This window comes from Flagellimonas iocasae, assembly GCF_042682725.1.
GTDB lineage: Bacteria > Bacteroidota > Bacteroidia > Flavobacteriales > Flavobacteriaceae > Flagellimonas > Flagellimonas iocasae.
Window position 1 is genome coordinate 461373 of sequence record NZ_JBHUHU010000003.1, and the last position, 57671, is coordinate 519043.

The window sequence follows — 57671 nt, forward strand, 5'->3', positions numbered from 1 at the left end:
GATTGGTACGAACGTTGGCTTGATGAAATCATCTCTGGAAAACTGATTAAGAAATCACCAAGCTGGTTCGGCTATCCCCAGAAAGAGGAAGGCTAATCCTCCAAATCCTTCGGAATCTGGACAAACTTTCGTGTGTCTTCCTTGGTCAAGACCTTAAAATCCTCGGCTTTTTCCATCCGCCCAAAAGCATCCAAGAATTCGCCTGGCAATCCAATGAGTCTTCGTTCCTTTAAATCAATCCAAGCCCCCATCATCTGGCAACGGGCAAAGTTTTTGCCTTTGCTATCATAAAAATCGTGCTCAAATTCAAAGAACATTCCATCAGCACTCATTCCTTTAAAATTCAATGAAACCTTTACGGGTTTTCCCGCGAACACTTCCTTAAAATAATACATGTGCTCGTAAAACACCACTGGGCCAATGTTGTGCTCCGCCATACTTTTTTGATTAAAGCCCAACTGCCCTAGATATGCCATTCGGGTATGGCTCATAAAATTGATATAGGCCGAGTTGGCCAAATGGCGATTGGCATCCAAATCGCTCCATCGAATCTCAAATTCTTTAAAAAACATAGTGGTTATTTGTTATGCATGCATAATAGATGGCAAAAATACCATAGTTTTATAAACTGATTCCAATGAAGTCGCATTATTAATTCTATTTTTAAACATAGTTTAACACAGAGACCATGAGCCAAAAAGCCGAATTCATCAAAGACCTTTCACTACCCGTTGTAGCCGCCCCCATGTTTCTTATTTCAGGTCCTAAATTGGTGGTGGAATGTTGCAAAAATGGCATTGTTGGGACCTTTCCGGCACTTAATCAACGTACCAGCGAAGGGTTTGAGGAATGGCTCATCCAAATTAAGGCGGAGCTACAGCAATTTGAAGAAGAAACTGGCAAAAAGGCTGCTCCTTTTGGGGTAAACCTAGTGGTGCACCCAACCAATCCCAGATTGGAGGCGGATGTAAAACTTTGTATGAAGCATAGAGTTCCTTTGGTTATCACTTCACTTGGCGCTGTAAGTATGGTGGTGGATGCCATTCACAGTTATGGTGGTTTGGTTTTTCATGATATCATCAAAAAACGCCATGCCGAAAAAGCCGCAGAAGCGGGTGTGGATGGATTGATATTGGTTTCCGCAGGAGCGGGCGGGCACGGTGGAAGCATCAACCCCATGAGTTTGGTGACCGAAGTAAAAAAATTCTTCCACAAGACCATCATTCTTTCGGGGTGCATCAGTACAGGACGAGACATTGCGTCGGCCATGCAGATGGGTGCCGACTTGGCTTATATGGGAACCCGTTTTATCAACACTGAGGAAAGCAAGGCCACGGATGAATATCGAAAAATGATCATTGATGCCGGTGCCGGCGATGTGGTTTATACCGCGGCCATTTCAGGGGTACATGCCAATTTTTTGGCCGCCAGCTTAAAATCTGCCGGCATTTCCGAAGAGGATTTGAAAAAAGACCGAAAAATTGATTTTGGCAAAGAACTCAATACAGAAGCCAAGGCTTGGAAGACCATTTGGTCGGCAGGCCAAGGGGTAACCGCCATTGATGATGTGCTTCCCGTTTCAAAATTGGTGGACAACCTTAAGCATGAATTTAAGGCCGCGATTGAATCCCAAGCCAAACTTTTGGATACATTTCCGAAGGAATAATCTAAAATAATTGCTTCTCCAATGCCCTTGGTCACATCAAACTATAACCCACCCCCATTTTTTAGGAATGCACATTTGGCCACCATTTATTGTGGGCTTTTTAGAAGAGTCAATGGAGTGGTTCAAAAACGGGAACGATTACCATTATCAGATGGTGATTTTTTGGATTTGGACTGGAGTGCATCCACGACACCAACCCAAAAATTGGTCATTTTACTTCATGGATTGGAGGGAGATGGGCAACGGCCCTATATCACTGGGAGCGCAAAACTTCTCAACCAAAATGGCTACGATGCCTGTGCGGTAAATTATCGCGGCTGTAGCGGTGAGACCAACAAACTCTACCGTTCCTACCATTCCGGGGTCACCGAGGATCTTACGGAAGTAATTGACCACGTTCTCAACACCAAAAACTATTCAGAAATCTATATTAAAGGCTTCAGTCTGGGTGGTAACCTTGTACTGAAATACTTGGGTGAAAACAATTCGGTCCCCAAGGAAATAAAAGGCGCCGTTGCGGTATCCGTGCCCTGTAATCTGCACAGTTCATGCGAGCAGTTGTTATCCTTCAACAATATTCTCTACGCCATCCGTTTCAAAGGAAACCTGATTGATAAACTCCGACAAAAACAAGTCTTGTTTCCAGAGCTTATCACGGATTCGGACATCAAAAAGATTAAAACGCTTCGGGATTTTGATGACATTTACACGAGTAGGGCCCATGATTTTACGGATGCCTTGGATTATTATCGAAAATGCAGCTCCCTTCAGTTTTTACCCAACATTAAGGTGCCCAGTCTGATCATCAACGCAAAAGACGATTCTTTTTTGGGTCCGGAATGTTATCCGTTTCAGGAAGTGGAGCACAATCCAAATCTATTTATGGAGACCCCAAAGTATGGTGGGCATGTGGGTTTTTGGGGAAAGAACAACATCACATATACGGAGCAAAAAGCATTGGATTTCTTTGACAATCTGTAAGTTCAACGCATTTGGGCAATCGAATTGCATCATGTTATGCAAAAACTGCTATTAAATTAGTCTTCAATTACCTATCTTAGTAGCTGCATTTAACACAAACTACACAGAATTGATAAAGATGAAAAAAATACTCCTTTTCGTAGCGTTGGGAGCCTTTGTGGCTAGCTGTGGCGGAAAAAAAGAAGAGAAGAAGGATGGTTTTGAAGTTAATAGAACCAAAACCGAAGAGACAAGTGCCAAAGCCACCGAGGGTGTTCCTGTGGATATGGACAACAAAGGCGTAGGTCCCATTAAAAATGTAGATTTCCCCGCTGAAATTGATGAAGAAATGGCCGCACGCGGAAAAGCTAAATTTGATGGTATTTGCGTAGCCTGCCATATGATAGACAAGCGTATGATCGGTCCAGCTCTTAAAGGTGTTTATGACCGCAGAAGTCCAGAATGGGTGATGAATATGATCATGAACCCTGATGGAATGCTGAAGGAAGACCCAATTGCAAAAGCCTTGTTGAAAGAATACAATAACGCGATCATGCTCAACCAAAACCTTACTGAAGCAGAAGCAAGGGATGTGGCCGAGTATTTAAGAACGTTATAGCAATCAACCAAACATTTTTTGAAATGCTGTTGTTTTCCTGAAAAGCGACAGCATTTTTTGTTTTTAATCCGTTTTACCATGAAAACTATTTTAGGAATCGCTTTAGCGCTAATCTCTTTCCAATTTATTTCGGCCCAAGGCCTACAAGGCGCTTGGGAACGTTCCACAACGAATGAAGAGGGCATAAAAATTAAACACGTTGCAATTATTGCAGATGGGTTTTTCTCCGAAGCATTTTTTGAAGAGCCCTCAGGAAAGTTTTTAGGGACGATGGGCGGCAGTTTTAAAACGGAAAACAACGTTTTTCAAAGGACCTATGAATTTTCCACTCCCAACACCGAGTTGGTCGGGAGTAAGGAAAACTTCACCCTAATCATTGGGGGCGACCAACTCCGACTCGGAGAAACCACTTGGACCCGTGTTGATGATGGCAGTCCAGGTGACCTTGCTGGGGCATGGCTCATCTCTGGTCGTAAACAAGATGGCGAAATTGTAAAACGCGATACCTCTGGCCCGCGAAAAACCATGAAAATACTCTCCGGAACCCGATTCCAATGGATTGCCTTCAATACAGAAACCAAACAGTTCATGGGTACCGGTGGGGGTACATACACTACAGTTGATGGAAAATATACCGAAAATATTGGTTTCTTTTCTAGGGACGACTCCCGCGTGGGAGCAAGTTTAGAGTTCAATTATGAGCTTGTTGATGGCGACTGGCACCACTCAGGATTGAGCAGTAAAGGGCAACCCATTTATGAGGTTTGGAGTAAAAGAACACCCTAAAATATTCTTTTAATAACCTGATTGATTGGAGGTTTCATCTAATTTTTTTAGTACTTTTCTGTACCATTAACTATAATTTTCTGTAAAAATGAAACCTTCAATTATCCTTTTTTTATGTGTCCTCATGGGGATCAGTTCCTGCAATCCCAAGCTGGACGATTCGGAAAAACTCTTTAATACCACTTGGGAATTGGTCTATATTTCTGGGCCTCGCATTGCCTTTGATGGACTTTTTCCTGAAAAAAAACCTCAAATCACTTTCGACAAAGAAACCCACCAAGTTACGGGAACCGATAGTTGCAACGGATATTCCGCAGACTTTGAATTGGATGAAAACACCATCTCATTTGGGGAGCCTGGACCCACAACCATGATGTTCTGTGGCGGAGGTGAACGGCAATTCCTTAACATGATGCAAAAAATAGACAGCTACATCATTGAAGGAGGTGAACTAAACCTTTTGGCAGGGGAAGTCCCAATGATGCGTTTTAAAAAAGTTGAACCATGAAAAAGGCACTTGTTTTGTTAAGCATGCTTCTTTTCCTGATGGCATGCGTTGAAAAGAAAAAACAACAAACTGAAGAAACAGAGTCTGTTGAGTCAACCGTAGATACCACCCCAACAAGAAAAATGGAGCCCATTGCAGTAGCGCCAGATGGAAGCTATTTTAAGGCCACTGGAACGGAGCCATTTTGGGGTCTCAAATTGTATGAAAACAAAATTGAGCTTCAAATGATGGAGGATACCATTATTACGCCTCCCACCGAGCCTATTGACGCTCAAGATTCGAATATTAAAATGTTTAGGGTGCAGACCGAGGCAACCTCCATGGACGTTGTCATTGCCCATAAAGAATGTACCAATGCCATGTCCGGAGCGGTTTCCCCATACACCGTGACCATCGTCTATAAATCCACAGGAGGAGGAGAAGCCCATGCCTTGGAAGGTTGCGGTGGCTACATTACGGATTATAGACTGCACGACATTTGGGTTTTGGAGCAAATGGGTGGTGCCAGCGTCACCAAAGAGCAATTTGGTGGCCGGGACGTACCGAATATGGAAATCAATATCAACAACAATCGGTTTTCAGGATTTTCAGGCTGCAATAGAATGACAGGAGGTTTGTTTTACGAAAAAGATGTGCTTCGATTTACACAAGTGGCCGGCACCAAAATGGCCTGTCCGGGTATGGATAAAGAATCCGAGTTTCTGAAACATCTTCAAGCGAGCACCAATTATTCCATAGCCAGTAACAGGCTGACACTTTCCAACGGCAGAGAAGATAATCTGCTTGTTTTCAAAAAAATAGATTGATATGAAAAAATTAACCCTAATTCTCTTCCTCTCATTTTTGGTTTTCAGTTGCAAGACCAAAGAAGAGAAACAAACCGAAGATTCATCACCGGAAACCGCAACAGAAATCGCTGAGGAAACACCTGCCCCTCCACTGGAAATTGGGTGCTATGCCTATGACGCCAACGGCCACAAAATCAGTTTTGAGATTACGGATGTTTCTGAAATGGTCCTTGGAAACCTGGACTATGCCCTCAAGGAAAAAGATGCCAATACAGGAACCTTCGCCGGCAAATTGCAAGATAGTGTACTCATAGGCAGTTATACTTTTGCTTCCGAAGGAATGGAAAGTACTCGGGAAGTTGCTTTTTTGGTGAAAGATGGTCAGTTGATTGAAGGATATGGCGAATTGGATGAAACAGGAACCGCTTTCAAGAATAAAAACGATTTGAGTTTCAGTTCTTCCATGCCCTTGAGCAAAACCGATTGTGATTCTGAAATGTAAATTTATTTGGAATGAAATATTTAACGCTACTGCTTCTAATGCCATTTCTTCTAAGTGGCCAGGAAAGTGCCGAAGAGAAATCCCATTTTGTGGCATTGTACACTGTTGGTTCGCTTTGGGATATGGACAAAGCACCCAACGACCAAGCCTATTTTAAGGAGCATTCCGCATTTTTATCCAAGCTCAGAAAAGAAAACACTATCGTGATGGGTGCGCGTTACAGTGACACTGGCATGATCGTTCTGCAAGCCACGGATTTGGACTCCGCCAAAAATATCTTGTTCGAAGATGTTGCACTCCAAAACCAATTGTTCAACGTGGAGGTGCATCCGTTCAGTGTTTTTTATAAAGGATGTTTTGATTGAAATTGGAGGTTGAACCCTGCATTTTCACCCCTGTTTTTTGGCAAAAATTCTACTATGTTTTGATTATCAATTAGTTATTTTTGATGGAACAGCTATCAACATAAAACCATCAGATATGAATCCAAGACTAATTTTTCTTTTCGTTTTATTGAGTTGCTCCTTGACATGGGCACAATCCGAAGAAGTAGTGTACAACGCCGAAAAAGCAGAAAAGTACGGGGCCGATGATTACGGGATGAAAAAATACGTTTTTGCCTTCTTAAAGCGTGGGCCAAATCGGGATATTCCCCAAGAGAAGGCCGCCGAATTGCAGGCAGCCCATTTACAGAACATCGGAAAAATGGCACAAGCGGGAAAATTGGTGTTGGCCGGGCCTTTTTTTGGCAATGATGATTTGCGCGGAATCTATATTTTTGATGTGGAATCCATTGAGGAGGCGAAAATGCTCACGGAAACCGACCCGGCCATACAAGCAGGCAGCTTGGTAATGGAATTGAAAGAGTGGTACGGTTCCGCAGCTTTAAAGGAAGTAAACGAAATTGGTCTTACCCTCGCTAAAAAATCCGTCATGGACTAAGCATCTTATTATGAAAAACCATACCCTTTTAGCCCTTTTAGGTTTTGTTTTCTTAGTTACCTTCGTTGCGGAAACAAAAGCCCAAGACATGGAACTGCCTTATCATCAAATTCCAGAGTACCCCGAAACATATTCCCCTGGAAACGTAGTTGCACGAATGATTGATGGTTTGGGATACCGATTTTACTGGGCCACGGAAGGGTTGACCCCACCTGATCTCGCCTACAGACCTTCCGAAGATGGCAGGACCACCCTGGAAACGATGCAACACATTTGTGGAATGTCCTTCAATATTTTGAATGCTCCTACGGCAACACCCAATGAAAGGCGAGACCTTACCGGTTTGTCGTATGAAGAGCTTCGGCAACAGACATTGGAAAATTTAAAGGCTACCAGTAAAGCCGTGGCTGGAAAGAGTGCGGATGATATGGAATCCTTCAAGATTGTTTTTCAGCGCGGTGACCAACAGACTATTCTTCCCTATTGGAACCTCATCAATGGCATGATTTCGGACTGTATTTACCACACCGGGCAAATCGTTCTGATTCGTAGAGCAAGCGGAAATCCACAAAATCCCAAAGTCAATGTGTTGATGGGAAAAACAGGAGAATAACCCAATCTATTTATCTACCACAACCTTATACGTAGGGTCCTCCAACACATTGACCTCAATAATGTCATCTGCATTGGCCAACAATCTTCGGCAGTCATTGCTCAAATGTTTCAGGTGGACGTGCTTTCCGACTTTGCGATAACGCTCTGTGATTTTGTTCACTGCTTCAATCGCCGACATATCCACCAGTCGGCTTTCGGCGAAGTCAATCACGATTTCATCCGGGTCGTTGAGCACATCAAATTTTTCTGAAAATAGCGTGGTACTTCCGAAAAACAATGGACCGTAGATTTCGTAATGTTTAACTCCATCTTCATCGACACGTTTTCTAGCCCGAATACGTTTGGCATTATCCCAAGCAAACACCAATGCGGAAATAATAACACCGACCAAAACCGCCAAGGCCAAATTGTGAAGGAATACGGTCACCAAGGTCACCAAAACCATCACCAATACATCCGATTTTGGCATCCGCCTAAAAGTTCGCAAGCTGGCCCATTCAAATGTGCCCAGTGCTACCATGATCATCAGACCGGTCAATGCGGCCATGGGTACTTTTTCAATCAAACTGGACCCAAACATGATAAAAGCAAGCAGCATTATCGCGGCCACGATACCGGATAATCGTGCCCTTGCCCCGTTGGAGGTGTTGATCAAACTCTGCCCGATCATGGCGCAGCCCCCCATTCCAGAAAAAAGGCCTGAAAGGATATTTGCAGTTCCTTGGGCTACGGCCTCCTTGTTACCACGACCTCGAGTTTCGGTGATTTCGTCCACAATGTTCAGGGTCAGAAGACTTTCAATCAATCCTACTCCGGCTACAATAGCTGCAAACGGAAAAATAATCTCCAACGTTTCAAAAGTGAATGGCAAATCAGGGATATGGAAAGGCGGAAAAGTTCCTTCAATGGAAGCAATATCTCCAATGGTCCGCGTTTCAATTCCGAAGAAAAAAACAATTCCAAAAATCAAAAGAATGGCTGCCAATGATGCAGGAACCACTTTACTCAGCTTGGGCAATCCCCAAATCACCAACATGGTCAATAGCACCAATCCCAGAAATATAAAAAGGGTACTGCCGGTCAACCAATCGCCGTCCACCGTTTTAAATTGACTCAATTGCGACATGAAAATGATAATGGCCAATCCGTTAACAAATCCGAAAATCACGGGTTGCGGCACCAATCGCATCAATTTTCCGAGGCGAAGAAACCCTGCGGCCATTTGCAGAATTCCGGCCAAGATTACGGTGGCGAAAACATATTCCACTCCATATTGCTGCGCCAAACTCACAATTACAACCGCCACTGCACCAGTCGCTCCGGAAATCATTCCGGGCCGACCTCCCAAAATGGAAGTCACCAATCCCATGACAAAAGCAGCGTATAATCCTGTTAGAGGGGATAGTCCCGCAATGAACGCAAAGGCGATAGCTTCAGGTACCAAGGCCAAGGCCACGGTTAGCCCTGATAAAATTTCAGTGCGGTAGTTTACCTTTTGCGAAAAGTCAAAAAGATTGAGGTATTTCTTCATCTTCTGATTATAAGGGCGCAAAAATAACATTAATCGTTAGTTTGACCTTACGCGAAAAAAGAATTGAGGATATGGCAACATGATTCCTATTTGTTGAAAAACCCTCAGCAATTATATCCTAACTTGCTCAAGGTCACAATGATTTCCCTTTGATTTTGAGGTGATAAAAAAAGAACCGCCCCAAGCTGAAGTGCCCGGGGCGATTCTTAACTAAATAACCAACCAAAAAACTTGTTTGTATAGTCGGAGACTATACTATTTCCTTACATTTTTCTTTGTCGGGTCACATTCATTACAGGATTCTTGGTTTTTACCCTCATTTTACCTGTTTCACTACCCGATTTCAAGTACTGTTGGAACCCTCTTCCGGTAAACTCATAAATGGTTCCGCTGGACACGTGGTACAGCTCTATGGTACTGTCATTTATAACGTAGATTTCAAAATAATCATTGCCCAAGTAGTCATAATCCAGTGTTAAAGTTTTGAGGGTGGCATCGTTGGCCACATCAAACACCTCATAATCACCTTCATAGTCCCATTGCAAGTTGACCAAGGCGGTTCCGGAAACATCTATGGAAGACCTAAATGTACCTCCATTACCCGCGAAAAACTGAAGGTAATTCTCCTCATCGAACTCATTTAGGGCACCTTCTTCGCTGACATAGGTCTTTTCCCAAACTTGGTATTCCTGCAAGAAATAATGGATATTGTCGTAGAAAATCAAGTCATAATCAAAATTGCCACGTTGGTATCCACGCAACAAATAGGAAGTGTTGGAATTGGGGTCGTACAATTCCAATGTATTGTTGTTGACGGCATACACATCCAACAACCAAAATCCGTCAACGTCATGGTCCACTTCCACAGTTCCACTATAGGTTCCATAAGTACCCACATCGATGCCCAGACCATTGCCTGTTTTTCCAATTCCAACGAGGTTATTGTTTGCGTAAACCACACCCCTGTCAAACGAAATGGTAAAAGCACGCTGCAAAAAGGGAACTTCCCCATTTCCTTCGGTGGCATTAATATCGATATACCATAGGTCATAAGATTCCAAAACCAAGGCGGTATTCACGGGGGATGCTTCAATAAAATCGTCCTCCACGATAACCTCGGTGTAACACGAACTGGCCAAAAGTCCTATCCATAAAATTCCAAAAAGTAGTTTTCCATTTTTCATAATCGAGGTTTTAACATTCACTCTACATAGACCAATCACCATGCCAAAATTCATAACTTTTTGATAATCAGTGTCTAAAAAAGAGAATGATATATTTTTTAGCTTTGCTAACTAAATTGTGTGCATGGAAAACAAGCTAAGGTTCGGTGTTTTTGGAGGAGGAAGCTGGGGAACAGCCCTGGTTAAAATGTTGTCGGAGAACATGGATACCGTTGGATGGTACATGCGGAACGAATCTGCAATACGGCACATCATTAAGGAAGGACACAATCCCAACTACATCAGTTCGGTTGAGTTTGATGTGGAAAAACTGGCCTTGAGTGCCAATATCAACGAAGTAGTGGAAGCTTCGGATGTGTTGATATTCGCCATCCCCTCTGCTTTTTTGGATGCCGAATTAAAAAGTCTGAGTGTTTCTTTGGAGGACAAGATTGTTTTTTCGGCCATCAAAGGGATTGTTCCAGAAAGTGGGCTCATTGTTGGAGAGCATTTCCATAATCATTATAATATCCCTTTTAAAAATATTGGGGTCATTACAGGGCCATGCCATGCTGAGGAGGTAGCGTTGGAACGATTGTCCTATCTCACCATTGCCTGTGCCGATGCGGACAATGCAAAATTGGTTGCCCAAGCGTTGAAAAGTGATTATATCCGCACTAAAATCTCGGATGACATTATCGGTACCGAATATGCCGCCATGCTGAAGAACATCTATGCCATCGCTGCTGGAATTGCCCACGGTCTTGGGTATGGTGATAATTTTCAGAGTGTGCTGATGAGCAACGCCATCCGTGAAATGAAGCGCTTTATTGACCGGGTTTACAAAATGAAACGCAACATCAATGCCTCAGCCTATTTGGGCGACTTGTTGGTGACGGGCTACTCCACTTTTAGTAGAAACCGTTTGTTTGGCAATATGATCGGCAAGGGTTACACGGTTAAAAGCGCCATGATGGAAATGAATATGGTGGCTGAAGGGTATTACGCCACCCAAAGTGCCCATTTATTGATGGAGAAATTGGAGAAAAAATCCAAAACACCCATTATCAATGCCGTTTACCAAGTGCTCTACAAAGAAAAAAATCCAAAAAAGGTGTTTGAAAAATTGACGGAGAAGTTGGATTAACCCCTATCCAACGAAAAATTGGAGTGGATTTTCAGCTCCGCTTCCAAACTTTCACGGAACGTGGAAATCTCTTCATCAGAATATCCAAAAGCCTTTTTGAACTCATCCAAAATAGCTTCTTTGTACATCCGGACACTCTCAATATCAAAATAAAGACGGCCTGTTCGTCGGATAAAGAAATCCAGTGGATTCAACGCCATTTCATGGATTATGGCAAATTGGGCTTCCGCTCTGATCATCCGTTCGTGGACATCAGAACCGGCAATTCCCGAATATAGTTCCAAAACGGTCTCGGTCTGCTTACCGTAGGTGGTCACCAAATACCAAGCATCATATTCGGTAAAACCACTATCCTTAATGCGGTCAAATAGTTGGGCAATGTATTTTTTTACATGCTTAAACTTTTTAAAATCGCTTCCACATAGCGGTATCTTATCTGTGATACAAGGTTCCAATTCCACATTATGGTCTTCTTCCATGTGCTTGGCAATCCGGTTCACGGTTCGTTCGGCCATTTTCCGGTAGCCTGTGAGTTTTCCACCAGCAATACTTACCAGTCCTGTTTCGGAGGTGAAGATTTCATCCTTTCTGGAAAGTTCGGAGGCTGATTTTCCCTCTTCGTGAATCAATGGGCGTAATCCGGCCCACGAAGAAATGATGTCGCTTAGCTCCAAATTGATGTCCGGGAACATGTGGTTTACCGCCGAAATCAAATAGATGGCATCCGCAATATCCGTGGTTACATGGTCCTTGTCCAAGTTGTAATTGGTGTCCGTGGTGCCGACATAGGTGATTTTTCCTCTTGGGATGGCGAACATCATCCGGCCATCTGGAATATCAAAATAAACTGACTGCTGCACGGGAAGTTTTTCCTTCGGAAAGACCAAATGCACCCCTTTTGTCAAATGCAAGCGTTTGCCTCGTTTGGAATGGTTGATGGACCGTAGCTCATCCACCCAAGGACCAGCAGCATTAATCACATATTTTGAAGAAACACTGTATTCGTCCCCAAAAACTTCATCTTTAAATCGTACTCCCGCCACACGTTCCTCCACATATACAAAGTCCGTTACTTTGGTATAATTCAGGGCTTGTGCCCCAAAATGAAGGCTGGTTTTGATGTTTTCCAACGTAAGTCGGGCATCATCCGTTCTGTATTCGGCATAATACCCTGCACCATTCAATATTTTTTTTGGAAGGAGCGGTTCCAATTTCAAGGCCTCTTTTTTCTCGAGCATTTGCCGTTTGTCATCCCCAGAAACTTGGGCCAAAATATCGTAGACCTTTAATCCGATGGAGGTGAGCCACTTTCCATAAGAACCACCTTCTATCAAAGGCAGTAACATTTTTTCAGGAATGACCAGATGGGGCGCCAATTTGTGAACGATGGCCCTTTCGGAGCCTACTTCCTTCACCAGCCAAAAATCGAACTGCTTCAAATATCGTAACCCACCATGAATCAATTTGGTGGATTTACTACTGGTTCCCGAAGCAAAATCACCCTTCTCCAGCAAAAGCACCTTGAGCCCGCGCGAAGAAGCATCCAAAGCAATACCTGCTCCGGTAATGCCCCCTCCAATGACCACAAGGTCAAAAGAATCTTTGGTAATCTTTTGAAGCGTTTCTTTTCGGTTTCGGTTTGAAAAAGGAAAATCCCCAGTCATATTTTTCTATTTGGTGAATTCATATTCGCGTTCCACTTTGCAAATACGAACTTTGTACCAAGAATACCATTTTTTTATGCCATTTTTTTGAGCCTCGCGGTGCTCCATGTTGGATTTCCAATTGGCGATGGCCTCCAAGCTTTCCCAATAGCTTATGGTGACACCCAATCCGTCTCTTGCACTCTCAAAATCCAAGAAACCGGGCTGTTTACGCGCCAATTTCTCCATTTCCTCTGCCATTTGGCTGTAGCCATTATCCCCCTCGGTACGGGTGTTGGTGAAGATAACAGCGTAATAGGGTTTTTGTAGCTCCATATTAGATGATGTATTCTTTTTCCAAAAAATAATTAACCACGGCCTCCTTCATTAAAATGGTTTGCTCACCAGCTTTTAGTGGAGGTAGTTGCTCCTTTATCTTGTAGTGTGGCCATCCGTCATCATCAAAAAAATCAAAATCGTAATAGCCATAGGGTTCCAATAACCTACAGATGGCTATGTGCATCAGATTGATTTTTTCATCTTTTTTGAAGCTTCGGTGTAAATTTCCCAGTTCCTGAACCCCCACCAAATAAATGATACCGTCCATTTCCAAAGGGTCTCCATCGGAAAATTGTGCAGACAATTTTTCCACCAAAAGCTCCCACCGTTCCTTTAATTTTTCGTCTCTTGACATGTTCGTGATAAGAATTCCAAAGGTACAAATCAATATTCTATATTTGTTAAAACCCGCGTATGAGCTTTTTAGATATTGTTTTGGGAATTCTATTGGTATGGGGACTTTACAAGGGCCTAAAAAATGGGCTTTTTGTGGAAGTTGCCTCGCTAGTTGCATTGATTGCGGGAATTTATGGTGCCATCCATTTTTCGTACATCGCTGGGGACTATCTTTCTGAACGGCTGGATTGGAGTGATCAATACATTAAACTGACATCTTTTCTGGTCACATTTTTTGCGATTATCATCCTAGTGAATTTTGCGGGAAAGTTCCTTACCAAAATAGCCGATTTTGCCATGTTGGGACTGCTGAACAAAGTTGCTGGTGGTATTTTTGGTGCACTCAAAGTTGCCATTCTCCTTGGTGCCATGCTCATATTTTTTGAACGACTTGCCACCCCAGTCAACCTTTTTAATGAGGAGTCCAAAAAACAATCCGTGTTCTATGGGCCTTTAACAGAGATAGGGGCCTTTGTTTTTTCCTTTGTGCTTGAAGAAGAAAAAGAACCTGAGCCAGAGCCCGGACCCAATACCACTCTCGAGGTCATATAAAGTGCTCGTTTTTCCCGATGAACGTCCACTTCCTTCTCTAAAATTTTCTTTACCACTACTTCGGCTGCAATTCAACGTAAGAATCTGCCTTCTGTGGAAATTTTAAGGTAATCGATAAGCCTTCTACTACATTGCCACACAGAACACTTAGGGAGCTTAGAACACTTCCAGAAAACACCCCGAGAATGAAAAAATTATATGGCAAACTACTCGTCATAGGTCTTGCATTTGCCGTGAGCATGTGCAGTACTTCCTCCTTCGAGGAAGGACAAGAATACACCGAAGCCCTTTTGGGAAATGAAAAAGTTACGGTTGATCCTGTATCCATGGAAGAAGAGCTTTTGGATTTGGTGAACGAGCATAGGGCATCCATCCATAAAAATGTACTGGAAAATAGCGCCGCGTCTTACAAATATGCCGAGGAACACAATCAATATATGATTGCCCACAACGAATTGAGTCATGACAATTTTGGCGACAGAGCTACTCAAATAGCTGATGAAACCGGTGCGTTGGTTGTTTCAGAAAATGTGGCTCGTTATTATACCTCAGCAGAAAAAACATTGGAGGGCTGGCTGAACAGTTCATCACACAAAGAGGCCATGGAAGGCGATTTTACACACACTACCCTAAGTGTGCAATTGGACAAAGATGGCAGACCTTATTATACACAGATATTCCTGAAACTGGAATAACTGACCCATTTACATTCGTTTTTAGGCAAAGAAGGAGCCCCTCGTTGAAGGGGCTTTTCTTTTCGCAAAATCTATGTTTCCACCAAGGTTTTTTTTACCTTTCGTAAAATCTTGGACTATGGCGATACAGGCACCTTTTAACCTGAACAAATGGATTGAGGAAAATCGGGATACCCTAAAACCCCCCGTTGGAAATAAAAACTTATACAAAGAGGCCGATGACTACATAGTAATGATTGTTGCCGGCCCAAATGCCCGAAAAGACTATCATTACAACGAAACCGAAGAGCTTTTTTATCAATTGGAAGGGAACATCGAGGTCCACATCCAAGAAGATGGAAAAAAAAGAACCATGAAATTGGGCCCAGGCGATATGTACCTTCATCCAGCCAAAGTGCCGCATTCCCCCGCTCGGCAAGAAGGCTCCATTGGGTTGGTCGTTGAGCGCAAAAGAGCCGATATGAAAGTGGATGATGGCTTGCTGTGGTTCTGCGATAATTGCAACCACAAATTGTACGAAGTCTACTTTACCCTGAATGATATTGAAAAAGATTTCCTCACCCATTTTAAACATTTCTATGGTTCTGAGGAATTGCGCACTTGTGACCATTGTGGAACGGTAATGCCTGTTGATGAACGTTTTGTAGCCAAAGATGAATGATGCTTATCCTCGCTAAAATAGTAGTTGTCATTGTGGCCTTGCTCCATCTCTATTTTTTATGGTTGGAAATGTTCGCGTGGACCACGAAGGCCAAAAAGGTATTTCGGCAATTCCCAGAGCATTTGTTTGAACCTACCAAGACCCTAGCCGCCAATCAAGGATTGTACAACGGATTTTTATCCGCCGGATTGATATGGTCATTGCTCATCCAAAATCCGGTTTGGCAAGTTTATGTTGCGCTTTTCTTTTTGGGATGTGTGGCCGTAGCTGGAATGTATGGGGCTGTTACTGCATCCAAAAAAATCTTTGTGGTACAGGGGCTTCCTGCTCTGATTGGGATTGCATTGCTCTTACTTCACCTTTTCCTATAAAACGGCTTCATCCCATCAGGATTATTTGTAATTTTGAAAAATATAACAATTCACGCATAAAAAGTTATAAATGTCAGAAACTGCTATAGATTTTGGAATGGACAAAGCCCTGCAACGTCTTGGGCTCAAAGAAATAAATGAAGGTACCTCAACAGGCTCAATCCATTTTGGTTCTGGGGAAATCATTTCCTCATATTCACCTGTGGATGGCTCCCTTATTGGAAAGGTGAAAACCACCTCTCCAGAAGATTATGAAAAAGTGATGGATGCCGCTACCTCCGCTTTTAAGGAATGGCGATTGCTTCCTGCTCCCCAGAGAGGTGAAATTGTGAGACAGTTTGGACAAAAATTACGCGAACTCAAAGAGCCTCTTGGTAAGTTGGTATCCTACGAAATGGGCAAATCGTACCAAGAGGGACTGGGTGAGGTCCAGGAAATGATTGACATCTGCGATTTTGCGGTCGGTCTATCGCGCCAACTGCATGGATTGACCATGCATTCTGAAAGACCCGGACACCGTATGTACGAGCAATACCATCCCTTAGGTGTGGTTGGAATTATATCGGCCTTTAATTTTCCCGTTGCCGTTTGGGCTTGGAACACAGCTTTGGCATGGGTATGTGGTGATGCATGTGTGTGGAAACCTTCGGAAAAAACTCCTTTGTGTGGTGTTGCGTGTCAAAATATCATTGCACAAGTGCTCAAAGAAAATAACCTTCCCGAAGGAATCTCCTGTTTAATCAATGGCGATTACCGCGTGGGAGAACTTATGACCCAAGACAAACGTGTTCCATTGGTTTCTGCCACGGGTTCTATCCGAATGGGAAAAATTGTGGCGCAAGCGGTTGCCGGCCGTTTGGGGAAATCTCTACTGGAACTTGGAGGTAACAACGCCATCATTGTAACTCCTGATGCCGATATTAAAATGACCGTCATTGGAGCGGTTTTTGGTGCTGTGGGCACAGCTGGTCAGCGTTGTACCTCAACCCGAAGATTAATTATTCACGAATCAGTTTACGACAAGGTGAAAAATGCTATCACCGATGCATACCAACAACTCCGAATTGGAAATCCGTTGGATGAGAACAACCATGTAGGCCCACTGATTGATACCGATGCCGTAAAAATGTATCTGAATGCATTGCAAGAAGCCGAAAAAGAAGGGGGAACCATTTTGGTTGAAGGTGGAGTGCTTCAGGGAGACCATTACGATAGTGGTTGCTACGTGAAACCAGCCATTGTTGAAGCCGAAAATTCATTCCAAATTGTTCAAGAGGAAACCTTCGCGCCGATTCTATATCTGTTGAAATATTCAGGGGATGTTGAAAACGCAATTGCCCAACAAAATGGTGTGGTTCAAGGGCTATCCTCTGCCATCATGACGAACAGTCTTAGAGATGCTGAACGTTTTCTTTCAGCTTCCGGAAGCGATTGTGGTATTGCGAACGTTAATATTGGAACCTCGGGTGCCGAGATTGGTGGTGCTTTTGGAGGCGAGAAAGAAACAGGGGGAGGTCGCGAAAGTGGTTCTGATGCTTGGAAAGTCTACATGCGAAGACAGACCAACACCATAAATTATACTACAAAGTTGCCTTTGGCCCAAGGCATTAAATTTGACTTATAACAAAAAAAAGCCGCCCATCTAGGATGAACACTGGATGGGCGATCTTAAAAAACCAACTTAACTAACTCAAACTTAACTTAGTTAAACCCTACTCCAATGCCGGAACTTTGTCGGGAGAAATAGGGTTTCTTACCTAATATTTGTCGCTAATTTCACACTATTTTGGCGAGATTTAAGGGGGTATCTTATCAGTGGTCGTAAAAAGTGTATGATCGGTATTTTTTGATTGATTTTTCGTTTTGACATTTTGAAATATCATCAGAAAATAGCCTTCAACTGCCTCAGATTGTTAAGATTAAATTCGGAATTTTAAGATTTTTTTAATACTTTCAGGGCTGTTTCCCCAAGTCTACCTGGCCATTGGTCAATGCTCCTAACTTACCTTGATATGGCATTTCAATATCCATCAAACTATACGGAATGCAAGTAGATACAATCGACCTCATGTTTTGGATTATTTTGATCATTGTGGCTGTGACCATTGGTGTTGTTGGTTACCTTTTGGGTAAGCGAAGCAGTGCGCCTACAGTGGACAACACCTCCACAATTAAAAAGTTGGAGATTGAAAATGCAAAACTCAGGGCCGACCTTGACGCTTGCAAAAAGCAAATTACTGAAACAGAGATGCCCAAGCCCAAATCAATAGCATCCCGAACTATTGCCCAACCTTCTTTTGATGCGAAAATTGCTAAGGCTGCACTAGGTAAAAAAGTTGAAAAGGACGACCTTAAAATTGTAGAGGGCATTGGACCCAAAATTCAGGAACTGTTCCACAATTTTGACATTAAAACCTGGAAAGCGCTCTCGGAGACCTCTGCGAATAAGTGTCAGGAAGTGCTAAATTCTGGTGGGAAACGATACCGAATCCACGACCCCGCCTCATGGCCCATGCAGGCCAAAATGGCTCACGAGGGACATTGGGAAAAACTTGCCGAATGGCAGGAAAAGCACCGAGCCGGTAAATTTTAGCTACAACATTCCGTTGGCCTCAACCCATTTGAACTTGTATTGGTCCTGTGAAAACTGCATCCGTTCGGCAATGCGTTGTAACCTGTCGGGAAGGTTCATCAGGTAATCCCTAGCCTTTTCAGCTTGGTCCGACAATCCGCTCAAGTGACCAACAGCCCAATATTCATTCAGTTTTCTAAGGATATCGATATAATCCTGTGCGGTATACACTCCTAAGCGTTGAGCACAGTTGGAGAATTGTTCGAATGCTTCACCAATACTGCCCCCTGATTCCCTCAAGAAATGTGCGGGCATTACAATCTTTCTTTTCATCATGTCGGCAAAAGCGAGAACCATTCCATTGGGGTCTTGGTCCAATATGGTTTTCACAAATTCACGGTAGGCCAAATGATGTCGCATTTCATCCCCAGCAATGATGTTGCACATCTTTGCCAACAACCCATTACCTTTTTGTTTGGCCATTTTTCCCACGCGCTTATGTGAAATGTTGGTGGCCAACTCCTGAAATGTGGTATACACGAAATTCTTATAGGGGTCTCTATCGGTCCCGATGTCAAACCCATCGGATATTAAATGCTGGGTGGTAATTTCAATTTCCCGCATGTTCACCCTACCAGACAAGTATAAATATTTGTTGAGCACATCACCATGTCGGTTTTCTTCAGCGGTCCAAGCCCGCACCCATTTGCTCCATCCATTTTCACGGCCACTGTGCTGATCTATTCCTTCTACATCCATCAACCATGATTCATAGGTAGGCAGTGCCTCTTCGGTAATGGTATCCGCTACAAGCGTAACCCAAAAATCATAGCCTAGCTCTTTGGCCTCACCACGAATCTGCTCTATTTGATCATAGAAATTATCGCTTTGCGAATCGGGTAAAAAATCCGTGGGTTGCCATATTTTCTCTGTTGGAATCAAAAACGAATCCATGAACCCTTCTACTTTTGGTTCAATGGCTTGCATTACTTCCAACCGAATATTTTTTATTGACATTATTGTATTGTTTAGTTTTTAATCAAGGTTTTTTTGAAATTAAGGAGTTGGCCGTTCAATTTCTGCCGCGTTCTCCTGGATAGAAGGTGTGTACAGGATCACTCTGCCAAAATTCTTTGGTCTCCACGTCCATCATGGTTAATCCTCCCATGAATGCGGCCCCTGTATCCACATTCCACACATTTGCCCCACTTTGCGGCGGAACCACTTTGCTTTTGGACAAGGGTGTGTGGCCAATGAACACTTCTTTATAATGCGTCAATCTTTTGGGAAACTTAGGGTCCTCTGGCTTTAAATTTGAATCCAAGGCTGTAGCCAACTCCCATAACGTCCTATCCCAATAGAATGACTGTTCAAAATATTCAAATTCTATGCCCTTTAAATTGGTGTAGCCCGCATGTAAGTACAATCTATTGTCTTCCGCCAAATAGTAATTCTTCAGGTTGGCATAAAAATCAAGATGTGCATTCCAGTTCTCCCGTTCATCCCTTAAATAGGAATCTCTTGTTGCCGTTCCACCGTGGGCCAGCCACTGTGGATTCTCTTTTTGTGTCAGTAACCAATCCCTGCAAAGCTCATCATGGTTGCCCCGAATAAACGTGCAGCTAAATTCATTTTGCAAATCGATTAAAAAATCAATGGTTTCTACCGCAGTACTCCAAGCATCTACATAATCCCCCAAAAAAATAAGGTGGTCTTTTGGGCTGACTTTGGCTCTGGATATTAGCTGTTCCAACGCCTTTAATCCAGAATGGATGTCCCCCACAACCAATGTTCGCATAGAAAAATTTTTCACAAAAATACGGACAAAACGCCCGATACGTGTGAAATTGAGCCTAAAGTTTTTTAATCTTCAAACACATTGCGCTACCAAAAGCAGTCATCTTTTTTGGTCAACGAAGAATTTTCTATGTACATTAGGATATTGCAAAAGGAAACATGAAAAAGGTATTCTGCGTTGGTGAATTATTGATAGATTTTGTTGCGGAAAAGCAAGGAAGTGATTTATCCAAAGCTACCCATTTTACCAAGAAAGCGGGTGGTGCCCCTGCCAACGTGGCCTGCGCCATATCCAAATTGGGAGGTAAGAGTGTTTTTCTAGGCTGTGTAGGGGATGACCCTTTCGGCCGTTTTTTGTTGGATGTCCTCAAAACCGAAGGGGTTGATATTTCCTTGGCGCAATTGTCCAAAACTTTTACCACATTGGCTTTTGTTTCTCTGGCTGAAGATGGTGAACGCGATTTTGTGTTCAGCAGGGGAGCGGACAAGGAATTGGAGTATGACCCCAACCTTCGGAAAAGTTTAAAAGACAACATTTTGCATTTGGGGGCCGCCACTGCACTGTTGGGAGGCACTTTGGAAAGAGCTTATGGAAAATACCTGTTTGATGGTCTCACCAAGGACATGTTCATCAGTTTTGACCCCAATTTTAGAAGCGACCTTTGGAAAGAGAACGAGGAGCAATTCATTAAAAAATGCATGCCTTTCATTGAAAAATCGCATTTATGCAAGTTCAGTATGGAAGAAGCACAATTGCTCTCCGGAAAGACAGACATTAACGAAGCCTGCGATTTTTTTCATGGCATGGGCGCAAAAATCATTACCGTTACCTTAGGTAAAAAAGGAACTTTGTTGAGCCTAAACAGCTCTAAAAAAATGATTCCCAGTGTTAGCGTCAACCCTGTGGATACTACAGGTGCAGGTGATGCCTTTATCGGGTGTTTGCTTTATCAAATCTCTGATTTGGGCAACTTTGACCCCGTTTTTGAAAATCACGAAGTATTGGAAAAAATGGTGTCCATGGCCAATAAAGCCGGGGCCATAACCACTACCAATTACGGAGCAATCCCATCCCTGCCCACCAAAGAACAGTTGGACAAATAAAAATGAACCAAGCCAAATTACATAAGTTGGTCTCTGACCAGCTCAAAGAAAAAGACCCAAATGCTCTCTTTGATCTTCGACTGGCCACGAACTTAAGTCTCATCCAACAATTATTTTTCTCGCTGTATCCTGAAGAACAATACTCCAAAGCTTTCGGAAAGTTGCTGAATCAGCTCCCTAAGTTATTTGCTTCAAGACCTGATGCTTTAAAAAAACAAGATTTGCAGCGATTGCAGGCTGGCAATTGGTATCAGTCCGAAAAAATTATGGGGATGCAATTGTATGTGGAGCATTTTAATAAGGACTTGAAAGGCCTCCAGCAAAAAATTCCCTATCTAAAAGAGCTCGGTATCAACTTTGTACACATGATGCCCATTACTACACGACCGAAAGGTGAAAGTGATGGAGGCTACGCGGTAAATAGTTATCATGAAGTCGATAAAAAATACGGCACCAAAGAAAATTTATTGGCATTGACTTCGGAATTCCGAAAGCAAGGTATTTTTCTCATGCTGGATTTTGTGGTGAACCACACCTCCAATGAGTTTTCATGGGCCAAAAAAGCCATAAAAGGCGATAAAAAATATCAGGGATACTACTACACTTTTGAGGATGACACCATTCCCAAGGAATATGAAAAATCGCTCCCCGAAGTTTTCCCGGAAACCTCCCCAGGCAACTTTACTTATATCCCCGAAATGGACAAATGGGTAATGACCGTTTTCAACAGCTACCAATGGGATTTGAATTATACCAATCCCGAGGTGTTTATGGAAATGTTGGCCAACCTTGTTAAAATGACCAATATGGGAGTGGATGTAGTCCGGTTTGATGCCTTGGCCTTCCTCTGGAAAAAATTGGGAACCATTTCCCAAAATCTGCCTGAGGCCCACAATCTCATTGCTCTTTTTAGAATGTGCCTGCAAGTGGTGGCCCCCGGCACTGTTCTTTTGGCCGAAGCCATTGTTGCTCCTACGGATATTATCAAATATTTTGGGGAAGAACAAAAAGCGGGCAACGAATGTGAAATTGCCTATAATGCCTCCTTGATGGCCCTTTTATGGAATTCTGTCGCCACCAAAAAGACGCAACTGCTCTATAAAAGTTTGGCACATGTGCCCACCAAACCCAAAGATTGTACGTGGATCAATTATATCCGCTGCCATGATGATATTGGTCTGGGCTATGAGAACAACTTGATTTATGAAATGGGCTTGAACCCAGAAATGCACCGAAAATTCTTGTTGGATTATTACTGTCAACGGTTGGATTGGTCTCCAGCCACCGGGCAGGTGTTTATGTACAACCCAAAAACCGGAGACGGAAGAATTACAGGTAGTGCCGCATCACTGTTAGGCTTGGAAAAGGGATTGGCCCAAAATGACCCAAACTTGATTGAAGATTCCATTTCAAAAATTATAATGCTACACGGAATTACCATAGCCTTTGGAGGCATTCCATTAATCTATGCCGGAGATGAGATTGGCACTTTGAATGACTACTCCTACCTGAAGGACAAGTCCAAAAAAGAAGACAGCCGATGGTTAAACCGGCCCATGCAGGATTGGGACACTATCGCCAAATTGAGCCATGAAAATCTCCCTCAATCCAAAATTTTTCATGCGCTGCAAAAGTTGATTCAAATTAGAAAAGAAAACCCCGTTTTTGCTGACCATAATGATGTTCAGTTGTATCACACAGGGAATGACCATATCCTTGTTTTTGAGCGAAGCAATGTCAATAAGGAAGGATTATTGGTCATCTGCAATTTTGATGAAAATCCACAGGTCATTCTAACCAGTTGGATCAAAAAGCTTGGGTATTTTGCCCAAGGCGACCCCAAAGATTTGGTTTCCAATCAAAAAATAGAGCTTAATAGTGGCCTGTTGGAAGTTCTGCCCTACCAAATGCTTTGGTTGAAAAGAGGTTAATTGTATCGAACTTTTCTAAGAATGCGCTGTGATTCCTTCAAGGATTGGTATATGTTGTTATCGTAAGCCTTAAGGATAGCTCTTGATCGTTCCATCTGCTCTTTCGCCTCCTCAAACCCATTCAGATAACAGATTAAATAAGTTGCAGGAAGATGCGTTAAGTCAATCTCTTCTGCGGGGGTCAATGCAATTTGCTTCTCGAGTTTTTGCAAGAGAGCATTATTGGTATTATACACGTGGTACAAGGTTTTTTTGTCGTACTGCGGCGGTTCAAACACCAATTTGCTATTGATGGTATACTTTCCATTTTCTGAAAATGTGATTATTAATTCCTCCAACGGAAAATAGCGCTGCTGCGACCCTAATCCCAACTGCACATATTCCAAAGTACTGAAGGAATCGTCATCATAATCTATGGTGATTTCATCCAAAGCGGAGTAAAAAAGCTTCACCTGTTCGTTGATGAGTTCAATATCAACCCGGGAATAATAGGTCTTGTTTTTAACCTTCTTCTTGTTCCCTGCCCAGCAGACCACAAACTGCTCTTTGAAAACTTTATAGTCGCTTGTAAGATCAGGGTGTCTGGTGTTCATAAAGTTAATGACCGCATCCAGAGTAAGCTCAATATTGTTTCGGGCATGTTGCTCGATGGTCGCCACAGCCTCAGAATTGATGTCCTTCAACTCAATGTCAAATGCCTTGGGAAGACTTATACTTCCTTCTCTAAAGAAAACGGCGCCCCCATAATATTTCCAGATATTTTTCCGGAGAGCACAGACCTTTCCATTCGACCGAATCGTGACCAAACCTACTACCTTCCCTTCGGGCAAATGCGGAAATGGAATATTTTCGTAGGAAATGATAGGTGGATTGTCCAGATATGCATTTACCAAATTCTGAATCTTGCTATCATCAAAAAAGTCAACCCCCACGATTTCATTATCAGCATCTTCCACACCAATAACGATGAAACTGTTGTTCTTTGGATTACTGTTTGCCAAAGCACAGACGTGCTTTAGAAATTTGGCCTTTCCTTCCTTTTCACCTATGGAAATAAAGCGCTTCTTGTCGTAAAAGCTGTTCTCGTCATTATGCGCTAAAAGATTCTTAACCAGTAGGCGTTTGTTAATCATGACAAAAGATTTTGGGTTTCGGGATTCGAGTCCAAAGCTGGAAGATCTCTAATCATATTTAGCCCCTTTTCTTTCCGATTTCTTCAAATAGGCCATGAATGCACCAATCTTTTTCCCCTCCAGAATTTTTTTTAATTGGATGCGTTCCAACTCTTCTTCCGTAATATGTTTTCTATCAAAACATCTGTACAATTGTGACCTTAACTCACCGCAAGATGCTTTAGCTATGCTCAAGAACTGTATAAACTCTCGATTTCCATTTCGCTCAAATCCTTCTGCAATATTATCCATGATGGAACCTGATGAGGCGTTTATTTGATTTTTAAGGCTATAATCTGTGCTTAATGAAGTAGTTTTCATACAATGCCAAACATCGTTACAAATCTCTCTGGCCAATTTCCATATTTCCAGATCCTCAAAACCTTTCATCATTTTGCATTTTTACATTTCAGCCCAAAACTCGTAACCCGAAGCCTAATCCCTATTTACAATGGTACTGCTTGCCTGAGCTGTTGGAAACACCACCAAATCTGCAACGTTTACATGGGGAGGTCGGGTGACCATAAACAAAATGATATCGGCAATATCCTCTGCATACAGCGGTGTATATCCATCATAAACTTTCGAAGCCCTTTCGGAATCACCCTTAAACCGTACATTACTGAATTCGGTATTCACCAGACCAGGGTTTACTGCACCAACCCTAATGTTGTATGCATTCAAATCGATGCGCATTCCTTGGTTGATGGCATCCACGGCATATTTACTGGCGCAGTACACATTTCCATTTGGGTAGACTTCCTTCCCCGCAATGGATCCAATATTGATGATGTGTCCTGATTTGCGTTCCATCATTTGGGGCAAAACGGCCTTAGTCACATAGAGCAGCCCTTTTACGTTTATGTCCATCATGGCATCCCAATCATCCATACTTCCGTCGTAAATGGGGTCGAATCCGTGTGCATTTCCAGCATTGTTGACCAAGATGTCAATGGGCTTGAAGGATTCGGGTATGCTCTGAATTGCCTCAAAAACGGCTTCCCTGTCGCGAACATCAAAACTTAGGGTATGGACTTTTACGGTTTTTTCCAAGGTTGCCTTGAGCTCATCCAAACGCTCTTGTCGGCGTCCACAGAGTACCAAATTAAACCCTTGCTTTGCAAAACTTTCTGCGGTGGCCTTCCCAATTCCGCTGGTGGCCCCCGTAACCAATGCTATTTTCTCCTTCATACTATTCATCTTAAGGAACATCATGCCCTTGACTTGCCACCAAAAGGGCAAACCAATCCTGAAGTTCCAAATCCATATCCATGGCCTTGGCGGCCAAGCTTATCCGTTCTTTGCTTGTGGTTCCAATGACTGGAAATACCTTGGCCGGGTGTTTCAATATCCAGGCCAGTAACAGCTGACTTTCGTCCGCACCATATTTCTCCATCAAAGGCTTCATGGCCTTGTTTATTCTTTGTGTCTGCTCGGTTTCTTCCCGAAACATGCTTCCCAGAGGGCTCCACGCCATAGCCATACGTTTGTTGGCAATACAATCATCCAAAGTGCCATCGTAGATGGGGTCATCATGCGTTAATGAAAATTCCACCTGATTCCCCGAAACCGGAATGACCTTTTCCAACATGGCAATTTGGGAAGGTGTAAAATTGGAAACACCAAAGGTTTTGATCTTTCCGCTTTCCAATAATGAATTGGCCGCTTCGGCCATTTCATCTGGATGCATCAATGGACTTGGCCTGTGCATCAACAACAAATCCAAATAATCGGTGTGAAGCTTTTTTAAGGATTGTTCCGCCGACCAAATGATATAATCCTTGTCATATTGATAATGATTCAGCCGATTGTCCCGACCTCTTGTCATTTGGATTCCACATTTGGAAATCAATTGAATATCCGCTCTTTTGATTCCGCTTTCGGCAAAAGCATTTCCAAAATCTGCTTCGGTGGAATAGCTGCCATAAATATCGGCGTGGTCAAAGGTGGTCAGTCCAGATTCAATGCAGTGGTGCATTAAATCAATCATTTCATTTTTGGAAAGTTTTTTGCCCCAACTTCCCCATGTCATGGCTCCAGATATAATTCTGGAATACGTATCTGTCTGTTGCATATAGGGTGAAAGTATAAAAATAAACCCTTAAATCCTTCATAAAACTAGGGCTTTACCAATTTTTTTAACCATTAATTAACAGGCGAATTTTAAATAAATTTTCATTTTGCACCCCTTAGCTAAAACACCAACTCTAACACCAAACAATTACGCTTCATATGGAAGAAAACACTACTATTGATATTAGTGCTGTGAATGAGAAAATTGCCCAGGAAAGTGCTTTTATCGACCTACTCAAGGTTGAGATGAACAAGGCCATTGTAGGGCAGACACACATGGTTGAACGATTGCTTATTGGTCTCTTGGGCCAAGGCCACATTCTTTTGGAGGGTGTTCCCGGACTCGCAAAGACATTGGCGATCAATACGCTTGCCAAAGCGGTAAAGGGAAGTTTTAGCCGAATTCAGTTTACCCCTGATCTTTTGCCTGCGGATGTTATCGGAACCTTGATCTACAACATTAAGGAAAATGACTTTTCCATTAAAAAAGGACCCATTTTCGCCAATTTTGTTTTGGCGGATGAGATCAACAGGGCTCCTGCAAAAGTGCAATCAGCTTTGCTGGAAGCCATGCAGGAGAAACAGGTGACCATTGGGGACGAAACTTTTAAACTGGACGCGCCTTTTTTGGTAATGGCCACCCAGAACCCTGTAGAACAAGAAGGTACCTACCCACTTCCCGAAGCTCAGGTGGACCGTTTTATGCTAAAGACCGTTATTGACTATCCCAAGTTGAATGAGGAGCAACTTATCATCCGACAAAATCTTAAAGGTGCCCATGAGCCGGTTAAGCCCGTAGTGACCTTAAAACAGATTTTGAGTGCCCAAGAAGCCGTTCGGGACGTCTACATGGATGAAAAAATAGAAAAATACATTCTGGATTTGGTGTTTGCCACCCGATATCCAGAAAAATACAATCTGGAAAACTTAAAACCCCTCATCAGTTTTGGTGCCTCTCCAAGGGGAAGCATCAACTTGGCCAATGCATCAAAATGTTATGCCTTTATCAAACGAAGGGGGTATGTAGTCCCTGAAGATGTTAGGGCGGTAGTCCATGATGTATTGCGGCACCGTATTGGAATAACCTATGAGGCCGAGGCGGAAAACATTACTTCAGAAGAAATCATAAACAAGATTGTAAACGAGGTAGAGGTACCGTAACGGTTCAATGTTTCTCGGTAAAAGTAAAATCATACTTTAACCAACCAGAAAGCTTATTCCTTGAACCCAATGGATACAAAAGAACTACTTAAGAAGGTACGAAAAATCGAGATTAAGACCCGGCGTCTTTCCGACCATATTTTTGGTGGGGAGTACCATTCTACCTTTAAAGGAAGGGGTATGACCTTCAGCGAGGTGAGGCAATACCAATTTGGGGATGATGTTCGAGCCATCGACTGGAACGTGACCGCCCGCTATAATGAACCCTTTGTAAAAGTTTTTGAAGAGGAGCGCGAACTTACCATGATGTTGATGGTGGACGTGAGTGGTTCGGAACTTTTCGGAACCGCCAATCAGTTCAAAAAAGAAATTATTACCGAAATCTCAGCTACGCTGGCCTTCTCGGCCTTGCAGAACAATGATAAAGTAGGTGTGATATTGTTTTCTGATGAAGTAGAACTTTTCATTCCACCTAAAAAAGGAAAAAGTCACGTTTTGCGAATCATTCGGGAGCTTTTGGAATTCACCCCAAAAAGCAGTCGTACCAACATTGCCGAAGCTTTAAAGTTCCTCACCAACGTGATGAAGAAAAAGGCCATTGTTTTTATGCTGTCCGATTTCATTGCGGATGATTACAACAATACGCTTCGCATTGTGGGCAACAAACACGATGTCACCGGTATTCGAGTTTATGATGAACGCGAAGAATCCATTCCCAATCTGGGCATGGTACAGATGCAAGATGCCGAAACGGGAACCCTACAACTCGTGAACACACAATCCAAAAGGGTTAGAAATGCCTACGGCCAGTTTCACAAGGACAAAGTGAACTATTTTATGGATTCCTTTACTAAAAGTGGTTGTGGGGTAATCAATTGCAGGGTGGATGAAAGCTATGTGCGGAAATTGTTGGGCTATTTTAAACGAAGAGGATAATGCAAGTTGAAAATTCAAAATTGAAAATTCAAAATGTCCCAACACTATTTGTGTTGATGACGCTGCTGTGCCTTTTTCTAGCGCCGGTTTCAGGATTTTCACAAGATAGTCCCAAAGTTTCTGTGGAATTGGACACCCTTTCCATGAAAATTGGGGAGCAAATCCATTATAAAATTACTGTTGAGGCCGACTCTACGGATGTTGTTCATTTTCCCGAAGGGCAGACTTTCTCCCCCTTGGAAACCGTGGAAGCCATCATCGGCGATACCCTAAAAAACAACGACAAGCTTACCCTTCAACGTATTTATGCGCTAACCCAGTTTGATAGTGGCGCCTATACCATCCCACCTCAGCGCATCGCCATTAACGAACAGCCCTTTTTTACGGATTCCTTCAACATAAAAGTGGCCGATGTTGCCGTGGATACCACCAAGCAGAAGATGTACGACATCAAACCGTTGATGCAAGTGGAAAAAAGTTATGCCAAACTTTGGAAAACCTTGCTTTGGATTCTGTTAGGATTGATCATCGTTGGTGGACTCGTGTATTGGTTCTTCCTCAGAAAAAAGCCGCTCACCGAAGAAGAAAAAGAAGCACTCCTCCCTCCCTACGACCGTGCACTGTTGGAGCTCAAAAAATTGGAAAACTCGAAATATCTCATCCAAGATGAGTACAAACGCTACTACTCAGAGCTGACCGATATTGTCCGAATGTATTTGGAAGATGAAGTTCATGTTTCCGCCATGGAAAGTACCACTGGGCAATTAATCACTAAGCTCGAAATGCTACGAGATGCCGGGGAACTTAAAATTGATGATGATACCCTCGACCAATTTCGAAAGATATTGGAGACGGCGGATTTGGTAAAATTCGCCAAGTCAAAACCGGCAACTTCAGTGGCCGAACAAGACCGAAAACTAGTGGAAGAGATTGTGGTGAAAACCCACGATGCCCTTCCAGAACCAACTGAGGAAGAGCTGTTATTGAACGAAGAATATTTGGAAGAGTTTGCCAAGAAAAAACAACGCAAACGCATTTATTGGGCAGCCGCAATTTTTGCCGGATTGGTTGTTATTGGTGGAGGTATCTCTGTCGCATATTTTGGGTTCAAACAGGTGCGGGATTCCGTATTTGGGTACCCGACCAAAGAATTATTGGAAAGTGAATGGGTCTCCAGCTCCTATGGTTTTCCTCCAGTGGAAATGGAAACGCCCGATGTACTTATCCGTCAAGAGGTAAAACTTCCTCCCGAAACTGAGGAGTTGATTAAAGAACTCCAAAGTTTTTCCTACGGAAGTTATGTCGGCATCTTTTCGGTATCCTCAAGTTCAGTGACCTATAAAGAAGAAAAAGACCCTGATTTTAATGCAGCCGTGGGGTCAACCTTATCCAATTTTGAAAAATTCGGACTTAAAAATATTATCACCAAACAGGAAGAGTTTGTAACCCAGTCCGGGGTAAAAGGATTAAAAACCTACGGTACCGGCACTTTGGATGTCCCAGGAAGCAGCGATTCCAAAAGGGCCAAGTACAATATCCTCTCTTTTGGTGGAAAAGGGTTTATGCAACAGGTGGTCATCACCTGGGAAGATGGTGATGAGTATGCAGAAAAAATCGTAGACCGAATATTGAACAGTTTGGACGTAAAAACACAGGTATAGATGTTTGAGAATATAGAATTTGCAAACCCACAATTTTTCTGGTTGCTTTTATTGCTTCCACTGGCTTTGCTTTGGTATTTTTTCAGACGGAAAAATGAAATGGCCTCGCTTCGGATCTCCAGCATCAAAGGTTTTTCGGTGAATAACTGGGCCGCACAGATAAAACCATCGCTTTTTATTCTTCGTTTGTTGGCGTTGGCTGCCATCATTACGGCCATGGCCCGTCCACAGACCGAAGATATTTCAACCCGTACAAAAACCACAAAGGGTATTGATATTGTCATGGCCATCGACGTGTCTTCAAGTATGCTCGCCCGTGATTTAAAACCCAACAGACTTGCCGCCTTGAAGGAAGTGGCCGCCAATTTCATCAAAGAACGCCCTAATGACCGCATCGGTTTGGTGGGCTACGCTGGCGAAAGTTATACCAAAACGCCAATCACTAGTGACAAATCCATCGTATTGGCAGCACTGCAGCAAATCACCTACGGTGAGCTTGAAGATGGGACAGCGATTGGCATGGGCTTGGCCACCGCTGTAAACCGATTGAAGGAAAGCAAGGCCATCAGTAAAGTAATTATTTTGTTGACGGATGGTGTAAACAATTCCGGATTTATTGAACCACAGACCGCCGCAGATTTAGCTGCGGAATTTGGCATTAAAACCTATACCATTGGTTTGGGGACCAATGGAAATGCACTCACTCCAATCTCTTACAACAGAGATGGTTCCTATAGATATGGCATGCGACAAGTGGAAATTGATGAAGACCTCCTCAAAGGAATTGCACAAGTCACCGGCGGAAAATATTTTAGGGCCACAGATAATGAATCGTTGAAAGAGATTTATGAGGAAATCAACAGTTTGGAAAAAACCGAGATAGAAGAGTTCAAATACTATAAGTACGAAGAAAAGTTTAGACCGCTTATTTTTTTAGCAGGGGTCTTGTTATTATTGGAATGGGGATTGCGTAATTCCGTATTCAAAAGTTTTATTTAGGAAATGATTCAGTTTGACGAAAAAATATATTTCTACCTCTTGGGCATTATTCCGGTAATGGTCCTGGCTTTCTTTTTTCTTCAACTCTGGAAAAAAAGAACCCAACGCCAATTTGCGGATACCAACTTGTTAAAGCGATTGGCCCCGAATAGATCAAGTTTTAAATCGGCGCTAAAGTTGATTTTTCTCTTGGCCGGGTTATCCTTTCTTATTTTGGGATTGGTCAATCCTAAAATCGGAACCAAGCTGGAAACCGTAAAGCGAGAAGGGGTGGACATTGTCTTTGCTGTGGATGTTTCAAAAAGTATGTTGGCAGAGGATATCGCACCCAACCGATTGGAAAAAGCCAAGAGATTGGTGTCTGAAATCATCAACCAATTGGCCAGTGACCGAATTGGAATCATTGCCTATGCTGGTCAAGCATACCCTCAACTACCCATCACCACAGATTACGGTGCAGCAAAAATGTTCTTGCAGGGCATGAACACAGATATGCTGTCATCACAAGGTACCGCCATTGATGCCGCCATTGATTTGGCCAGCACCTATTATGATGATTCGGAGCAGACCAACCGGGTTCTTTTCATTATTTCAGATGGGGAAGACCACTCCGAGGACAATACCGTGAAATCTGTTGACAACGCCACCCAGAATGGTATCCGCCTCTTTACCATCGGGGTTGGAAAAGCCAAAGGAGCCCCAATTCCACTCAAAAGAAACGGAGTGGTGGAAAGTTTAAAGAAGGACAATCAAGGAGAGGTGGTCATCACCAAACTGAATGAGGTGATTTTATCCCAGATTGCAGATCGAGGAAATGGAGAATATATTGACGGTTCCAACACAGAACAAGCTGTGGAGCGCATCAAGGAATTATTGAACCAAATGGACAAAACGGAATTTGAGGCCAAGCAATTTGCAGAGTATAAGGACCAATTTCAATGGTTTCTTGCCGCTGGCTTTTTATTTTTATTTTTGGACATCTTCCTTATGGACCGCAAAACACAATGGTTGAAAAAACTAAATCTTTTTAATGAGCATGACGATGAATAAGATGAGATTGATGTTCAGCCTATGCTTTTGTGTGGCACTAGCCCATGCACAGGATGAAGCTGTGGACAAAGAGGCCAAAAAAGCATTGAGAACTTCCACAAACCTTACCTACGAGGCCAATGAAGACCTTACCACGAACGATTTTCCAGTGGCAGAAGCCAATTACCGAAGGGCCATTTCAAAAAGTAAGGAAAATGTAGCCGCTCCTTTTAATTTGGGCAACGCCTACTACAATCGAGAGAGTTATGGTGAGGCTTTTGGGCGATATAAAGAGGCAGGTGAGTCCGCGGAGAACAAACCCGAAAAACATAAAGCCTTCCACAATATGGGCAATGTGTTCATGAAGAACAAAGAATACGAGAAAGCCGTGGAAGCCTATAAGCAAGCACTGCGTAGCAATCCCAATGATGATGAGACCCGATATAATCTAGCACTGGCCAAGAAAATGCTCGAAAAACAACAAGATGAGCAAAAGAACGACCAGAATCAGGATAATAAGGACAATCAGGACCAAAAAGATCAGGATAAAGAGCAAAATCAGGATCAGAACAACGAAGGGGACAACGATAAGCAAGACGAAGGAGAGCAAAACGAGGATGATAAGAAGGATAAGGGCGATGAAGGTGAAAATGGAGAGGATAAGCCTGAGGAAAATCAAAAAGGAGAAGGAGACGAGAAAAAAGAACAGGAAAAGAAACCTAATCAAGGTGACCAACCCCAAGAACAGGAACAAGAACAACAACCTCGACCCAATCAGCTTTCCCAACAGCAGATTCAGAATTTGCTAGAGGCCATGCAAAACGAAGAGAAAAAGGTGCAGGAAAAAATGGAGGCCTTGAAGGTGAAGGGCAAAAAAATTAAAAACGAAAAAGACTGGTAATGCATAGGTTGAGGGGCAAAATATTGTTTTTCATGGCCACCATCCTTTTTGTGGCACACTCCACCTATGGCCAAGAAGAAGAGGTTACTTTTGAAATGAACCTCAGCAAGGAGAAGCTGGGAATCAATGAACGGCTTCGGGTTGAGTTTACCATGAACAAAGATGGGGACAATTTTAACCCCCCTCCTTTTGAAGGTTTTAAGGTCGTCATGGGACCTTCGCAATCCATAAGTTCTTCGTTTATTAATGGTAAACGAGGGTTTTCCAAAACCTATTCCTATATTTTGGTGCCTACAGCAAGAGGGAATTTTACCATTAATCAAGCTACTATTGATATCGATGGAAATACCTATAAAACACTCCCCAAAACGGTAGAAGTGACCGCCGCCGTTGACAAGCCCAATGATCAAAAAACCGTTGACGACGTTGCGGATGAAAGTCTTCATTTAGTAGCAGAGGTTTCCAAAGGAAATCCGTATCTGAACGAACCCGTTACGGTCATTTATAAACTTTATGTAAGTCCCAACATAAGTGTCACCAACTACAGACAACTGGACAACCCCACATATAATAATTTCTGGAGCCAAGAGATTCCGGTAACCAAACATACCGCACAAAATGGCACCTATGAAGGCAAGCCCTATCGCTATGTGGTATTGAAGAGAATGGTACTTTACCCGCAAAAGTCGGGACAGTTGGAAATTGAACCGCTTTCCCTGGAAATTTTTGTGGACGTGCCCACCAACCGCCGTGACTTTTTTGGTGGTAGAATCTACACCCAGACCAGTAAGACGGTATCGGCCGGCAAAAGGACCATCAACGTAAAACAACTTCCAGAGAGTGGAAAACCAGCCAATTTTGGTGGTGCGGTAGGTGATTTTAATTTTTCTGTGACCGCCAGCAAGACCCAATTGAATGCTTCGGAATCGCTCCAGGCCGTTGTGGAAGTTTCAGGAAAAGGGAATTTAAAACTCTTTCAGCTGCCGGAACCAGAGTTGCCTAGCTCGTTGGAAGTGTATGACCCCGAGTACGAAGAGAACATCCAAACCAATACCACAGGAATGGAAGGAAAAGTGAGCAACAATTACACGATTGTTCCATCCTTCCGGGGAAAATATCCCATTCCTAGTATTTCATTCAGCTATTTTAATCCGAATACGCAAAAATATGTGACCCTTAATTCGGATGAAATCAACATTGAGGTGTTGGAAGGGCCAACAAGTGCCGCCTCGAATACTCCGGTTGGTTCTTCTTCCAATCAACAACTGGTGGTGCCCACTGGAAAACAGTTTCATTTTATCAAACTAAGTCCAAACCTGAGCCCAATTGGCGTAAATTACTTTTTTGGGTCCAATAGCTTCTATTTGCTTTTGTTCCTTCCTTTGTTGTTGATTCCAATCGCCATTTTTTCTTTTAAGAAACGTGAGGCCATCGCCCGTGATGTGGAAGGAAACAAAATAAAGCAGGCCAATAAATTGGCCAGAAAATACCTGTCCACCGCTAAAAAGGAACTGGGCAACAAAGAAGCGTTTTATGTTGCTTTGGAAAAAGGGCTGCACAACCTCTTAAAAGCCAAACTTAAGATAGAGACATCGGAGTTCAGTAAGGAAAAAATCACATCCATCCTGATGGATAAAAAGGTGGACACCAATGATGTGGAAGGTTTTATTGCATTGCTCAAAAGTTGTGAGATGGCTCGATATAGCCCATTTTCCGACGTTCAGATGCAAAACGATTATGACAAGGCCAGTGAGGTAATCTCTAATTTGGACAAACAATTATGATAAAAAAGTTAATTGTTTTATTGGGTCTGTTTTCAATTTCCTTTGGGTTTTCCCAAAACAGCAGTCTATTTGACCAAGCTACGGAATTTTATAACGAAGGCGAGTATCCCAAAGCCATTGAAAATTACAAGCAAATTCTTGAAAATGGAGAGCACTCCGCCCAGCTTTATTTTAATCTGGGGAATTGCTACTATAAACAGAATGCCATTGGTCCCAGCATTTACTATTACGAAAAAGCCCTTCTGCTAGACCCTACGGATAGTGAAATCATCAATAATTTAGGGTATGCCCAAAACATGCGTTTGGATGCCATTGAGGAGATGCCAAAAACCGAACTCTCTCAAATCTATAATACTACAGTCAATCTCTTTTCATTTGATCAGTGGGCCTATTTGGCTGTGGCACTCACCTTTTTGTTCGTACTCGCCTATTTGGCGTATTTTTTTCTAAGGTATGCCAATCAGAAGCGTTTGGCCTTTATTACCAGCATATGTTCGCTTGGGTTGGCGGTGCTTTGCGTCCTAATGGCCTACCTACAATATCAAGGCTTTAAAAAGGACAGTCCAGCAATTGTTTTCAGCAAGGAGGTGGGTGTTTCTTCGGAACCCAACAACAACAGTGAAAATGTATTCACCTTGCACGAAGGAACCAAAGTGAATGTTCTGGACCATCTGGACGATTGGAGCAAAATTCGGATTGCAGATGGCCAAACGGGGTGGTTGTTGACCGATAATATTAAATTGCTAAAGGACTTTTAGAACTTATTTAACAAAAAGTAATGGGCTTCCCGCTTATTTTTGGTAAAAACGGTACCGTGTGTTAAGAGCAATGGCCTTTCCTTTTGTTTCTGTGTTGCTGATATGTTCCTTATTGGCTGCACCCGTTATTCCGTTTTTGGACAAGGAATTGAGCAAATCCCTTGTGTTATCCGCAGAAGAAGAAAAAAGCAGTAAAAAGGAAGAATCAGAGAAGAAATTTGACGAGATGGATTTCTTCGTTAAAAATTATTTTACCGATGCCTCTGAGTTCCTTTTACAAAAACAAGACTATACAACGGCCGGATATCTATTCCTCGTCATGGAATATACCGTTGAGATACTTGACCCTCCCCCTAGGAAATTGATCTAATACCATCCAACTTTCCAATCAATTTCTAACCGTCTTCAAACCATCTTAAACTTGAAGGCACAACTAACTAATTATTATGTTCAAGTATATTAAAAATGACTTGCCCGCCAGTATAGTGGTTTTTTTTGTGGCACTCCCCTTATGTTTGGGTATTGCCCTTGCCAGTGGCGCTCCTCTTTTTTCTGGGCTAATTGCCGGTATTATCGGGGGAATTGTGGTGGGCTCACTCAGTGGTTCCCAAATTGGGGTAAGCGGACCGGCCGCAGGACTCGCTGCCATTGTATTGACTGCAATCGGCACCTTGGGTGGCTATCAAAATTTCTTGGTGGCCGTGGTTTTGGGAGGAATCATCCAGATTGTCTTCGGCTTATTGAAAGCTGGGGTAATCGCCTATTACTTTCCATCATCAGTGATCAAAGGAATGCTTACCGGTATCGGAATCATCATCATTTTAAAGCAAATTCCGCACTTTTTTGGATACGATGCCGACCCCGAAGGGGATTGGGCGTTCTTTCAGGTCGATGGCGAAAACACCTTCAGCGAAATACTGAACACCGTCAACTTCATCAGCCCTGGGGCCACCTTGATTGCGATAGTTGCTTTGGCCATCCTTATTTTGTGGGACAAAGTCCTGAGCAAAAAGTCTAAAATATTTCAACTCGTTCAAGGTCCATTGGTGGCCGTGGTGGTTGGAATTGTTTATTTTACCGCTACCCAAGACAATCCTTCTTGGGCCATTTCAAAAGCACATTTGGTAAGCGTTCCAGTTCCTGATAGCTTAGAGTCTTTCTTAGGTTTTTTCAGTTTCCCTAATTTCTCTGCCATTTCCAATGGAGAAGTGTGGGTCACCGCCTTTACCATTGCTTTAGTGGCCAGTTTGGAAACCTTATTGTGTGTTGAGGCTACCGACAAATTAGATCCCCATAAAAGAATAACACCCACCAACCGCGAATTGCTCGCCCAAGGAATAGGGAACAGTCTTGCTGGTCTGATAGGTGGTTTGCCTGTAACCCAGGTAATCGTCCGTAGTTCAGCCAATATTCAGTCTGGGGGTAGAACAAAGGCCTCTGCCATTATCCATGGATTTTTTCTGTTGGCCTCGGTTATTTTAATTCCTAAGTTGCTCAATATGATTCCGCTATCCGTTTTGGCGGCTATTTTATTTGTTGTAGGGTACAAACTGGCAAAGCCAAGTCTGTTCAAGACTATGTATGAATCTGGCTGGAAACAATTTGTTCCATTTGTTGTAACTGTTGTGGGTATTGTGCTTACCGATTTATTGGTGGGTATAGGTTTAGGTTTGGGTGTCGGAATTGTGGTCATCCTCATTAAAAGCTACCAGAACTCACACTTTCTTCATATTGAGGATAAAAGCAACGGGGTCCATAAAATAAAAATGACGCTTGCCGAAGAAGTAACCTTCATCAACAAAGGAGCCATCTTAAAGGAGCTAGATCGACTTCCCGAAAATTCATACCTTGAATTAGATGTTAGGAAAACCCGATATTTGGACAATGATATTGTAGAGATATTGGAAGATTTTTCAAGCAAGGCCAAAACCAGAAATATTGACATAAAGCTGGTCTCGGAAAGAGGGGTTGTAGAAAACCCACCGAGTTATATTGAATTTTTTAATCTAAGACCGAAAAAATCGGCATAAAATAGTGATATGAAAGCACACACCAAAGAAACACAAGCTACAATGACACCTGCAAAGGCACTCCAGTTTTTACAGGAGGGCAATGAGCGTTTTCAACAAAATTTGAAGGCGAACAGAAATCTATTGGAGCAAGTAAATGACACCAAGGATGGACAATTCCCATTTGCAACAATTTTAAGTTGTATAGACTCCAGAGTATCGGCAGAGCTTGTTTTTGACCAAGGACTGGGCGATATTTTCAGTATCAGGATTGCTGGAAATTTTATAAACGAGGATATCTTGGGCAGTATGGAATTCGCCTGTAAATTGGCGGGCACCAGGGCCTTAGTGGTCCTTGGGCACACGAGCTGTGGCGCAGTAAAGGGCGCATGTGATCATGCACGCTTGGGTAACCTGACCGCACTCATCAATAAAATTGAGCCTGCCGTAGAGGCCGTGGTTGAACCCAAGGATGAGAGGTTAAGAAACTCTCAAAATTTGGATTTTGTGGATTCAGTGGCCGTAAAAAATGTAGAAATGGCAATTGCCAACATTAGAAAACAAAGTGAAGTTTTAAAAGAACTGGAAGATAACGGGGAAATTGCCATTGTTGGTGCTATGTACGACATTTCAGATGGCAAAGTGACATTTTTATAACGTACATTTTACCAATTTATGAAAAGACCGATGATGTCAATATCATCGGTCTTTTTGTATGGTAAATTGATTATCTTCAAACTGAACAACCACAACCCAACCAATGTTCAGACATCTAAAAGGAGATTTATTCGGCGGTATTACCGCTGGTATTGTTGCTTTACCCCTGGCCCTTGCTTTTGGGGTAAGTTCCGGATTGGGCCCCAGCGCCGGACTGTACGGTGCAATTTTTATCAGTTTTTTTGCTGCACTTTTTGGTGGAACAGACACTCAAATTTCCGGCCCCACTGCTCCAATGACCGCTGTGAGTATGGTAGTGATTGCAAGTCTGGTGGCCATAAATGATGGTGATGTCAATGAGGCCCTTCCAGCCATACTTACTGTTTTTCTGATCGCTGGGATAATTCAAATAGGTCTTGGTCTTATTGGTCTGGGAAAATATATAAAATACATCCCTTACCCTGTGGTGTCCGGTTTTATGACTGCCATTGGTGTCATCATTCTGGTAACCCAACTTCTTCCCGCTGTTGGTTATTACCCCAAGGAAGATGCTAATTACGTGGGGCAGTTTATGCCTCAGGCCGAAGAAGTGATTTTGGAGAATATCCTTAAAGAAGAAGCAGGTGAAGGTATTTTGGTGTTGGAAAATTTTGAGGAGACCATAAGAAGAGCCGAACATATTACCTCCGCAGATATGAAAAAAGAGGCGGGAATTTTGGCTACCAAAAACGCATCTGGGGTAGTTGGTACTTTTAGAGTGTTACCTCGCGCCCTAAAAAACATTAATTGGTTGGAACTGGCGCTGACATTGGTTACCATTCTCATCATCTACGGTTTTAAGCGAATCACCAAAGTGATTCCAAGTACTCTGGCGGCATTAGTTGTCGTTTCAGGAGCGGCTTATGGAATAGGACTTAATTACCGTCCAATTGAACGAATCCCTAGCGGATTGCCCATTCCCAATCTGGAAATATTTACCGGATTCAACCTGAATACCATAACACCTTATATATTTACGGCACTTACGTTGGCATTGCTGGGAGCGATAGATTCTTTGCTCACTTCGGTAGTAGCGGACAATATGACCCAGACCAAGCACAAACCTAATAAAGAACTGGTGGGGCAGGGCATTGGAAACAGTATTGCCGCCATTTTTGGAGGTATTCCTGGGGCTGGAGCAACCATTAGAACTGTGGTCAACATAAATTCAGGAGGAAAAACCCGACTTTCTGGAATGGTGGCAGGGGTTCTTCTTCTTATTGTACTGTTGGCCCTTGGACCCATTGCATCCCAAATTCCGGCAGCGGTCTTGGCCGGTATTTTGGTAACAGTTGGAATCGGGGTTATGGATTACAGAGGTTTAAAAGCCATCCCACACCTTCCAAAGGATATTAAAGTAGGACCGTTGAAACTAAGTTCGGAAGTCATCATCATGCTGGTGGTCATGGTACTTTCATCCATTTGGAACTTGGTGTATGCCGTAGGAATCGGTTTGGTGATTGCATCTTTGATGTTCATGAAAAAAATTGGTGATATTACAGCACAAAGGTCCAATGTAAAACCCTTGCGCGAAGAAGCATGGGCAGATGAAAAAAACATTCCAAAAAGAATCGCGGAGGAGGTTTTCATAAAGCATATCAAGGGGCCACTGTTCTTTGGTTCCACCAATGAGTTTCAACAATTGGCCTCCCAAATTCCAAATAACGCCTCCACTGTGGTCATTCGAATGGGAAGAATGCAGTATATGGACCAGTCTGGTCTTTATGCGATGGAAGATGTGCTTCAGGACCTAAAGCGAAAAGACATTCTGGTGCTCCTCGTAAATATTTTGGAACAACCCAAATATATGATGGAACGTATAGATATTATCCCAGAGCTTATCCCCCATGAGCACATTTTTAAAAACTTTAAATCCTGTATGGCCTGGATAGGCGATAACCTTAAAACAGAAGAATAGCCATCAAACAGCTTATCTACATGCCATTTTTAAAATTTCCTAACGATTCTGGACCTATATATCTGGAAACGGTTCAAGGTAGGCTTCCAGTAGAACCTTTCAACACCTTCAGTAATCTCATATTTTTAGCATTAATTGTTTATTGGGGAGTTAAAGTTTATAAAAATCCTCGCCAGCATCTTTTCTTGGCATGGGTACTTCCCATTATTGGAATAAGCTACATTGGAGGAACGGTGTACCATGCCACGCGAAGCCATGAATTCTGGCTCAAGTTGGACTGGATGCCCATCATGCTCTTATGCGCGGCCCTTGTCATCTACTTCATCTTTAAACTGGTTCAGCCGTGGTGGCAAAGAATGCTCTTGGTGATTGTATTACTGGGCACATCATTTTTGCTCCGTATTCTTCCCATTCCCAGTGGTTGGAGAATCTCATTGGGCTATGTAATCACAGCAGTCACTATTCTATTTCCATTGGTCTGGTATCTGATTAGAACCCAGGGCAGAAACATTGGTTTGGTCATTCTGGCCTTTGTTATCTTTGGCGTTGCCATTTTCTTTAGGAGCATTGATCTAACACAATCCTATTTCCCTATGGGAACCCACTGGTTATGGCATTTTTTCGGTGGTATTGCAGTACATTGTCTAATTGCCTACATATTCGAGGACAATTTGCTAAATTTGTCCGCCAATACAGCCATCAAACATGATTGAGACCATAAAGGAACATTTGGCTGAAGTGGAGAAATTCACCTCGACCTCTAAAGATGAAATTGAAGCTTTCCGAATCAAGTATTTGGGAAAAAAGGGGCTTTTGAACGACTTTTTTGCGGAATTCAAAAACGTACCCAATGAAGAAAAGAAAGAGTTCGGACAGGTAATCAATCAGTTGAAAAATGCCGCGACCGAAAAGGTGAACACACTCAAGACCGAACTTGAGAATCAAACAGAGGTGAAAGGAAAGTATGGCGACCTTACCCGTCCCGGTGAGCCCATTGCCTTGGGTGCCCGGCATCCTATTTCCATCGTTAAAAATCAAATCATCGATATTTTCTCAAGAATCGGGTTCAATGTTTCAGAAGGACCTGAAATTGAGGATGATTGGCATAATTTTACGGCATTGAACCTGCCGGAATACCATCCTGCCCGTGATATGCAGGATACGTTTTTCATTCAGACGAACCCAGATATCTTACTTCGTACGCATACCTCATCCGTGCAGGTGCGCTATATGGAAAGTAACAAACCACCCATCCGTACCATTTCTCCTGGAAGAGTGTACAGAAATGAAGCAATTTCCGCCCGTTCGCATTGCTTTTTCCATCAGGTGGAAGGGCTTTATGTGGACAAGAATGTGTCTTTCGCCGATTTAAAACAGACCTTGCAATATTTCACTTCGGAAATGTTTGGGAAGTCAAAAATTAGATTGCGTCCCTCTTATTTCCCATTTACAGAACCCAGTGCCGAAGTTGATGTGTATTGGGGATTGGAAACAGAAACCGACTACCGTATGACCAAAGGAACCGGCTGGTTGGAAATTATGGGCTGTGGCATGGTGGACCCCAACGTACTGAAAAACTGCGGAATAGACCCTGATGTTTATTCTGGTTTTGCTTTTGGTATGGGGATAGACCGTATTGCTTTGCTACTACACCAGATTTCGGACATTCGATTATTGAGCGAGAATGACGTTCGCTTTTTGGAGCAGTTCAAAAGCGCTTTATAACCCTTTTACCCCTCTTAATTTTTGCTTGTTAACATCCGTTGGATACTTTTAACAGAACTTTAAGTTCGTTTAGTTTGGTAACTTCCGAACCAACACTAATTTTGCGCTCTTAAAATTCGGTTTTCTATGGAAAAGAGCAAAGAAGAGTTGATAGAGACCTTGGGGCTCCACCTTGAGGTTGAAAACAATCTACCGCCTCTCGCGGCCAGAATCTATGCCATTTTAATCTTAACAAATGAGGACGGCCTCACCTTTGATGACTGCTTGGAAAAAAGAGGGGCCAGCAAAAGCTCCGTTTCTACTTCGTTGAACCTATTGTTGAAAATGGAAATCATCTCCTATTTCACCAAACCAGGAGACCGCAGACGGTATTTTACGCTTACCGAACGTAAAGCATTTTTTCTCTCAAAATTGGAAGAAAGCCTCAAACGAATTGAAAAAGAAAAACAAATCTTCGAACTGGTCCAGAATTATTTTAAGGTCAACAATCCAAAAAAATACGAGGAGAGCAAAGCCAAAACCAGTGTATATCTGAATTACATCACAAAGCATGAATCACTGTTGAAAGAGCATGTCAAAGAGTATCAAGAACATCTGTAAGAACAACTACAAAAATTTCAAAACCATTCATTAACCCAACAACCCAAATATAGTTAGCACCAACATGAAAACAATTAAGACAACTATAGCAATATCAACTGTACTTTTACTGCTTTCTTGTGGAAACAAGACACAGCAGCAAGCCAGTGCACCCCCTCCACCCGCTTTAAAAGTAATGGAGCTTAAAAAACAGGACATTACGGTATACAACACTTACGCCACCACCCTACAAGGAAGACAAAATGTGGAAATATGGCCTAAAGTGTCCGGTTTTGTGCAGAACATTTATGTGGAAGAAGGACAGAAGGTGAAAAAAGGTCAGTTACTTTTTAAACTGGAAACTCAAACCCTTACACAAGACGCCAACGCAGCAAAATCAGCCGTAAATGTTGCCCAAGTTGAAGTTGACAAATTGGTTCCCCTTGTTGAAAAAGGAATCATTAGTAATGTACAATTGGAAACCGCTAAAGCCAGATTGCAACAGGCCAAGAGTAGTTACGAAAGTATTTCGGCCAACATTGGATATTCCAACATTGTAAGCCCAGTAGACGGATACATTGGTGAAATCCCATACAAGGAAGGTGCTTTGGTGAGTGCCACTATGGCCCAGCCATTGACCATGGTTTCCGATATCAGTCAAGTACGTGCCTATTTTTCCATGAACGAGAAAGAGCTCCTTGAAATGAAAAAGCAAATGGTTTTGGAGAATGGCACCGTCTCTTCGGATGCATCCCCAGAAGTTGAATTAATCATGATCAATGGTGAAGCCTATCCGCAGAAAGGCAAAATTGCCATGGTCAACAATCTCATCAATGGTACTACCGGAAGTGTGACGTTGCGAGCAGATTTTGAAAATCCGAACACCTTGTTGACCTCTGGAAGTACAGGAAAAATTAAGATTCCATCAACCTTTGAAGGTGTTTGGGTGATTCCACAATTTGCCACAGTTGACCTTCAAGGCACCAAGATGGTCTATGTGCTGAAAGACGGGGATTCCGTGACCACCAAGCCATTGAGCATTGTGGCGCAAACAGATACGGATTTTATCGTGGCCGAAGGTTTTGACCAAGGAACCACTATTGTCTCCGAAGGAGTTTCAAAGCTTAGGGATGGACAGACCATCAGTCCAATCCAATAAAAAAATTACAGCCAACATTTTAGATAAAACTATATGTTTCAAAAATTTATAGATCGTCCCGTACTTTCTACTGTGATATCTGTTATCATAGTGATTCTAGGTATTTTGGGGCTTACCGCTTTACCTGTAGAACAATATCCTGAGATTGCACCTCCAACGGTGCAGGTTACAGCGAATTATACGGGTGCCAACGCCGAAACCGTACTAAACAGTGTTGTAATTCCGCTGGAAGAGCAAATCAATGGTGTGGAAGGTATGACCTATATGACCTCATCCGCAAGTAATGATGGTACGGCCAACATCAGTGTCTTTTTTGAGCTTGGGGTAGACCCCGACATTGCGGCCGTAAACGTTCAAAACCGTGTGGCCCGGGCCAACAGTTTGTTGCCTCAAGAAGTTATCCAGACTGGTGTAACCACCCAAAAAGCGCAGAACAGTGCCCTTTTGTTCTTCTCCCTCTTCAGTGAGAACGAGAATTACGGTGCCACCTTTGTGGAAAACTATGCCAAAATCAACTTGGTTCCCAAACTCCAGCGAATCAAAGGTGTTGGTAACGTGAACGTGTTCGGTTCAAAAGACTATTCCATGCGTATATGGATCTCTCCCGATAAAATGGCAGCCTACAATCTAGTACCGGCAGATATTCAGGCTGCCCTTAGGGAGCAGAACCGCGAAGCGGCAACAGGTAAAATCGGGGAAAACGCCGATGGTATCTTTGAATATGTAATGAAATACAAAGGGCGTCTGTCCGAAGTAAATGAATACGAAAACATCATTCTAAAAACTACCGATGATGGTGGGTTTCTTCGACTCAAAGATGTTGCCGACATTGAACTCGGAGCATTAAGTTATGTGAGAAAGAACTCCGGTATGGGTAACCCAGGTGTTGCCGTTGGGGTATACCAAACCTCTGGTTCCAATGCAAAGGAAATCATTGACGAGATAGAAACAATCTTGGTGGAGAGCAAGGCCGAATTCCCTAAAGGGATGGACTACGTTATTCCTTTCAACACCAAAGACTTTTTGGATGCCTCCATTGATCACGTAGTACAAACCCTGATTGAGGCATTTATCTTGGTGTTCATTGTGGTATTCCTGTTCCTTCAAGATTTTAGGTCGACATTGATTCCTGCCATTGCCGTGCCCGTAGCCATTGTGGGAACCTTTTTCTTCCTGCAACTGTTTGGATATTCCATCAACATGTTGACCCTTTTTGCCATGATCTTGGCGATTGGTATTGTGGTGGATGATGCCATTGTTGTGGTCGAGGCTGTTCACGCCAAGTTGGAGGAAGGTGCCGATTCAGCAAAAACCGCCACCAAAAAAGCCATGGGTGAAATTTCCGGAGCCATTATCTCCATCACCTTGGTAATGTCTGCGGTATTTATTCCAGTATCCTTTATTCAGGGGTCCTCTGGGGTGTTTTACCAGCAATTTGGTATTACGCTGGCGGTCGCCATTTTAATTTCGGCCGTCAACGCATTAACGCTGAGCCCTGCCTTGGCAGCATTGTTCCTGAAACCACACAACCCTGATAAAAACCATAAATCCGGGTTGTTGCAACGCTTTTTCAAGGCCTTTAACGTTGGTTTTATGGCGATAACCAACAAATACACCAACACTGTTGGGACATTGGTAAAACGAAAATGGATTACCGTGGCACTACTGATAGGATTCAGTGCTTTGGCCATCTTCCTATTCAGGTCTACTCCCGCAGGTTTCGTACCCGATGAAGACCGGGGAATCATTTTCGCCAACGTGAGCATGCCTCCTGGAACAACCATCGAAAAAACGGAGGAAACCATCATGAAATTGGATTCCATTTACGCGTCCATGGATATCATTGATGCACGGATGAGTGTTGCCGGATTTAGCTTGCTGAACCGTGTGAGTGCCGGTTCGTATGCGTTTTCCATCATGAAGTTGAAACACTGGAATGAGCGAAAAGCGGACTCATTGTCCGTAAGTGCAACTATTCAACGTTTGTTTGCAATGTCTGCACAATTCAAGGATGCACAGATCATCTATTTTACCCCTCCGAGTATCCAAGGTTTTGGTACCAGTTCGGGTTTTGAAGTGCAATTACAAAGTAAAACAGGGGACAGTTGGCTTAATATCAATGATGTGAAAAATCAGTTTTTGGGTGCACTCAATGCCCGTCCAGAGATACAATATGCCATTTCCCAGTTTGACCCAGGTTTCCCTCAGTACAATCTGGATATTGATATAGAAAAGGTTAAAATGGCCGGATTCTCCGCTACCGATATTTTCAACGCACTTCAGGGCTATTATGGTGGTCTTTATACAACAGACTTTAATAAGTTCGGAAAGCAATACCGCGTAATGATTCAGGCCAAACCTGAAGATCGGGCCAACGAACAATCACTGGATCACATTTTTGTAAGGAACAATAACGATGAATCTGTTGCGGTGAGTCAGTTTGTATCCCTGAAAAAGATTTATGGTCCAGAGGTGGTACAGCGTTTTAATCTCTTGAGTTCTGTAAACATCACGGGGGTTCCCAATCCGGGATACAGTACCGGTGATGCCATTACCGCAATTGAAGAAGTGGCGGCACAGGTTTTGCCAAACACCTATACTTATGATTATTCCGGCTTAACGCGGGAAGAAAGCAATTCAGGCTCCCAGACCATCATCATTTTTATGCTGAGTTTGGTGTTTGTCTATTTCCTTCTGAGCGCACAGTATGAAAGTTATATTCTACCGCTCTCCATCATACTTTCGTTGCCAGTGGGTATTGCAGGAGCCATTCTTTTCATTAATCTGTTTGGATTGCAGAACAACATCTATTTCCAGATTGCATTGATCATGCTGATTGGACTCTTGGCCAAAAATGCCATTCTGATCGTGGAATTTGCCCTGCAGCGAAGACGAGCCGGATTATCGCTCTTCGAGTCTGCTGCGGATGGTGCCCGGGCTAGGCTACGACCTATCTTGATGACCTCTTTTGCCTTCATTTTTGGTTTGTTGCCTTTGGCCATTTCGTCTGGAATTGGAGCCATCGGAAACCAATCCATTGGATTGAGTGCTGTTGGAGGTATGCTTATCGGAACCATTTTTGGAGTCTTTGTAATACCCGTACTGTTCGTGGTGTTCCAAGCTCTTCAAGAGCGCATTTCAGGAAAGCCAGTAATAACCAATGAAGAAAGCAATGCCTAATCATTCATTGACCAAACAACGTAGATTACCCATGAAAATAACATCCACATATAAATTCATTTTGCTGCTTTCAGCACCGCTGTTATTGCAGTCCTGCTTTGTGGCCAAAGACTATTCTCGGCCCCAAGTGGAAACAGAAACCTTGTACCGCACGGACAATCTCCCCCAAGACAGTGTCTCCATGGCCGAGGTTTCTTGGCGCGACCTGTTCAATGACGAACAATTGAAATCCTACATTGAGCAAGGTCTGGAGAATAACTTGGACATTCGCATCGCTCTTCAGAGCGTTACTGCCGCAGAAGCCTATTTGAAACAGGGAAAGGCAGGATACTATCCTACCCTTACCGGAAGAACAAGTTTTACCCGGACCAAAAACTCAAGAAACAGTCAATTTGGTAGCTTTTTTACCAGTGCTTTGGAGCAGTACGAGCTTTCCGGGTCACTTTCTTGGGAGGCCGATATTTGGGGGAAAATCAGAAGTACAAAACGTGCTGCTGGGGCTTCTTACCTGCAAAGTGTGGCTGCCCATCAAGCTGTAAAAACGGATTTGGTGGCCGCAATTGCCAATACCTATTATCAGTTGATGGCTTTAGACAAGCAACGGAAAATAGCAGAGCAAACCTTGGAATCAAGAAAAAGTAGCTTGGAAACTACAGTTGCCCTTAAAGATGCAGGTCAGGTGACTGAGGTTGCCGTAAAACAAACCGAAGCACAAGTGCACACCACTGAAATCATCCTCATCGATTTGGAAAATAACATCAAATTGCTGGAAAATGCATTTTGTATTCTGTTGAGTGAACCACCACATGAAGTGCAGCGAGGGTCATTGGAAAATCAAACAATTGCAACTGATTTACAAACTGGCGTTCCCTATCTACTGCTGGCAAACCGCCCAGATGTGATGCAGGCCGAATACGGATTGATCAATGCCTTTGAGCTCACCAATGTGGCCCAAAGCAACCTATATCCTTCCTTGAGCCTTACCGCTTCAGGTGGATTCCAAAGTTTAGAGTTTGATAATTGGTTGGATGCCAGCTCCCTCTTTTCCCAATTGGTGGGTTCACTGGCCCAGCCAATTTTCAACGGAAGAAGACTGCGTACACAAATGGAAGTGGCCAAAGCCCAACAGGAACAAGCACTCTTGTCGTACAAGAAAACCTTGCTGACTGCGGGTAGGGAAGTTTCGGATGCTTTGTACACCTATGACGCGGAAACCCAGAAACTGGAAGCTCGTTCCAAAGAATTGGAGGCCTATTCAACCGCCGAGGATTATTCAGAGGAATTGTTGAACAATGGTTTGGCCAATTATTTGGAGGTCCTTACAGCAAGACAAAATGCCCTTAATTCTGAATTGAGTTTTGTGGATTCCCAATACGGTCAGTTGAATGCCATGGTGGAATTGTATCGTGCCCTAGGTGGCGGATGGAGATAAACAGCGACTAAAACGTGGATGCCAAAGAAGATTTACTGGCCTGTGCCATCACCAATTTCACCAAGTTTGGAAGCAAGCGCTTTTCCATGGATGAATTGGCACACAGCATCGGTATTTCCAAGAAAACCATCTACAAATACTTTGATAGTAAGGAAGAATTGGTTTCTGAAAGTCTTCAGTATTTGTTGAAAAACGTCCGCGACAACGTTGATACCTATATAAAAGAAAATCCTAACGAAAATCAGCCTTTACAGACCATCGTCTTTATTTATAAACTGGCGTTGACCAATTTGCAGGTAATAAGTCCCTCCTTCTTTTTCGGACTTAATAAATACTACCCAAATGCGGCCAAGGTCTATGCTGATTTTCGTTCGGAAATGGTTTGGCATGTGGTGTTTCCCATATTGGAGAAAGCCCAAAAAATGCAGCAGATTAGGCCTGGTGTCAATGTAAAACTCATGTGCAAGCTTTTTCTATCCCGCATGGAGGATACCGTTTACGCCAACAACAATCTTTTTGAAGAATACAGCATTCAAGAACTTCTGGATCACATCATTATTAACAGTTTACGCGGAATTATGACCGTGGAATATCTGCAAAACTGCAATTTGGAAAAATAGCTTTTCTTCATGTTTTTTGGCCCATCGCTTAAGTTTTTAGAAAAATAGAGTCGCTATTTTTGATTTTTTTGAATTTAAGAGGTTGATTTTTATGTTTTTAGTATTGGATTTAGCGTTGTAATCGCTTAATTTTAAGAACACTACTAAATTATCAACTATCATGGGAACAACTAACATCAACAGGCGGGATTGGCTACGTAAAAGTATGCTCACCGCAGGTGGGGCAATGGCCTTGCCATACTTCGGTTTAGCCGAAACTCCAAGAGTACCTTTGCAATTGGACAAAAAAGGAAATGCGGTATACAGCCCATTTTTCAAAGAATTTTTACCGAAGCCAGATTCCATGTTTCCAGATTTGGCAGCTAAGCTGAACGCCAATGAAAACCCGTATGGACCTTCTCCCATGGCTTTGGAGGCATTCAAGAATGCCGCTCCCGGAGGAAACCGATATGCGTGGAAGGAATTGTTCCAACTCGTTGATAAAATCGCCGACTTTGAAGGCGTGGAAAGTAAAAACATTATGATGGGCCCTGGCTCATCAGACCTGTTGGAAAAAACCGCCATGGTTTTGTTCATGGGCGGTGGAAACGTAGTTTCCGCAGATCCTGCTTACATGTCCCTCATTCGGGTTGCTGAATCTGTGGGTGCTACTTGGAAGCCTGTTCCCCTAAAAGATGATTGGTCCCACGACCTTGAGGCTATGGAAGCTGCTGTGGATGCAGACACAAAATTGGTTTATATCTGTAACCCCAACAATCCAACAGGAACCATGACAGACCATCAAGAATTGGTGGATTTCTGTTCAAGGGTTTCAGAAAAAGTACCTGTTTTTGTGGATGAAGCCTATTTATGGTTCCTGGATGAAGGCGCCAAAAAGAGTATGGTTTCCTTGGTCAATGAAGGAAAGGATGTCATCATTGCCCGAACTTTTTCAAAAATTCACGGTATGGCCGGTCTTCGTGTTGGATATATCGTAGCACAAGAATCCACCTTGGCAAAACTTGAAAATATAACCCGTGGCGGTATGGGGATTTCCTATCCATCCGTATATGCCGCAATGGCCGCAATGGATGATGCCGAGTTCATCGACAAGTCCCGTGCCTTGAATGCCGAATGCAGGGAATATGTCTATCAAAGTCTAGATCAGATGGGCTTTTCCTATGTGCCCTCACATACTAGTTTCTTAATTTTCCCTATTGAAATGGATGGAAATGCCTTCTTGGACAAAATGACCCAATTAAAAGTTGGGGTTCGTGCCTTTGAGTTTATGGACAAAACATGGTGCCGGGTAAGTATGGGAACAATGGACGAAATGAAATTGTTCACCGCAGCCATCAATAAGGTATTGGTATAGCACAATGGATATCAGCCTACAAAAAACCATTGTTTTTCTATTTTTTATCTTCATTGGAGTTCTACTTAAAGTAAAGTTCAAATCCAAGGAAGAAATTTCCGGCATTAAAAAAATCATCCTTAACCTTGCCTTGCCGGCTACTATCTTTATTGCCCTTTTGGGCATTAAAGTGGAATTGCATTTGCTTGTTTTACCCCTTCTCGCCCTTGGGCTCAACCTACTCTTGTTTTTGGCCATGCCCCTAGTTTTACCCCTCATGGGTATTGGTAAAAGCACTCCTGAGTATAGAACCGCCAAGCTATTGATTCCCTCATTGGCCCCCGGATTGTCCTGTTTTCCTTTCGTGCTGGAATTTTTAGGTGAAGAGTATTTGGCCAAAGCCGCCATGGCCGATTTAGGCAATAAAGTTTTTGTACTTTTTTTCCTTTATTTGGTTGCCATGAATTGGCATTATGCCCTTCAATCCAATCGAAACAAAAAGGATGGCACACAACTAAAACCGATGCTAAAAGCCATGTTTTCTGAACCGGTGAACATCTTCATCGGCGTGGCACTGCTCTTGATTGCTTTTGGAATTACCATGGATTCCTTACCCTTCTTTTTAAGCGAAACCTTGGAAAAATTGAGTCTCATCATGACTCCATTGGTTTTGTTGTTCATTGGGTTGGCCGTCAAAATAAAAAGGAAACAGTTTTTTCAGATTTTCTCGTTGCTGAGTGTTAGGGTAGGATTGGTTTTATTGATTTCTGGCATTTTTGTGATGATTTCGGGGATACAGGCCCAAAACGAAATTTTGCTGACCATGGCTTTCGGATTGAGTGCTTGTAGTTTTTGGCCCTATGCCCACATCGCTGCGGTAGATAGTCTAGAAATCGAAAACAAGCCCAAGAAAAAAACCTTCAATAATGATTTTGGTATCGCCATCTTGGCGCTTTCTTTTCCGCTTTCCACCATTCTCATTTTAGGGGTACTCAACAGTGGTACTTTTTTCAATTCGGCCAATACCATTTTATTGGTCGCCGGGTTATTATTGGCGATAGGCTTGGTGGTTCCGCTCTTTAACGGACTAACTTTTAAATGGAGTCAGCTCAAATTTGTAAGCCCTAAGCTGGAAAGACCTGCTGCGGAGAATGCTTGAGTATTTCGGTGATTCTCACCGCAAATGATTACCTTTCAGAAGGATACACTAAACTTAAAGTCATGCTTATTCGACTCGTTTCGCTCTTCGCCCTATTGCTTTCAACCTCACTCATTGCACAGAAAAAAGAAATCAAAGTGGACCAAGACCGACTGGAAAAGCGAATTTTTGACCTCGCCGATTTCGGAAAACAGGAAAACGGGGAAACGGAACGAGTTGCATTTAGTGATGCTGATATTGCAGCCCGGAATTGGGTGGTTCAGACCATGAAAGATTTTGAAATGGATGTCACCATTGATATGGCTGGAAACATCATCGGAAAACGAAAAGGCACGGACGCTACCAAAAAGCCCATCTCTTTTGGATCACACATTGACCGTGTTCCGCACGGTGGAAATTATGATGGCTGTGTGGGCTCCATGGCGGCTTTGGAAGTAATCGCAACACTCAACGATCATAAAATCAAGACCAAACACCCTTTGGAGGTGATTATTTTTCCCAATGAAGAAGGTGGGGTCATGGGCAGTAGGGCCATGTCTGGGAACCTGACAACAGCCGCATTTGAGGTGGTCAACTCAACGGGATATTCTATGGGTGAAGGAATTATGCGTTTGGGAGGAGATACCACAAAAATTAAAGAAGCTGTTCGAAAAAATGGGAGCATGGCTGCCTTTGTGGAACTCCACATTGAGCAAGGAGGCGTATTGGAAAAAGAAAATCTAGAAATTGGTGTTGTTTCAGGTATTGTAGGATTGAAATGGTGGGATGTGACTTTTACCGGGTTTGCCAACCACGCTGGTACTACACCTATGAATGCTAGACAAGATGCCCTCTTGGCCGCAGCGAAATTCATTATTGCCGTCAATGAGGTCACCAACAGTTTTGAAGGTGCCCAAGTAGGAACCGTAGGTCGAATTAAGGCAGAACCGGGGGCACCCAATGTGATTCCAGGGAAGGTGGTGACCAGCTTGGAAATCCGTGATTTGTCATCAGAGATGATTGAAAAAGTCTTTCAAGGTATCAAGGCAAAAGCCCAAGAAATTGCTGAAGCTTCAAATGTTACCATCGAGTTTCATCCTTTGGACACTACAGCCGAACCGGCCCTCACCGACCCATTGGTCTACAATGAGATTGAAAATACTACTAAGGCTTTAGGGTTAACGTATAAATTTATGCCGAGTGGAGCAGGGCATGATGCGCAAGATATGGCTCGCATTGCCCCAACAGGAATGATCTTTGTTCCGAGCAAGGGAGGTATAAGTCATTCACCAAAGGAATTTACCTCTGCAAAAGACATGGCCAACGGTGCCAATGTGTTGTTGAACACTATTTTGGCTTTGGATAAAAAGTTGGATTGATAATCCTTTCTAATGAAAAAATTGTGTGCCATATTAATTCCTCTTATTCTAACAGGTCAACTAGTTTATCCTCAAACCGAATCAGAAAAAAGACAGACCATATTCTCCTATTTAAATGGACTCGCCTATCCAGAATTTTCAGGAGTGATTCTATTGGCACAAAGGGATAGTGTGTGTTTTAAAAAGGCCTATGGCTACGCAGTTATAGAAGATAATGTTGAAAATAACTTCAATACACTTTTTAATACCGCTTCCATCACAAAAACAATGACTGCGGTTGCTACTTTACAATTAGTGGATAAGGGGCTTTTGGATTTAGATATTCCTATTGGTAGATATTTGCCAAAATATCCAAACCAAACCGTTCAAGATTCTGTAACAGCACATCACCTACTGACACATACTTCTGGGTTAAACAATTTTTTAGTTGATGATTTTAAAACAATGGGTAAATTAAAATTAAAGACAACCAAAGACTATTTACCGTTATTTTCAAGTGAATCCCTTTTATTCTCGCCTGGAACCCAATATTCATATAGCGCTGCTGGCTATATAGTTCTTGGGCTTTTAATTGAAGAAATTACGGGGAAAGACTTCCATAAATACATGAATGAAAATGTCTTCAAGCCAGCTGAAATGTATAATACATTTGCTCTACCCATAGATTCTATTATCAAAAATAAAGCTAGTGGCTATACCAGTTATTTTGGAGAAATCAATCACCTTTCCAAAAACGATTCGTTTCTTAGCAAAGCCAATCCAGCAGGATTCTACTATACAACTGCAGAGAATCTTCTAAAATTTTTCAATACTCTTAAAAAATACCAATTAATTTCCAAGGACTTAACCTCCAAAATGATGTCCCCATTAGTAAAAGGATACTACACAAATTATGGCTATGGAATCTCAGTGGACAAAAGGTTCGATCAAACTATTGTAGGACATACTGGAGGATGGTACGGGGTGCAATGTGAATTAATGTATTTTGAAGATGATGAAATCACAGCTGTTATTCTATCCAATATTGATACTGAGGAAGGAAAGGGTATGAATAGGGTTTCAAATTTCATCAAACATGTATTGGCAAATAAACCCATGATGAATTAAGGTTTATTTATCATTGAATTCTATTTTGAAAGTTGCATTCGCCAAGAGCGCAATACTAAGCCAATACGTTGCCAAAATAAGAACACTGGCATAGTTGAAAGGTGCTTTGAATTTATTAATGGCCAGCAAAGTATCTGAAAGCATAAAAAATAGTACCGCCAATGCAATCCATGCGTATGCTCTTCCCTTGTCCCTTACATACATCCCAATTCCCTGCCACGCCATCGAAGTTATCACTAAAACATAGACAAGAACGGGTATCATAAAATCACCTAAATCCGGCTTTAACCAAAAGAAAGTGGCTCCTCCAATTCCGTAAAGTAACACAAAGGAAAGCCAATGGAACCGAAATCCTTTATGCTGGATAAATGCCACAATAAAGAGGAGGTGTGCTAGCAAAAAAGCGACCAATCCAAAGACAAAATAGGCTGGATTAAGCAAAAGAATATCTCCCAAAAGACAGAATCCAAAAGCAATCACCATGATCAATTTAAACTTTGAATGCCCAGTTTTTGATGTGAAAAACAAAAGCGAAACAATTAGAATGGTGGTCAAAGGCTTAAAAAGCAGGTAAAGATCATGTCCTACAAAATCCAAATAAATGGCGATACAGGCTAAGACCACACTCAATAAATTGATTCCCTTTTGCCCTATTTTGGGTTGCCCTACCATTGTGTAAACGGGTTTTTACTGAGTTGGGAATTGTAATATTCGGGCTGCCCTGTCACTTCTTCACCCAGCCATTTGGGCCGTTCAAAAACCTCATCTTCATGGTTAAGTTCCACTTCGGCAATCACCAAACCTTTGTTTTCACCCAAAAACTCATCCACCTCAAATAATTTGTTGCCCAAAGGAACTTCAAACCGGACTTTTTCCAAAATCACATCTTTGCACAGGTCGATTAAATTGGTGGCCTCTGTCAAACTGATTTCCGTTTCCCATTCAAATCGGGTTGTACCGGTTGCATTACTGGGTCCTTTAATCGTCAAAAATCCCTTGTCTCCTTTGATTCGAACGCGAACCGTCCGTTCAGGATCAGTGTTCAAAAAACCTTGTGCTATGCGTACTTGCGATGTGGCTTCCTGTTTGTAAACATCGGACACCACTAAAAATTTTCGCTCTATTTCCAAGTGTTCCATCAAACTAAATATACCCTAAATTTGAGTATGGATTTGGATTTTCCCTTAAGAAAAATCATTCATGTGGACATGGACGCCTTTTATGCTTCCGTGGAACAACATGACAACCCTGAGTTGAAGGGAAAGCCTATTGCCGTAGGTGGAGGGTCCAAGCGAGGCGTGGTATCAGCTGCAAGCTACGAAGCCCGAAAGTTTGGGGTAAAAAGTGCCATGTCTGGCTATATGGCGCAGCGAAATTGCCCAGATTTGATTTTTGTAAAACCCCGCTTTGATCGCTACAAGGAAGTCTCCTATCAGATACGAAGTATCTTTTTTGAGTATACTGATTTGGTGGAACCACTTTCTTTGGATGAGGCCTATTTGGATGTGACAGAGAACAAAAAGGGGAACCCATCCGCCACTTTGATTGCCAAGGAAATCCGTCAAAAAATTTTGGAGAAAACTGGATTGACCGCATCCGCGGGGATTTCCATCAATAAGTTCATTGCCAAAGTAGCGAGCGATTTTAACAAACCCAACGGACAAAAAACCGTAAACCCGGAGGAAGTCATCCAATTTTTGGAAGATTTGGATATTCGAAAATTCTACGGTGTGGGTAAGGTCACTGCAGAAAAGATGTACCGTTTGGGCATTTTTACGGGAAAAGACCTCAAGCAAAAGTCTCTTGAGTTTTTGGATGAACACTTTGGAAAAAGTGGCAAATACTATTATTATGTGGTTCGGGGTATCCATCATAGTACCGTAAAGCCACATCGCATTCCAAAATCGGTTGGAGCTGAGCGTACTTTTTTTGAAAATTTGAGTAGTGAAATCTTCATGCTGGAAAAACTGGAGAATATTGCCAATGAACTAGAACGCAGGCTTCAAAAATCCAAAATTGCGGGCAAGACCATCACCTTAAAAATTAAGTATAGTGATTTTACGCTTCAAACCCGCAGCAAGACGCTTCCCTATTACATTGCCAACAAAGATTTGATTCTGGAAACGGCCAAGGAGTTGTTGTATCAATCGGAGTTACAGAACTCAGTGCGACTGCTCGGTATTTCATTGGCCAATCTAAACACAGAAAAGAAAAAGGAAGAACCTGAAAAAGAGTCGGTGTCCGTTCAGCTAAAATTTGATTTTTAAAAACTCCCATCTTCTTAAAAACAAAAAGCCTCCCGGTTGGGAGGCTCTGTTTTCTAATTCTTCATGTCTGCGTTCTTGGTTTCAACTGCAGGTTTTATAGGATTGCCGTCCGCATCAATTTCAATGATGTTATCAAACCCGAGTTCATCCAGTTTTGTGATGATCTCCGCTCTATCACCCACCATAAACCAGTTGACTTCCTCTGGCTTTACCACTTGGTTGCTCACCTTCTTAATATCATCCAAAGAAAGCCCTCGCACATTCTGATCATATTTTTGGTAATAATCATCGGGTAAATCATATCTGATCAGGTTCCTAACCGAACCATTGACGGAACCATTGGTTTCCCACTGACCTGGGAGCCTCAACACTTGATTTGTCTTTACTTTTTCAAGTTCTTCCATTGTTGCAGGTCTGGTTGAAGTAAACTCCGATATCTCTTTACGTATTTCAGTAACGGATTCTGCTGTTTTATCGGTTTGTACTGGAGCATAAACTATAAAAGGACGCTCCTCCTTGGAGCCAATCACAAAACCTCCTGCACCATAGGACCAGTGTTTGTCTTCCCTCAGATTCATATTGATTCTGGATGTGAAATCACCCCCAAGAATACTTACCATTTGCTCCAAAGCGATTTCGGAAACATCCCCATATTTTTCGGTCAAATGTCCGGCAATGATCACTGATTGCTGTGATTCGGGCCTATTCATCAGATAAAGGGTGTTCTTGGAATTTGTTTTTGGTTCGCCGAACGTAATTTTTGGTACATCGACCCGCTTCCATTTACCCAGAGTTTTTTCCAATTTGGGTTTTAACTCGCTCATCGAGACATCTCCGGTAACAATTATGGTAGCATTGTTTGGCTTGAACCAAGTCTCATAAAAGTTAACCACATCGGCCCTTGTCAATTTAGAAACCGAATCCTCATATCCAGTTCCCGTGTATGGACTGCTATAAGGGTGGTCCTCGCCATAGAGATATTGGTTCATGACCCGCAAGGCCATGGTTACTGGCTGCGACTTTTCTTGTTTTATGTCATTTATTTGTTCACTTTGTAAACGTTCAAATTCCTTTTCCGGGAATATGGGATTAAGGACCACGTCCAAAAAGAGGTCTAAGCTTGCATCCAAACTTTGCTTTAACGTGGACATTTGTACATTGGATTGATCTTGGTTTGAAAACGTGTTCAACGATGCCCCCAGTAACTGTAGTTGTTCGTTGATTTCCAATGCAGTTTTATCCTTAGTTCCTTCATCCATCAAATTCATGGCCAACCTAGCGGTACCTGGGCTGGCCAAGTAATCAGTTTTGTAACCGGCATCAGCAACTAGATTGATTATCACAGTTGGAACCCCTGTGCGCTGGGC

General features: G+C 42.7%; 59 protein-coding genes (2 of these 59 cut by a window edge). 44 read left to right on the plus strand and 15 right to left on the minus strand.

From position 1 onward, the window contains the following. Positions 1–96: the final stretch of an SMI1/KNR4 family protein gene (locus ACFSJE_RS09315; RefSeq protein WP_379830719.1), read on the plus strand. Its footprint begins 582 nt before the window's first position; 96 of the gene's 678 nt are visible here — the last part of the coding sequence; its start codon lies beyond the left edge, outside the window; the stop codon is at positions 94–96. Here ACFSJE_RS09315 and ACFSJE_RS09320 read toward each other — a convergent pair. Further along, positions 93–572, minus strand: coding sequence for an acyl-CoA thioesterase (locus ACFSJE_RS09320; protein WP_379830720.1), 480 nt, complete (start codon positions 570–572; stop codon positions 93–95). The two genes, ACFSJE_RS09315 and ACFSJE_RS09320, sit on opposite strands and share 4 nt — an antisense overlap. A gap of 116 nt (positions 573–688) precedes the next feature. Between ACFSJE_RS09320 and ACFSJE_RS09325 the strand changes: the two genes are divergently transcribed. The 10 genes from ACFSJE_RS09325 (at position 689) to ACFSJE_RS09370 (ending at position 7384) form a co-directional block, all read left to right on the plus strand. Further along, a complete protein-coding gene (locus tag ACFSJE_RS09325; RefSeq protein ID WP_379830721.1) occupies positions 689–1666 on the plus strand; it encodes an NAD(P)H-dependent flavin oxidoreductase in 978 nt (325 codons plus the stop codon). Positions 1667–1687: 21 nt separating this feature from the next. After that, positions 1688–2647 (plus strand): YheT family hydrolase, encoded by a 960-nt coding sequence (locus ACFSJE_RS09330; RefSeq protein ID WP_379830722.1) that lies wholly within the window; start codon positions 1688–1690, stop codon positions 2645–2647. Between the two features lie 118 nt (positions 2648–2765). Next, positions 2766–3245 (plus strand): c-type cytochrome, encoded by a 480-nt coding sequence (locus ACFSJE_RS09335; RefSeq protein ID WP_379830723.1) that lies wholly within the window; start codon positions 2766–2768, stop codon positions 3243–3245. Positions 3246–3323: 78 nt separating this feature from the next. Next, positions 3324–4031, plus strand: coding sequence for a membrane or secreted protein (locus tag ACFSJE_RS09340; RefSeq protein ID WP_379830724.1), 708 nt, complete (start codon positions 3324–3326; stop codon positions 4029–4031). An 88-nt stretch (positions 4032–4119) separates the two neighbouring features. Next, positions 4120–4539, plus strand: coding sequence for an META domain-containing protein (locus ACFSJE_RS09345; protein ID WP_379830725.1), 420 nt, complete (start codon positions 4120–4122; stop codon positions 4537–4539). Next, entirely contained in the window at positions 4536–5345 is an 810-nt protein-coding gene (locus tag ACFSJE_RS09350; protein WP_379830726.1) for an META domain-containing protein, read from the plus strand. The genes ACFSJE_RS09345 and ACFSJE_RS09350 overlap by 4 nt, the downstream gene beginning before the upstream one ends. 1 nt (position 5346) lies before the next feature. Continuing rightward, positions 5347–5829, plus strand: coding sequence for a hypothetical protein (locus ACFSJE_RS09355; protein ID WP_379830727.1), 483 nt, complete (start codon positions 5347–5349; stop codon positions 5827–5829). A gap of 11 nt (positions 5830–5840) precedes the next feature. Further along, entirely contained in the window at positions 5841–6194 is a 354-nt protein-coding gene (locus tag ACFSJE_RS09360; protein ID WP_379830728.1) for a YciI family protein, read from the plus strand. 115 nt (positions 6195–6309) lie between these two features. Continuing rightward, on the plus strand, positions 6310–6771 hold the full coding sequence (locus tag ACFSJE_RS09365; RefSeq protein ID WP_379830729.1) for a YciI family protein: 462 nt from the start codon (positions 6310–6312) through the stop codon (positions 6769–6771). A 10-nt stretch (positions 6772–6781) separates the two neighbouring features. Next, positions 6782–7384: a DinB family protein gene (locus tag ACFSJE_RS09370; RefSeq protein WP_379830730.1), complete on the plus strand. Its 603-nt coding sequence runs from the start codon at positions 6782–6784 to the stop codon at positions 7382–7384. A gap of 6 nt (positions 7385–7390) precedes the next feature. On the opposite strand, the gene ACFSJE_RS09375 is transcribed toward ACFSJE_RS09370, so the two are convergent. Both ACFSJE_RS09375 and ACFSJE_RS09380 read right to left on the minus strand, forming a co-directional pair. After that, positions 7391–8917 (minus strand): SulP family inorganic anion transporter, encoded by a 1527-nt coding sequence (locus ACFSJE_RS09375; protein ID WP_379830731.1) that lies wholly within the window; start codon positions 8915–8917, stop codon positions 7391–7393. A gap of 263 nt (positions 8918–9180) precedes the next feature. Next, positions 9181–10101 (minus strand): nicotinic acid mononucleotide adenyltransferase, encoded by a 921-nt coding sequence (locus ACFSJE_RS09380; protein ID WP_379830732.1) that lies wholly within the window; start codon positions 10099–10101, stop codon positions 9181–9183. A 124-nt stretch (positions 10102–10225) separates the two neighbouring features. On the opposite strand from ACFSJE_RS09380, the gene ACFSJE_RS09385 reads away from it, so the two are divergent. Further along, the gene (locus ACFSJE_RS09385) at positions 10226–11227 is read left to right on the plus strand and encodes an NAD(P)H-dependent glycerol-3-phosphate dehydrogenase (protein ID WP_379830733.1); all 1002 of its coding nucleotides are present in this window, start codon (positions 10226–10228) and stop codon (positions 11225–11227) included. Here ACFSJE_RS09385 and ACFSJE_RS09390 read toward each other — a convergent pair. The 3 genes from ACFSJE_RS09390 to ACFSJE_RS09400 are packed head-to-tail and all read right to left on the minus strand — an operon-like array spanning position 11224 to position 13564. Then, positions 11224–12891, minus strand: a complete 1668-nt coding sequence (locus ACFSJE_RS09390; RefSeq protein WP_379830734.1) for a glycerol-3-phosphate dehydrogenase/oxidase — start codon at positions 12889–12891, stop codon at positions 11224–11226. The two genes, ACFSJE_RS09385 and ACFSJE_RS09390, sit on opposite strands and share 4 nt — an antisense overlap. A gap of 6 nt (positions 12892–12897) precedes the next feature. After that, positions 12898–13206 carry an antibiotic biosynthesis monooxygenase family protein gene (locus tag ACFSJE_RS09395; RefSeq protein WP_379830735.1) on the minus strand — a complete coding sequence of 103 codons (309 nt, stop codon included), beginning with the start codon at positions 13204–13206 and terminating at the stop codon, positions 12898–12900. A gap of 1 nt (position 13207) precedes the next feature. After that, entirely contained in the window at positions 13208–13564 is a 357-nt protein-coding gene (locus ACFSJE_RS09400) for a hypothetical protein (protein WP_379830736.1), read from the minus strand. Positions 13565–13623: 59 nt separating this feature from the next. Between ACFSJE_RS09400 and ACFSJE_RS09405 the strand changes: the two genes are divergently transcribed. The 6 genes from ACFSJE_RS09405 to ACFSJE_RS09430 all read left to right on the plus strand — a co-directional run bounded on the left by ACFSJE_RS09405 (position 13624) and on the right by ACFSJE_RS09430 (position 18477). After that, the gene (locus ACFSJE_RS09405; protein ID WP_379830737.1) at positions 13624–14157 is read left to right on the plus strand and encodes a CvpA family protein; all 534 of its coding nucleotides are present in this window, start codon (positions 13624–13626) and stop codon (positions 14155–14157) included. A 185-nt stretch (positions 14158–14342) separates the two neighbouring features. Continuing rightward, positions 14343–14852 (plus strand): CAP domain-containing protein, encoded by a 510-nt coding sequence (locus tag ACFSJE_RS09410; RefSeq protein ID WP_379830738.1) that lies wholly within the window; start codon positions 14343–14345, stop codon positions 14850–14852. A gap of 118 nt (positions 14853–14970) precedes the next feature. Next, positions 14971–15513: a 3-hydroxyanthranilate 3,4-dioxygenase gene (locus tag ACFSJE_RS09415; RefSeq protein ID WP_379830739.1), complete on the plus strand. Its 543-nt coding sequence runs from the start codon at positions 14971–14973 to the stop codon at positions 15511–15513. After that, positions 15513–15884, plus strand: coding sequence for a DUF1304 domain-containing protein (locus tag ACFSJE_RS09420; RefSeq protein ID WP_379831550.1), 372 nt, complete (start codon positions 15513–15515; stop codon positions 15882–15884). The genes ACFSJE_RS09415 and ACFSJE_RS09420 overlap by 1 nt, the downstream gene beginning before the upstream one ends. 70 nt (positions 15885–15954) lie before the next feature. After that, positions 15955–17508: an L-piperidine-6-carboxylate dehydrogenase gene (gene amaB / locus ACFSJE_RS09425; protein WP_379830740.1), complete on the plus strand. Its 1554-nt coding sequence runs from the start codon at positions 15955–15957 to the stop codon at positions 17506–17508. A 420-nt stretch (positions 17509–17928) separates the two neighbouring features. Then, positions 17929–18477: a hypothetical protein gene (locus ACFSJE_RS09430; RefSeq protein WP_379830741.1), complete on the plus strand. Its 549-nt coding sequence runs from the start codon at positions 17929–17931 to the stop codon at positions 18475–18477. On the opposite strand, the gene ACFSJE_RS09435 is transcribed toward ACFSJE_RS09430, so the two are convergent. Together ACFSJE_RS09435 and ACFSJE_RS09440 are read right to left on the minus strand one after the other, a co-directional pair. Next, complete coding sequence (locus ACFSJE_RS09435; RefSeq protein ID WP_379830742.1) at positions 18478–19473, minus strand: acyl-ACP desaturase; 996 nt, start codon at positions 19471–19473, stop codon at positions 18478–18480. It lies immediately after the preceding gene. A 55-nt stretch (positions 19474–19528) separates the two neighbouring features. Further along, the gene (locus ACFSJE_RS09440; RefSeq protein ID WP_379830743.1) at positions 19529–20254 is read right to left on the minus strand and encodes a metallophosphoesterase family protein; all 726 of its coding nucleotides are present in this window, start codon (positions 20252–20254) and stop codon (positions 19529–19531) included. A 158-nt stretch (positions 20255–20412) separates the two neighbouring features. Between ACFSJE_RS09440 and ACFSJE_RS09445 the strand changes: the two genes are divergently transcribed. After that, the gene (locus ACFSJE_RS09445) at positions 20413–21357 is read left to right on the plus strand and encodes a carbohydrate kinase family protein (RefSeq protein WP_379830744.1); all 945 of its coding nucleotides are present in this window, start codon (positions 20413–20415) and stop codon (positions 21355–21357) included. 2 nt (positions 21358–21359) lie between these two features. After that, on the plus strand, positions 21360–23288 hold the full coding sequence (locus ACFSJE_RS09450; protein WP_379830745.1) for an alpha-amylase family protein: 1929 nt from the start codon (positions 21360–21362) through the stop codon (positions 23286–23288). Here the strand turns inward: ACFSJE_RS09450 and ACFSJE_RS09455 are convergent. From ACFSJE_RS09455 to ACFSJE_RS09470, 4 genes are read right to left on the minus strand one after another with little or no spacing between them, the layout of a single operon-like run. After that, on the minus strand, positions 23285–24421 hold the full coding sequence (locus tag ACFSJE_RS09455) for an ATP-binding protein (protein ID WP_379830746.1): 1137 nt from the start codon (positions 24419–24421) through the stop codon (positions 23285–23287). The genes ACFSJE_RS09450 and ACFSJE_RS09455 overlap by 4 nt on opposite strands. 48 nt (positions 24422–24469) lie before the next feature. Beyond that, positions 24470–24853 (minus strand): four helix bundle protein, encoded by a 384-nt coding sequence (locus ACFSJE_RS09460; RefSeq protein WP_379830747.1) that lies wholly within the window; start codon positions 24851–24853, stop codon positions 24470–24472. Positions 24854–24895: 42 nt separating this feature from the next. Further along, on the minus strand, positions 24896–25651 hold the full coding sequence (locus ACFSJE_RS09465) for an SDR family NAD(P)-dependent oxidoreductase (RefSeq protein WP_379830748.1): 756 nt from the start codon (positions 25649–25651) through the stop codon (positions 24896–24898). A 10-nt stretch (positions 25652–25661) separates the two neighbouring features. Continuing rightward, on the minus strand, positions 25662–26534 hold the full coding sequence (locus tag ACFSJE_RS09470; RefSeq protein WP_379830749.1) for an aldo/keto reductase: 873 nt from the start codon (positions 26532–26534) through the stop codon (positions 25662–25664). 158 nt (positions 26535–26692) lie between these two features. Here ACFSJE_RS09470 and ACFSJE_RS09475 point away from each other — a divergent pair, with 158 nt between their 5' ends. The 23 genes from ACFSJE_RS09475 to ACFSJE_RS09585 all read left to right on the plus strand — a co-directional run bounded on the left by ACFSJE_RS09475 (position 26693) and on the right by ACFSJE_RS09585 (position 54037). Then, positions 26693–27694, plus strand: a complete 1002-nt coding sequence (locus ACFSJE_RS09475) for an AAA family ATPase (protein WP_207096174.1) — start codon at positions 26693–26695, stop codon at positions 27692–27694. Between the two features lie 69 nt (positions 27695–27763). Continuing rightward, positions 27764–28630, plus strand: coding sequence for a DUF58 domain-containing protein (locus ACFSJE_RS09480; RefSeq protein ID WP_379830750.1), 867 nt, complete (start codon positions 27764–27766; stop codon positions 28628–28630). A 56-nt stretch (positions 28631–28686) separates the two neighbouring features. After that, positions 28687–30291, plus strand: a complete 1605-nt coding sequence (locus ACFSJE_RS09485) for a hypothetical protein (RefSeq protein ID WP_379831551.1) — start codon at positions 28687–28689, stop codon at positions 30289–30291. Further along, a complete protein-coding gene (locus tag ACFSJE_RS09490; protein ID WP_379830751.1) occupies positions 30292–31290 on the plus strand; it encodes a vWA domain-containing protein in 999 nt (332 codons plus the stop codon). A 3-nt stretch (positions 31291–31293) separates the two neighbouring features. Then, the gene (locus tag ACFSJE_RS09495) at positions 31294–32340 is read left to right on the plus strand and encodes a VWA domain-containing protein (RefSeq protein ID WP_379830752.1); all 1047 of its coding nucleotides are present in this window, start codon (positions 31294–31296) and stop codon (positions 32338–32340) included. Next, positions 32321–33220, plus strand: a complete 900-nt coding sequence (locus tag ACFSJE_RS09500; protein ID WP_379830753.1) for a tetratricopeptide repeat protein — start codon at positions 32321–32323, stop codon at positions 33218–33220. The genes ACFSJE_RS09495 and ACFSJE_RS09500 overlap by 20 nt, the downstream gene beginning before the upstream one ends. A gap of 32 nt (positions 33221–33252) precedes the next feature. After that, on the plus strand, positions 33253–35004 hold the full coding sequence (locus ACFSJE_RS09505) for a BatD family protein (RefSeq protein WP_379830754.1): 1752 nt from the start codon (positions 33253–33255) through the stop codon (positions 35002–35004). Continuing rightward, on the plus strand, positions 35001–35762 hold the full coding sequence (locus ACFSJE_RS09510) for a tetratricopeptide repeat protein (RefSeq protein ID WP_379830755.1): 762 nt from the start codon (positions 35001–35003) through the stop codon (positions 35760–35762). Before ACFSJE_RS09505 ends, ACFSJE_RS09510 begins: the two co-directional genes overlap by 4 nt. Positions 35763–35820: 58 nt before the next feature. Continuing rightward, the gene (locus ACFSJE_RS09515; RefSeq protein ID WP_379830756.1) at positions 35821–36132 is read left to right on the plus strand and encodes a hypothetical protein; all 312 of its coding nucleotides are present in this window, start codon (positions 35821–35823) and stop codon (positions 36130–36132) included. Between the two features lie 76 nt (positions 36133–36208). Continuing rightward, positions 36209–37792 carry a SulP family inorganic anion transporter gene (locus ACFSJE_RS09520; protein WP_379830757.1) on the plus strand — a complete coding sequence of 528 codons (1584 nt, stop codon included), beginning with the start codon at positions 36209–36211 and terminating at the stop codon, positions 37790–37792. A 9-nt stretch (positions 37793–37801) separates the two neighbouring features. Next, complete coding sequence (locus tag ACFSJE_RS09525; protein ID WP_379830758.1) at positions 37802–38428, plus strand: carbonic anhydrase family protein; 627 nt, start codon at positions 37802–37804, stop codon at positions 38426–38428. Between the two features lie 103 nt (positions 38429–38531). After that, positions 38532–40385 carry a SulP family inorganic anion transporter gene (locus tag ACFSJE_RS09530; RefSeq protein ID WP_379830759.1) on the plus strand — a complete coding sequence of 618 codons (1854 nt, stop codon included), beginning with the start codon at positions 38532–38534 and terminating at the stop codon, positions 40383–40385. Positions 40386–40405: 20 nt separating this feature from the next. Beyond that, entirely contained in the window at positions 40406–41098 is a 693-nt protein-coding gene (locus tag ACFSJE_RS09535) for a hypothetical protein (RefSeq protein WP_379830760.1), read from the plus strand. Then, positions 41091–42110, plus strand: coding sequence for a phenylalanine--tRNA ligase subunit alpha (pheS, locus tag ACFSJE_RS09540; protein WP_379830761.1), 1020 nt, complete (start codon positions 41091–41093; stop codon positions 42108–42110). The genes ACFSJE_RS09535 and pheS overlap by 8 nt, the downstream gene beginning before the upstream one ends. A 126-nt stretch (positions 42111–42236) precedes the next feature. After that, positions 42237–42710: a GbsR/MarR family transcriptional regulator gene (locus tag ACFSJE_RS09545; protein WP_379830762.1), complete on the plus strand. Its 474-nt coding sequence runs from the start codon at positions 42237–42239 to the stop codon at positions 42708–42710. A 64-nt stretch (positions 42711–42774) separates the two neighbouring features. After that, positions 42775–43848, plus strand: coding sequence for an efflux RND transporter periplasmic adaptor subunit (locus tag ACFSJE_RS09550; RefSeq protein ID WP_379830763.1), 1074 nt, complete (start codon positions 42775–42777; stop codon positions 43846–43848). A 33-nt stretch (positions 43849–43881) separates the two neighbouring features. Then, positions 43882–47028, plus strand: coding sequence for an efflux RND transporter permease subunit (locus ACFSJE_RS09555; protein ID WP_379830764.1), 3147 nt, complete (start codon positions 43882–43884; stop codon positions 47026–47028). Positions 47029–47059: 31 nt separating this feature from the next. Continuing rightward, the gene (locus ACFSJE_RS09560) at positions 47060–48460 is read left to right on the plus strand and encodes an efflux transporter outer membrane subunit (RefSeq protein WP_379830765.1); all 1401 of its coding nucleotides are present in this window, start codon (positions 47060–47062) and stop codon (positions 48458–48460) included. 14 nt (positions 48461–48474) lie between these two features. Then, the gene (locus tag ACFSJE_RS09565; protein WP_379830766.1) at positions 48475–49080 is read left to right on the plus strand and encodes a TetR/AcrR family transcriptional regulator; all 606 of its coding nucleotides are present in this window, start codon (positions 48475–48477) and stop codon (positions 49078–49080) included. Positions 49081–49240: 160 nt separating this feature from the next. After that, positions 49241–50434, plus strand: coding sequence for a pyridoxal phosphate-dependent aminotransferase (locus ACFSJE_RS09570; RefSeq protein WP_379830767.1), 1194 nt, complete (start codon positions 49241–49243; stop codon positions 50432–50434). Between the two features lie 4 nt (positions 50435–50438). Continuing rightward, positions 50439–51572 (plus strand): AEC family transporter, encoded by a 1134-nt coding sequence (locus ACFSJE_RS09575; protein ID WP_379830768.1) that lies wholly within the window; start codon positions 50439–50441, stop codon positions 51570–51572. 62 nt (positions 51573–51634) lie between these two features. Continuing rightward, positions 51635–52930 carry a Zn-dependent hydrolase gene (locus ACFSJE_RS09580; protein ID WP_379830769.1) on the plus strand — a complete coding sequence of 432 codons (1296 nt, stop codon included), beginning with the start codon at positions 51635–51637 and terminating at the stop codon, positions 52928–52930. A gap of 12 nt (positions 52931–52942) precedes the next feature. Further along, positions 52943–54037, plus strand: coding sequence for a serine hydrolase domain-containing protein (locus tag ACFSJE_RS09585; protein WP_379830770.1), 1095 nt, complete (start codon positions 52943–52945; stop codon positions 54035–54037). Between the two features lie 3 nt (positions 54038–54040). Here the strand turns inward: ACFSJE_RS09585 and ACFSJE_RS09590 are convergent, their stop codons facing one another. Both ACFSJE_RS09590 and ACFSJE_RS09595 read right to left on the minus strand, forming a co-directional pair. Next, a complete protein-coding gene (locus ACFSJE_RS09590) occupies positions 54041–54709 on the minus strand; it encodes a lysoplasmalogenase (protein WP_379830771.1) in 669 nt (222 codons plus the stop codon). Further along, positions 54703–55176, minus strand: coding sequence for a CYTH domain-containing protein (locus tag ACFSJE_RS09595; RefSeq protein WP_379830772.1), 474 nt, complete (start codon positions 55174–55176; stop codon positions 54703–54705). The genes ACFSJE_RS09590 and ACFSJE_RS09595 overlap by 7 nt, the downstream gene beginning before the upstream one ends. A 27-nt stretch (positions 55177–55203) precedes the next feature. Here ACFSJE_RS09595 and dinB point away from each other — a divergent pair, with 27 nt between their 5' ends. Next, positions 55204–56304 (plus strand): DNA polymerase IV, encoded by a 1101-nt coding sequence (dinB, locus tag ACFSJE_RS09600; protein WP_379830773.1) that lies wholly within the window; start codon positions 55204–55206, stop codon positions 56302–56304. A 53-nt stretch (positions 56305–56357) separates the two neighbouring features. Here the strand turns inward: dinB and ACFSJE_RS09605 are convergent, their stop codons facing one another. Then, a protein-coding gene (locus ACFSJE_RS09605) for a M16 family metallopeptidase (RefSeq protein ID WP_379830774.1) crosses the window boundary here: on the minus strand, positions 56358–57671 show its final stretch. Its footprint extends 1467 nt past the window's final position; only the last 1314 of its 2781 coding nucleotides appear in the window; its start codon lies off the right edge, out of view; its stop codon occupies positions 56358–56360.

Coding starts and splice junctions, on each gene's coding strand:
- ACFSJE_RS09320 (WP_379830720.1), bottom strand. CDS start 572: ATGTTTTTTAAAGAATTTGAGATTCGATGGAGCGATTTGGATGCCAAT.
- ACFSJE_RS09325 (WP_379830721.1), top strand. CDS start 689: ATGAGCCAAAAAGCCGAATTCATCAAAGACCTTTCACTACCCGTTGTA.
- ACFSJE_RS09330 (WP_379830722.1), top strand. CDS start 1,688: ATGCCCTTGGTCACATCAAACTATAACCCACCCCCATTTTTTAGGAAT.
- ACFSJE_RS09335 (WP_379830723.1), top strand. CDS start 2,766: ATGAAAAAAATACTCCTTTTCGTAGCGTTGGGAGCCTTTGTGGCTAGC.
- ACFSJE_RS09340 (WP_379830724.1), top strand. CDS start 3,324: ATGAAAACTATTTTAGGAATCGCTTTAGCGCTAATCTCTTTCCAATTT.
- ACFSJE_RS09345 (WP_379830725.1), top strand. CDS start 4,120: ATGAAACCTTCAATTATCCTTTTTTTATGTGTCCTCATGGGGATCAGT.
- ACFSJE_RS09350 (WP_379830726.1), top strand. CDS start 4,536: ATGAAAAAGGCACTTGTTTTGTTAAGCATGCTTCTTTTCCTGATGGCA.
- ACFSJE_RS09355 (WP_379830727.1), top strand. CDS start 5,347: ATGAAAAAATTAACCCTAATTCTCTTCCTCTCATTTTTGGTTTTCAGT.
- ACFSJE_RS09360 (WP_379830728.1), top strand. CDS start 5,841: ATGAAATATTTAACGCTACTGCTTCTAATGCCATTTCTTCTAAGTGGC.
- ACFSJE_RS09365 (WP_379830729.1), top strand. CDS start 6,310: ATGAATCCAAGACTAATTTTTCTTTTCGTTTTATTGAGTTGCTCCTTG.
- ACFSJE_RS09370 (WP_379830730.1), top strand. CDS start 6,782: ATGAAAAACCATACCCTTTTAGCCCTTTTAGGTTTTGTTTTCTTAGTT.
- ACFSJE_RS09375 (WP_379830731.1), bottom strand. CDS start 8,917: ATGAAGAAATACCTCAATCTTTTTGACTTTTCGCAAAAGGTAAACTAC.
- ACFSJE_RS09380 (WP_379830732.1), bottom strand. CDS start 10,101: ATGAAAAATGGAAAACTACTTTTTGGAATTTTATGGATAGGACTTTTG.
- ACFSJE_RS09385 (WP_379830733.1), top strand. CDS start 10,226: ATGGAAAACAAGCTAAGGTTCGGTGTTTTTGGAGGAGGAAGCTGGGGA.
- ACFSJE_RS09390 (WP_379830734.1), bottom strand. CDS start 12,891: ATGACTGGGGATTTTCCTTTTTCAAACCGAAACCGAAAAGAAACGCTT.
- ACFSJE_RS09395 (WP_379830735.1), bottom strand. CDS start 13,206: ATGGAGCTACAAAAACCCTATTACGCTGTTATCTTCACCAACACCCGT.
- ACFSJE_RS09400 (WP_379830736.1), bottom strand. CDS start 13,564: ATGTCAAGAGACGAAAAATTAAAGGAACGGTGGGAGCTTTTGGTGGAA.
- ACFSJE_RS09405 (WP_379830737.1), top strand. CDS start 13,624: ATGAGCTTTTTAGATATTGTTTTGGGAATTCTATTGGTATGGGGACTT.
- ACFSJE_RS09410 (WP_379830738.1), top strand. CDS start 14,343: ATGAAAAAATTATATGGCAAACTACTCGTCATAGGTCTTGCATTTGCC.
- ACFSJE_RS09415 (WP_379830739.1), top strand. CDS start 14,971: ATGGCGATACAGGCACCTTTTAACCTGAACAAATGGATTGAGGAAAAT.
- ACFSJE_RS09420 (WP_379831550.1), top strand. CDS start 15,513: ATGCTTATCCTCGCTAAAATAGTAGTTGTCATTGTGGCCTTGCTCCAT.
- amaB (WP_379830740.1), top strand. CDS start 15,955: ATGTCAGAAACTGCTATAGATTTTGGAATGGACAAAGCCCTGCAACGT.
- ACFSJE_RS09430 (WP_379830741.1), top strand. CDS start 17,929: ATGCAAGTAGATACAATCGACCTCATGTTTTGGATTATTTTGATCATT.
- ACFSJE_RS09435 (WP_379830742.1), bottom strand. CDS start 19,473: ATGTCAATAAAAAATATTCGGTTGGAAGTAATGCAAGCCATTGAACCA.
- ACFSJE_RS09440 (WP_379830743.1), bottom strand. CDS start 20,254: ATGCGAACATTGGTTGTGGGGGACATCCATTCTGGATTAAAGGCGTTG.
- ACFSJE_RS09445 (WP_379830744.1), top strand. CDS start 20,413: ATGAAAAAGGTATTCTGCGTTGGTGAATTATTGATAGATTTTGTTGCG.
- ACFSJE_RS09450 (WP_379830745.1), top strand. CDS start 21,360: ATGAACCAAGCCAAATTACATAAGTTGGTCTCTGACCAGCTCAAAGAA.
- ACFSJE_RS09455 (WP_379830746.1), bottom strand. CDS start 24,421: ATGATTAACAAACGCCTACTGGTTAAGAATCTTTTAGCGCATAATGAC.
- ACFSJE_RS09460 (WP_379830747.1), bottom strand. CDS start 24,853: ATGATGAAAGGTTTTGAGGATCTGGAAATATGGAAATTGGCCAGAGAG.
- ACFSJE_RS09465 (WP_379830748.1), bottom strand. CDS start 25,651: ATGAAGGAGAAAATAGCATTGGTTACGGGGGCCACCAGCGGAATTGGG.
- ACFSJE_RS09470 (WP_379830749.1), bottom strand. CDS start 26,534: ATGCAACAGACAGATACGTATTCCAGAATTATATCTGGAGCCATGACA.
- ACFSJE_RS09475 (WP_207096174.1), top strand. CDS start 26,693: ATGGAAGAAAACACTACTATTGATATTAGTGCTGTGAATGAGAAAATT.
- ACFSJE_RS09480 (WP_379830750.1), top strand. CDS start 27,764: ATGGATACAAAAGAACTACTTAAGAAGGTACGAAAAATCGAGATTAAG.
- ACFSJE_RS09485 (WP_379831551.1), top strand. CDS start 28,687: ATGACGCTGCTGTGCCTTTTTCTAGCGCCGGTTTCAGGATTTTCACAA.
- ACFSJE_RS09490 (WP_379830751.1), top strand. CDS start 30,292: ATGTTTGAGAATATAGAATTTGCAAACCCACAATTTTTCTGGTTGCTT.
- ACFSJE_RS09495 (WP_379830752.1), top strand. CDS start 31,294: ATGATTCAGTTTGACGAAAAAATATATTTCTACCTCTTGGGCATTATT.
- ACFSJE_RS09500 (WP_379830753.1), top strand. CDS start 32,321: ATGAGCATGACGATGAATAAGATGAGATTGATGTTCAGCCTATGCTTT.
- ACFSJE_RS09505 (WP_379830754.1), top strand. CDS start 33,253: ATGGCCACCATCCTTTTTGTGGCACACTCCACCTATGGCCAAGAAGAA.
- ACFSJE_RS09510 (WP_379830755.1), top strand. CDS start 35,001: ATGATAAAAAAGTTAATTGTTTTATTGGGTCTGTTTTCAATTTCCTTT.
- ACFSJE_RS09520 (WP_379830757.1), top strand. CDS start 36,209: ATGTTCAAGTATATTAAAAATGACTTGCCCGCCAGTATAGTGGTTTTT.
- ACFSJE_RS09525 (WP_379830758.1), top strand. CDS start 37,802: ATGAAAGCACACACCAAAGAAACACAAGCTACAATGACACCTGCAAAG.
- ACFSJE_RS09530 (WP_379830759.1), top strand. CDS start 38,532: ATGTTCAGACATCTAAAAGGAGATTTATTCGGCGGTATTACCGCTGGT.
- ACFSJE_RS09535 (WP_379830760.1), top strand. CDS start 40,406: ATGCCATTTTTAAAATTTCCTAACGATTCTGGACCTATATATCTGGAA.
- pheS (WP_379830761.1), top strand. CDS start 41,091: ATGATTGAGACCATAAAGGAACATTTGGCTGAAGTGGAGAAATTCACC.
- ACFSJE_RS09545 (WP_379830762.1), top strand. CDS start 42,237: ATGGAAAAGAGCAAAGAAGAGTTGATAGAGACCTTGGGGCTCCACCTT.
- ACFSJE_RS09550 (WP_379830763.1), top strand. CDS start 42,775: ATGAAAACAATTAAGACAACTATAGCAATATCAACTGTACTTTTACTG.
- ACFSJE_RS09555 (WP_379830764.1), top strand. CDS start 43,882: ATGTTTCAAAAATTTATAGATCGTCCCGTACTTTCTACTGTGATATCT.
- ACFSJE_RS09560 (WP_379830765.1), top strand. CDS start 47,060: ATGAAAATAACATCCACATATAAATTCATTTTGCTGCTTTCAGCACCG.
- ACFSJE_RS09570 (WP_379830767.1), top strand. CDS start 49,241: ATGGGAACAACTAACATCAACAGGCGGGATTGGCTACGTAAAAGTATG.
- ACFSJE_RS09575 (WP_379830768.1), top strand. CDS start 50,439: ATGGATATCAGCCTACAAAAAACCATTGTTTTTCTATTTTTTATCTTC.
- ACFSJE_RS09580 (WP_379830769.1), top strand. CDS start 51,635: ATGCTTATTCGACTCGTTTCGCTCTTCGCCCTATTGCTTTCAACCTCA.
- ACFSJE_RS09585 (WP_379830770.1), top strand. CDS start 52,943: ATGAAAAAATTGTGTGCCATATTAATTCCTCTTATTCTAACAGGTCAA.
- ACFSJE_RS09590 (WP_379830771.1), bottom strand. CDS start 54,709: ATGGTAGGGCAACCCAAAATAGGGCAAAAGGGAATCAATTTATTGAGT.
- ACFSJE_RS09595 (WP_379830772.1), bottom strand. CDS start 55,176: ATGGAACACTTGGAAATAGAGCGAAAATTTTTAGTGGTGTCCGATGTT.
- dinB (WP_379830773.1), top strand. CDS start 55,204: ATGGATTTGGATTTTCCCTTAAGAAAAATCATTCATGTGGACATGGAC.